Origin of the sequence: Phocaeicola faecalis, assembly GCF_021730445.1 — a bacterium.
GTDB classification, from domain to species: Bacteria; Bacteroidota; Bacteroidia; order Bacteroidales; family Bacteroidaceae; genus Phocaeicola; species Phocaeicola faecalis.
The window spans coordinates 115,344-173,014 of sequence record NZ_JADNRM010000001.1; the positions used below are offsets into that span (position 1 = coordinate 115,344).

A 57,671-nucleotide genomic window follows, 5' to 3' on the forward strand; every position below is an offset into this window, starting at 1 on the left:
ACACATGTTCTTTGATGCAGAAAAGATTGTTGCCATGCGTGAAATGATTCTGGCTCCCGATGAAGCAGGACGCAGAAAAGCATTGGCAAAACTGCTCCCCTACCAGAAGGCTGACTTTAAGGGTATTTTCAAGGCTATGGACGGATGTCCGGTGAATGTTCGTTTACTCGATCCTCCTTTGCACGAATTTGTTCCCCACGATTTGAAGGGACAGGAAGAAATGGCTCAGGCTATGGGTGTAACCGTACAGGAAATCCAGAAGCGTGTAGAAAGCTTATGCGAGCATAATCCGATGTTGGGTCATCGTGGTTGCCGTTTGGGTAACACATATCCATGTATCACAGAGATGCAGACTCAGGCTATCTTAGGTGCTGCCATTGAACTGAAGAAAGAAGGTTATGACCCACATCCCGAAATCATGGTTCCTCTGACCGGTATCTTGTATGAATTTGAAGCTCAGGAAAAAGTGATTCGTGATGCTGCTGCCGAGTTGTTTGAAAGAGAAGGAATGGAAATTCCGTTCAAGGTAGGTACCATGATTGAGATTCCACGTGCTGCGCTGACTGCAAACCGCATTGCCAGCCGTGCAGAATACTTCTCATTCGGTACAAATGACCTTACTCAGATGACTTTCGGTTACTCTCGTGATGACATCGCTTCATTCTTGCCGGTATATCTTGAAAAGAAGATTCTGAAAGTAGACCCATTCCAGGTACTTGACCAAAACGGTGTAGGCCAACTGATTGAAATGGCTGTGGATAAAGGCCGTTCTGTTCGTCCCGACTTGAAATGCGGTATCTGTGGTGAACATGGAGGTGAACCTTCATCTGTTAAATTCTGCCACAAAGTTGGTTTGAATTATGTATCATGTTCTCCGTTCCGCGTACCTATTGCCAGATTAGCAGCGGCGCAGGCAGCAGTGGAAGAAGCGTAAGATTATTTAGCTTATGATTGAATTAGGCTGTAGTGGACTGTTTGTCAAGACACTACAGCCTAATCTATTTCACCAAATCAGTCTCTCGCAACTTTATTGTAGAAATACAGCCCGCCCTTTCCATTACAATAGGGTTATAACATACGGCAAGACAGTCAAAAGCATTACAAGATACGGCATAAGGCAGGGCAATGACACTTTTACAAATAGCACAGCCTGTTCCGGTCAACATAATCGGGTAGAATTTCTTTCTGTCACTCTTTCTTTTTTCTTTTATAGGCAAAGGACTGCCATTTTTCTTCCGCCCAGTTCTGCTGTTGCATCTCATAACGGGCCATGACAAAAAACAAATCAGACAAACGGTTCATATATTGGAGCAGGATGGACGGTAACGGATCTTGTTTATGCAATGTCCATAATCGCCGCTCGGCACGGCGCGCTACAGTCCTTGCAAACTGCAACTGTGCTGATACGGCCGTTCCTCCGGGAAGAATAAAATAACCATTATCCTCCATCTGTTCCATCAACCGGTCCATTACCTCCTCACAATAAGAGCATAAATTGTCAGGCAAGATATTGGAGTTTTCACTACGGATGGCGGATGGCGTAGCCACATGACTCATCACCGCCATCATATTTTTCTGGATGGTAAAAAGCAAGGATTGCCACTCGTGCTCCTGCGGTAAAAGTGAACGTATTATTCCTATAACGGCATTCAATTCATCAATGCATCCATTGGTTTCAATACGGATATCGTCCTTGGGTATCCGCTCCCCACCATGAATCCCTGTCATGCCCTTATCTCCGGTACGTGTATAAATGCGTCTCATATGTCTCATTATTTTAATATTTGATAAAGCGAAGTGCTCGCTTCCATATCCTTATATTCCATACAGTGATAACTCAGATGAAGCCGGACCCCACCTCCGGACAAATAAACGGATGCAAAGATAATGTAAATTGCAAATTATCAAAATTCGAATCACTGATTAATGCATAATCTCATTTATCAAGTGAATAATATCTTTGAAATGCAATTGAAGTTTTGCCGCCATTTTGTGACGAATCTTAAAGCATATATAAAATAATTGTCTACCTTTGCTCCCGATTTGGTGATACAGGTATTTTTTCTCTATCTGTATAAAAGGGAATTCGGTTGTAGAATCCGAAGCAGTGCCCGCTACTGTGAAACCCCATCTGATGAAAAGCAACTCTCGCTATGCCACTGTTTCGAAAATGAAGAAATGGGAAGGCGCTTTTCAGGGTGAAGCCAGGAAACCTGCCAAATCCGAACATAGATAATCATGCTCTCCCGGGGCCAGGAAAGCTAATTATTAATTCTTAAATTCTTTCTTCGATGAAAGTAAAAGTATTATTGACAGCCGTCACTTTAAGCTGTCTGGCTATTGATGTACTGGCACAAGCCGGTATCAGTGGGAAAATTGTGAGTGCCGATACCGGCGAACCTGTAGTGGGAGCCAATATCCGTATCGACCAAAGCCTTTCAGGATGCACCACAAACGGTAAAGGCGAGTTTAATATCAACAATCTTCCTGATGGAAAACATGTGTTAAGAATCACGCATGTCAGTTACACACCCCAATCGGTCACCACAAAAGGGGGTGAAAAAAATCTTCTTATCAAGCTACAAGACAGTTTTACCAATATAGGCCAGGTAGTGGTAACCGGTACAGGAACACACCACCGCATGACGGACAGTCCCGTGCCTGTTTCGGTCATCACAGCAAAGGACTTAAGCAATGCCGGTGTAACATCGCTGGACGAGGCCCTACAAAAGCTCACCCCGTCTTTCTCAAGTATGACCAACGGCATGGGTACGACATTGAGTCTGAATGGATTGCCTGATGATTATTTCATTTTCCTGGAGAATGGCAAACGCCTGTATGGAGATGATACTTACGCCCGAATCAATGTGGCCAAAATCAAACGTATTGAAATATTGAACGGTGCCTCTTCCGCTCTTTACGGAACAAATGCTATCGGAGGAGTAATCAACATTATTACTGATGATGCAAAAAATGCGATTCATGTTTCCAGCGATACCCGTTATGCCAGTAAAGGACGTTTTACCCAGTCCGTAAACGCAGATGTCAATACCGGCAAGTTCGGCTCCTATACCTCTTACCGTCGTCAGCAGGCCGAGGGATGGCAACTGAATCCATACGAGGAGAGCTCAAAGACTCATGAACTGGAAGAAACCGGAAAAGTGGCTTCTACAGGCTTCTATGCAAATACTGTCAATCAAAAATTCACTTTCGATGCTACCGACAAACTCTCCTTTTATGCCCGCGGCGGATATTATGACAACAAGACACGCCGCCCTTATGAAGCATACGACTACAACATATTGCATGAAACCTTTAATTATGGCATTGGTACCCAATACATGATAAGTAAAGGGAATTATATTACCGCAGACTATTATGCCGACCATTTTTCTTCCTCTTATTGTTTTTTTAAAGACAATAAAACCTATGATGGGAAAGCAGGTGAAGAGCAAGTGCGCAAACGGACCCGCAACCACAATCTTAACATAAAAGGTATCTTCAAGTTAGGTGGCCGGCACAAACTTTCAGTCGGCACAGAATATATCGTGGATGTCTTGAAAAGTCAAACGGACAATATAGCCAAAGAAGATGCCTATACACTGGCCTTGTTCGCACAGGATGAAATAAAGTTACTGAGAAACCTGCAGGCCTTGATTGGCGTACGTTACATTTATCACGAAAACTTCAAAAATCATGCCACTCCCAATGTAGCACTGATGTATAAACCCGGTAAATTCAATTTCCGTGCATCCTACGCATCAGGTTTCCGAACCCCTACCCTGTCTGAACTCTATGCCACCGATATAGCTAAAAAGAATGACAGGTTGACAATAGGGAATCTGGATTTGAAGCCGGAAAAGAATGATTATTTCTCATTGAGTGCAGAGTATGTACATGAGCGTTTTTCTGTATCAGTCAATGCCTTTTACAATAAGATTCGTGACATGATAGATTATAATACGATTGCCACGGGAGACGAAGCTATGGAGCAATACGGTCATAAGGAAGTTCGTCAACGTGACAATATAGCGGAGGCTAAAGTCCGCGGAATCAATGTATCCGCCAACGCATACCTAGGTGCCGGGTTCAATATAAGCGGAGGATACACTCATCTCAATACCCAAGACGTGGAGTTGGAACAGCCCATCGACAAAAGCATTAAAAACGCATACAATATCAATGCCCAATGGGCGCATTCATGGAAGATATACCGGTTGAATATAAATTTGAACGGTCGCATCAACAGCAAGCGTTTCTCTAAAAGTTATGGCTATGCTCCCGACTATCAATTGTGGGATTTAAACACACGCCATTCTTTCAACTTAAAATCGGTAATCATAGAACCCGGATGTGGTATAGAAAACCTGTTCGATTATACGGACGACCGTCCTTATAACAGCAATTATGCAACTCTCAGCCCCGGACGTTCATTCTATATCAGTTTGTCTTTAAAATTTAAAAGCTAAAAAAATCAAAGACTTATCGAAGATAATATAAAATAAACCTATATCTTTGCAACAGAATTAGTAATCGGGCTATCACATAGCCCGGTGCAAGGGAACCCAGTGTAAATCCGGGGCTGTACCTGCAGCTGTAAATCCTCATTATGTTGGTTGGATAGTCCAAAGCCACTGTTTCATTTGAAGAAATGGGAAGGTTTCCAATCAGAGGAAAGCCAGAATACCTGCTAAGTCTGTTGAACAATAAACACCAAGCTTCCAGGATTAGAAGTATGTGTCCATTCGAACAAGCGTTTTCCGACGTCTATTCCTTTGTGGCATTCCTCTTTATCAGAGGGAAACTTGATGTTTTATTTTATAAATTAAATAAAACATAATATGAGGTATTTATTTCCTGCCATTCTACTATTAGGTACACAAATTGCAAGTGCCCAAAGCATTCTCAAAGATAAAGACGATAAAGAATTGTCCATTTTATTGGATGAAGTGGTTGTCACGGGTACAGGCACTGAACATTATCTGAAAGATGCCCCCGTACAGACCGAAGTCATAACCGGCAAAGCTTTGGAGCAATATCAGGCACGCAGTATAGACGATCTGCTCAGTGGCCTTAGTCCTTCACTGACCTTTCGTGACGGTGATATGGGAAGCCATATCCAGCTGAACGGATTGAACAATGACTATATCCTGATCATGATAAATGGAAAAAGAATGAATGGTGATGTAGGAGGACAAAACGACTTGAATCAATTAAATCCGGCCAATATAGAACGCATAGAGATTGTAAAAGGGGCCGCTTCTTCACTTTATGGCAGTGACGCGATAGCCGGCGTCATCAATATCATAACCAAACGTAACCGCGAAAAGATGGAGCTCACCAATACATCCCGCATAGGTGAATATGGTGATATACGTCAAAGTACCAGTTTCGGCTTTAATTATGGAAAGATAAAATCTATAACCGGCATCAATTTCCGGCATACCGACGGTTGGCGGAATACAGACCTGCAGTGGGATCAGAATCAACTGAAACCCGGCTCTACCATGTTGACCGTAAACCGTTCTTCAAACTATACCCTGTCCGAGAACATTGAATGGCAAGTCAATCGCAAGCTGGGCCTCACGGCTGAAGGCACTTATTATGAACGTTGGGTAATGCGTACACACGGTCCTTGGAAATACCAGACCAACGATTTTTATTATCGCAACTATACATTTGCAGTAGGAAGTAAATATAAATTAGGAAAACGGAATTATCTGACTGCAGACCTCTCGTATGGCAGATACGGCTACTTCTATGACTATAAGCTAAACGAGCATACCGATTATTTTCTGGACAATGACCGCCATGAACGTATCACCTACTTTGCCGGTCAACGCATCAAACAGAGCATCCAGAAACAAATATTGGGCCAGATAAAAAGTGTGTTTTATCTTGGAGAGAATCATATTTTAAATGCAGGAGTCGAATATCAGTACAACCATTTGGAATCACCTCATCACATTGACGGTGACCGCGCTTCCGTTTATACATTGGCAGCTTATATACAGGAGGAATGGACAGCCAGAGAAAATCTGGTTCTGACTGCCGGGGTACGAGGAACACAACACAAGGAAACAGGATTGAATTTCAGTCCGAAAATATCAGGACTTTATAAACCCGGAGAACATATTAATTTACGTGCTTCTTATGCCTTAGGCTACAAAGCACCCACCATTAAAGAACTTTATTATAATTATACCGGTGTTATCGGAGGCGGTGCCCTGACTGCATATCACGGCAACACCGGTCTAAAAGCACAAACCTCACAATACGTTTCAATCGGCATTGAGTATGTAGGGCAAAAACTCCAGGCCAGTGTAACCGGATACATGAATTATCTCCACAACATGATTGAGTTGGTTGAAATTCCCGTCACTTCCGATGAAAAATTTCTTGAAGTGGAAAAGAGCAAGCAATATAAGAATCTGACAAAGGCACGTATTTATGGTATGGACTTCACCTTCAACTATCGTCCTGCAAAATCTCTCAGTATCGGTGGAGGGTATAGTTATGCCGACCCGAAAGCACAATATCCCAATGCAGGTATAGACTATATGAAATATCTTCCTATTGATGCTACTTCCAGCCATAATGCAAATTTAAATGTCTTATGGCAACATTCATGGAAACTGTATCGTTTGGGTATCGGCATCTATGGCAGATATCAGTCTACACGCCGTTATATAAATGATAATAATGCCGACGGATTCCAAACCTGGCGTATCAACACGGCCCACTCATTATTAAAAATGAAACGGTGGTCATTAACGATGAATGCCGGGGTAGATAATGTATTTGACTATGTAGACCGTACTCCCTTCGGACGGAATCGTGCCACATCAACTCCCGGAAGAACTTTTTATGTCTCCGCCCTCATTAAATTCAAAAACAATTAATAACCAACAATTTATAAATTAATTTTTATTCGTATGAAACAATTCAAGTATTATCTGATGGCGGCTTTTGTTGCTGCCGCAGCTTGCGCAGGATTCAGCTCCTGTAGCGACAATGATGATGAAGAAAGTACTGTAAATCCTGCCGTTGATGTAGTAAACAGAACCAAGCAACACGACACAGCCATTTTGCTCTGTACTTTTGGCAGTACCTACAATGAGTCCCTGTCTGTTTATGATGATGTGATTGAGGATTTCCAGGCTAAATTCCCCAATACGGATATTTACATGTCATTTACTTCACGCACATGTATCGGACGCGTAGAAGCATCTACCGGCATAGCACGTTATGAATTGGACCAATGGCTGAAAGCAATAGGCGGCGCAGGATACAAACGTGTAGCCGTACAGTCATTGCACGTAATTCCGGGCGAAGAATATCTTTCATTGATGAATACCGATATAAAAAAATACTTTATGATTCAATGGTATCCGCATATTGATGTACTGAAAGGTGCCAACCTTCTTTCCAGTGCAGAAGATACGAAAGAGGTAGCAAAGATACTTTACAAGCATTATGAATCTAAATTGGCAGACAAGAACAGCATCGTGCTTCTAATGGGACACGGTAATCCGGATGAGAATTACAATGCTAACACAAAGTATTCTGAAATGGAAAAAGCTTTGCAGGGACTGGCAGCCAATAACAATATCTTTGTAGGTACTGTAGATTATGGTGACATGCTTTTCTTCCCGAAAGAAATAGAGGAAGAACCGGTGAATAGAATTCCTGTAGAAGGATTTGACAAAACCAAATATCCCGACTGTATGTATTCTAAGGTGATGAACTATTGCGAAAAGAACGGTCTGAACCCATCAGAAGTGAAAGTTTATCTTGCACCTTTCATGTCAATTGCCGGTGACCATGCCCACAACGACCTTTGGGGATTGGAAGCGATGGCCGAAGGCGATGATGTAAGCAGTGTGGAGATTAATACAAATGAATACAGCTGGCGCGAACGCTTGGAGAAATTAGGATTCAAAGTAGACAGAACATTCGAAAGCCACCCGATAGATCAAGCCGGAGCTGATCACGGTATTAAAGACGGATGTAATATGAAACCTCTTGGCAGTTATCCTGAGATTCGCCAAATCTGGGTAAACCATTTATATGAAAACTGGAATGACGACAGTGCATGGGAGAATGGTGAAGGCTATCAGCCGGAAGCATAACCTACTTCATATATTCATTTGAAAAGGAGATGTGTCGAAACTCCCCTTTTATCGAAGTCACCCTCGCCACAACTATCTGTGGCGAGGGTGACTTTTAGGTTATGAGCGTTTCGACACACCCTCTTTTTCAAATACGCCAAAACCGGTAGGTAATATCTTTCATCTCATCCCCCACTCTTCTGTATAAATGCTGATTGGTATCAGGAGATTTCAAGCCACCCAACCTTTCAATATACGGTCCCAACTTTATATATTCAAAGTTCTGAACGGAAAGACCTTCCGGCAATTCATTCTTCCCCGAATACCAGCCCACCTTTACCAAAGCGATAGACTGCCGATGAAGAAAGCCTGCCAAACTTTCCACTTCGAAAGGTTCGGCATCGCCTCCCATAAAACAGACGCAAGTCACCGCCTTTCCATACTTCTGTAAAAGGCGGCCAAGACTTTCTTCTGTCAAAGGTTCTCCTACATCTTCCAACAAATGAGGGCTATGACAGCCCTTGCATCTGTTGGGACAGTTAGAGAGATTGATCGCTAGAGTGACTTCATCCGGAATTTCTTGAAATACGATGTCATAATCAACGTAACGGAGCATAATATCTTTGCGCAGCCTCCTTCTGCCTTGCCTGAGAAAAATTACTGATCCGCTTCATATACCCGATAACACGTGTCAGATAATCCACATTCCGACTATGACATTCGGGACATTCATGCAAGTATCTCTTATCAATATGCTTACATTCATTGCAAATAGTATTCGGTATATTAAATGTAAAGTAATTACAGCCTTCTGTAGCGGCAACTCTAAGTAACTGTCTGTATTGCTCTTTGCTAAGGTGTTCTTCCAGATTCATGTGCAAAGCCGAGCCTCCCGTCAAATGCTCTATATAGCGGCGTCCATGCAGACGGAATTTATCGACAATATTCAACGACTTGTCTTCTACAATATAGAAGTAACTGTTATAGCATTCGCGGAATGTCTGGAATCCCGCTTCTTTATCCCATTTGGCATGCTTCACTCCCACATTCTCAGCAGGAATCATTTCGCAATTGAACAAAACATCCTTTGTACGGTACTTCTTATTATATCGTTCAATCATTCCTAAAATTTCCTGCACAAACGCCTCATACTTAGGATTATCACTGATTTCAATACCCATGAATTGCGCTGCTTCTACCAAACCATTCACGCCGATAGTCAGATATTGGCGGCTCATATTGATGTAACCGGCATCAAACAAAGGCAACATACCTTTCGACTGCAACTGTTTCAGGTTCTCATTATAAGCCAACTGTACTTTATGCACCAAATCGACCACTTCTTCCAAAAAGAACGGATAAAGGATGCCGGATTTTACTGCATGCTGGATACAACGGTTCAGATTGATAGTCAGCACACTCTTTGAGCCTGTAGAAACCCCACCCGCTCCCAAAGTATAGCTGAAACCATTGTCTTGTATCTCATTGCGAAGGCGACAGCAACTGCTTAAAGAATCCGCATTATCACTCATATAAGTAAAGAAAGAATGACCTTCGGCATACATCTCGGCCGTAAAGTCACCATATTCCTTATCTAATACATCACCGTCTTTAGTCAAAAGCGCCATTGTTTCTACAGGAAAAGTCAAAACAGTACGCGTGCGTTCCTTATTAAACCATTTCATGAAACGTTTCTGCAACCAACTTAGCGAATTCCAGTCCGGTTGGCTTCCATCGGGAAAAAAGAAGTTGCCGAAAAGACTTTCAAAGTAATACTTGTCATAATAAGCTACATTCCAAAAGACCGCCTGAAAATTACGCGCCCCTGTAGGCTGGTTGATAGAATAGACTATTTGCTCGAAACAGTCGGTAATAATCTTGTCTATTGTTCTTCGCTTGGTAGACAAATCGACTATTTTATCCGAATGCATATAATAATCCTGTCCATATTCCAGACCTATGAAATAATTCATATACATCAAGAACTCCGGAGTGGCACAGGCGCCGCTCAACATGCTGGATACAATAAAAACCATATTGATGAACCCACCACAGAAAGATTTCAGGTTAGTGGGAGCCGTAGAGTTACCTCCCACTGCCATTGTCCCATTATTCAACCAAGGATACATAGTAATGCTGGCACAATAATTGGCCAGATTGGTTTCATCATTTTTATAAATAAAGTGATGATTCAGAAGTTCCAGATAACGGTCGGACAGTTCCTTTCCATACATGTCTTTCAAACGGTCGGTCAACAGACGACGGTTGAGACGAATGAAATTTGATTTGGGTAACTCCCCTATCAGTGTAGCAATATTCTTATTCTCCACATTGGCATTCGCATCATATTTACTGCCGGTTGCCGGATTGGAAGCATCACAATAGTCAAGCAAAAACTTCAGTTTATCCCTCACCTCACGATCCTCCAAATGTTTCTGGCGATACAACATATACGCCTTGGCAACACTGTAATAATGTTCGGCCATCAAAGCCACCTCCACCTGATTCTGGATTTCTTCCACACTCGTCCCATCGCTGACACTCACGCGACTCAATACAGTAGTAATCACCTCCTGAGTAGCAAAACTTCCTACTGACAAAAATGCTTTGGCTATCGCATTTTTAATTTTATCAAGAGAGAAAGCTTCTTTTTTACCATCTCTCTTAATAATAAAGACCTCTGAATTAATCATACTTATAAATTAAGGTTATACAAAACACACATTATTCAATATAAGTCTTTCACACACGACAATTCATGGAAACCAGTAATAAAATGGATCAGTATGATTCGTTCTATCGCCTTTCACCCGAAAGCCTTGAATGATATAAACAATAACGGCAGGTCTTCTGACTCGTTTCCGTTGTAACGCCTTCCCGGTTCTCACAACAACCAGTGGCTAAGAATGTCACAACACTTCCTCACATGATGGAGGATAAAACTTACAGCTACGGGGATAGTTCCTGACTTGCACAGGATTCCCTTTTAATTCCGTTTCACGCTGACGGCTAATCCGGAAACCGATATCACTGGCAAAGTTAGGAATTAAATCAATAAAGCAACCGGAAAAAGAAAAAAAACTTCGGGCATCACTTTTTTCATCTTTTCCGCTTCGTTTAATTATAAAATCCATTATCTTTGTCCCGAATTGGTTTCGAATAGACTTCTCTGCTATTCGGATTAAAAGGGAATCGGGTGTAAATCCCGGACAGTCCCGCTGCTGTGAAGCTCTGCTGGAATCTTGAAAAAAAACCTTTGCCACTGATGTGACAATCCTCATGTCGGGAAGGCTTCAAGATAAGGAGTCAGTCAGAAGACCTGCCATTCATTAAAGGCTGTTTTTACTCGTGGGATTAGGAAAGCAGTACGAAAGGAAATAAGGAAATAAAAAAATTATGGGAGGAATGCCTATGAAAAAGGTATGTCCACGTTGTGGTGCAACATTTGATTGTATGCACAATGATATTTTATTGTGCCATTGCGCAACGGTCCGACTGGATGCTCTGCAACGCACCTATTTAATGGAGAATTATTCCGATTGCCTGTGCCATGACTGCCTGAAGACCGTCAAGGCCAGTTTCTATGCCTGCGAAATTAACCCCCATTATAATAAGAAGAAAGATGATAAAGAAAGTATTGATTGCCAACAGAGGTGAAATAGCCTTACGTGTAATGCGTTCCTGCCGAGAAATGGGCATACGGACTGTTGCTGTCTTTTCAGAAGCCGACCGCACTTCTCACCATGTGATGTATGCTGACGAGGCCTACCCTATAGGTCCGGCTATAGCCAGGGAAAGCTATTTGAATATCAATAAAAAGCAACAAGAACCAAAGCAGTCCACCCAAAAAGCACGGCAATATGCCGGTGTAATTGTTCAATGTGTGTATCCCCGCAGAAGTGATTTCTCCGGGGATACTTTTACCGGCCTGCATGACAGGTGGAGTTTTAAATATACAATAAAGACTTGATTAAAAAAATAAATATAATCTTTTGATGCTATGGAACTTCTTGAAAACCTTTTTGAAGGATATCCCAACCTTTGGGGTGGCGGTGTGGCCCACTCCGTACTTATTCTGTCACTGGTTATCGCCTTTGGCATTATGCTGGGTAAAATAAAGATATCCGGCATTTCACTTGGTGTCACATGGATTCTTTTTGTCGGTATCGTATTCGGTCATTTCAATCTGAATCTGGATGAGCATCTGCTGCATTTTCTAAAAGAATTCGGTCTTATCCTGTTCGTCTATTCCATTGGTTTGCAGGTGGGGCCCGGTTTCTTCTCAGCCTTTAAGAAAGGAGGATTTACGCTGAACATGTTGGCCATGGGTGCTATTTTTACCAGTGTAATCATTACTATTATCTTGCATTTCACTACCGGAACCCCCATCACCACCATGGTGGGCATCCTCTCCGGTGCCGTAACCAATACTCCCGGCCTTGGTGCAGCCCAACAGGCCAACAGTGATTTAAACGGGATAGATGCACCGGAAATTGCAATGGGATATGCTGTTGCCTATCCCTTGGGTGTGGTTGGTGCCATCCTTTCTTTACTGGCACTGAAATACATTCTCAACATCAAAACGCCCCAAGAAGAAGCCGATGCCGAAAAAGGATTGGGACATTTACAGGAACTGACCGTACGCCCCGTTACATTAGAGATAAAAAATGAAGCAATACACGGGAAGGCCATTAAGGAAATACGTCCTTTGGTAAACCGCAACTTCGTCATTTCGCGCATACGCCATCATGACGGACAGCAGGAAGTGGAACTGGTAAATTCAGAAACGGTATTACATATTGATGACAAGATTCTGGTTATCTCGAACCCGATTGACATTGAGGCGATTACTGTGTTTTTCGGCAAACAGGTAGAGATGGAATGGGAACAACTAAATACGAAACTCATCTCACGCCGCATCTTGATTACAAAGCCTGAGCTAAATGGAAAGATGCTTTCACAACTTAAGATACGAAATAACTTCGGTGCGAGCATCACCCGTATCAACCGTTCGGGAGTAGACCTTGTAGCCTCCCCACATTTACAGTTACAAATGGGCGACCGTGTTACAGTGGTAGGTAGCGAACTGGCTGTCAGTCATGCCGAAAAGGTTTTGGGAAATTCCATGAAGAGACTGAATCATCCCAATCTTATCCCCATCTTTATCGGCATCGCATTAGGGTGCATCTTGGGAAGCATTCCATTTATGTTCCCCGGCATTCCACAACCGGTCAAACTAGGTTTGGCAGGCGGTCCGCTCATTGTATCCATTCTTATCAGCCGTTTCGGGCCACAATACAAAATGATTACATATACCACCATGAGCGCCAATCTGATGATCAGGGAAATCGGAATCTCTTTGTTCCTTGCCTGTGTGGGCCTTGGAGCCGGAAAAGATTTTATAGAAACGATTGTCAATGAAGGCGGTTATATCTGGATTGCCTATGGAGCCCTTATTACAGTAGTACCTCTCTTGCTGATGGGAGTCATCGGACGATATATATGCAAGCTGAACTATTATACCCTCATCGGTGTATTATCAGGGGCGAACACCAATCCGCCTGCCCTCGCCTACTCCAATGACCTGACCTCATGTGACGCTCCGGCCGTGGGATATGCCACTGTATATCCGCTTGCCATGTTCCTGCGCGTGCTTACGGCTCAATTGTTGATTCTTTCATTAGGTTAAACTTTAAAATCTGAAAATATGTACCAACAAGAAACGATTACCAAAGAACTGCATTTACAGTTAAGTGATGAAGATTTGGCACAGTTCGAACTTGATGCCAAAGAAACGGAACGCCTCGGGCACATCGGTACCCACATGGATTGCTATATGGAAGCTCCCCGCCATAAAGAATATGTAACAGATACCCTAGTAGTAGATTGCCGGAACGGACTACCTGATGATGAATATTTCAAAAGCTTAGACATAGAAGGAAAAGCATTGGTTTTATATACCGGTAATATGGCAACCCACGGTTATGCAACTAAAAATTTTTTCATGTTTGACATGAAGCTTGATTGGGACTCTCTGGCTGCATTGCTTCATAACCATCCAAAGTTCATCCTTATCGACTCACATGGGTTAGGCATGTTCTCACAACACCGGTTATTCGATATGGAATGCGAAAAAAACGGTTGTTTTCTTATTATGTGCCTGATGCTGGAGGGAGAGGAAATATTGAATGTAAAAAAATTAAAGATTGAAATTGACAAGGAAATACCTTCCACCGGGAAGCCATGCCGTGTCTATGTATTCTAAAAAAAGAAAAACATAACTTCATCTAAAAACATCCCCACCCTGCCGTTCAATCCGATAGAAAAGATTAAAACGGCAGGACGGAGGCAAGGTAAAAAACGGAGAATGCCGAATTACAAGATGGTCAGGCTGACGCGTTTGCCCAGCCCTTGAAAAATCTTGTACAGAGTGGACAGTTGCACATCTACCTTTCCGTTCTCGATACGCGAAATATAGGATTTCTTTGTACCTATCTTCGCTGCAAGTTGTTCCTGCGTAAGCCCGGCTTTCAGGCGTTCTTCCTTCAAACGCTCGGCAAGGATGAACGCTTCCGCGTTGCATTCAAACTCGTTGCGTTCGGGAGTGCCTGGGTCGCCAAAATCTTCGGCTATCAAATCCTCGATGGGAGTACAACCTATTGTTTTCATTTCTTCTTCTGTCATACCTTGTTTCTCCTTTCTTTCTTTGCTATATATTCTTTCATGATTCTAGAAGCCCGTTCTATTTCTTCTGCCGGTGTTTTTTGTGTCTTCTTTTGGAAACCATTGAACAGTATTACCAAGTTTCCTTCATCTAAACAACAAAATATTCGATAAATGTTTCCACCTTCTTCAATCCTAATCTCATATAATCCTTTTACTGATGTAATCGCCTTCAAATATCTTTCAGGAATCCGTTCCAATGTCATCACATATATAAATATCTGATATACTTTTTCCAATGTCTTTCTTGACAAAGTCTTTTTGAACTCTTTAAAATAATCAGCATATACTATTATTTGGCGGATATATTTGTTTTTTTCTATCATATTACCTGTATTCAGTGCCACAAAGTTAACTAATTAATCAACCTGCGCAACGTATTTATGAAATTATTTTCTATCATCCCTGTTTTGTATTAAATGCTCAATTACATGGTGCTCCATTTTATCATGTCATTTCTTTTAGAATCCCCTATAACCCGCCAGGCAAAAGGAGATAAGGAAGCGACTACCCTATTCTTGTTTTTTTAGGGAGAGATATTCTCTTTTCACCGAAAAAAGAACTACTTTTGTACGAAAGAGTTTCACTCCCCATACTAATGAGGAGCGTTGCTCATAGTTATGGGGAGCGCTCTCCATTGCCGTGGGCTGCGCTCCCCATAGCTGTGAGCAGTCAAGCCCTTCCATAGGAAACAGGAAACACAACCTATTTAAACAAGAAACATGGCGGTTAAATTTGAGTTTTATGAAACGCCTACTCCCGACGATAAAAAAGGAGAAAAGAAATACCACGCACGCGTAGTGAGTTATAGCACCGTTGATACAGAACAGATTATACGCAATATTCACACCTCGTGCACCCTGACAAGAGGGGATATAAAAGCTTGTCTGGCCGAACTGAGCCGCGTACTGGCAGAAAAGCTGCTAGGCGGAGAACGTGTGCATCTGGAAGGCTTGGGATATTTCCAAGTTACATTACAATGTGACAGCGGGGCAACAAATCCTAAAACGCGTTCCCACCATGTAAGTTACAAGACGGTGAAGTTCCGTCCCGACAAGGAACTGAACCAAGAAATGACACACTTGAAAGTGGAACGTTCAAGCATCAGAAAACACTCCGAGCGGATGGACAACGAAACCATAGAAGCCCGACTGCTGGAATATCTGGAAACACACGACAGCATTACCCGCAAGGAACTGGAGTCACTGTGCGGACTGACACGCACCACGGCAGGACGGCATATCACCCGACTGCTAAGAGAGCACAAGATAAAAAATACAAATTACCACTTCCAACCTATCTATGTGAAAGCCTGAAAGCGGATGAGAGCTGGATGAAGGGATGCCTTTCAGGATAATCTTCTCCAGCTTGGCAAATATCATGGCTGAAAGCAATGAAAGTGAACTTTTAAACTTAACTTCAAGGAGAACTAATTTAGTTATAGAAGGATGAAAAAGCCCCGATTAATCGTAGCCGGCATTGGTCCCGGCTCCCCCGAAGATATTACCCCTGCCGTGATACAGGCGGTAAAGAATAGCGATGTAGTAATCGGCTATAAATATTATTTTCAGTTTATCGAGCCCTATCTGGAGCCGGGAACGGAATGTATAGACACCGGAATGAAACGCGAGAAGGCACGTGCCGAACAAGCTTTCGAACTGGCGGAACAAGGAAAAACGGTATGTGTCATCAGCTCGGGAGATGCCGGAATTTACGGCATGGCCCCACTGGTTTACGAAATGAAACGCGAGCGTGGCAGCGAAGTTGAGATAGAGGTATTGCCGGGCATCAGCGCTTTTCAGAAAGCGGCTTCCCTGTTGGGGGCACCCATCGGCCATGATTTCTGTGTGATTTCCCTCTCCGACCTCATGACTCCGTGGGAACGGATTGAAAAACGCATCCGGGCGGCTGCAATGGCAGATTTTGTCACGGCAGTCTATAATCCTAAAAGCGAAGGACGGTATTGGCAGCTCTACCGGCTGAAAGAAATCTTTCTGGAAGAACGCGCGCCCGAAACCCCGGTAGGGTTTGTGCGACAGGCGGGACGTGAGGAAGAAACAGTGACCCTCACCACCTTGCAAGAGTTCAATCCCGAACAGGTGGATATGTTCACTGTGGTATTGATCGGCAACTCCCAATCCTATCGTTGGAAAGGAAAGTTTATCACTCCGCGCGGTTATTATCGGGAAACGGCCACCGGTGCGGCAGGAATCGGTCAGGAAATTATGATCAACAGTTTCCGTACCATCGAGAAAGAATTGAAAAATAAAAATATCCCCTCAGGCCATAAATGGGCATTACTGCATGCCATTCACACTACGGCCGATTTCGAGATGGAGAATCTATTGCGTGTGGACTCCCTTGCCGTAGAGCACCTGCATAAAATATTGAGTGAAGGCAACGTCCGCACGATTATCACTGATGTGACGATGGCAGCATCGGGCATCCGCAAAGGTGCGTTGGAACGGATGGGCATCGAGGTGAAATGCTATCTCGGCGATGAGCGCGCGGTAACATTGGCAAAAGAAAAGGGAATTACCCGTACGCAGGCCGGTATACGCATGGCAGTGGAGGAACATCCGGACGCTTTGTATGTATTCGGCAACGCTCCCACGGCATTGATGGAACTGTGTGACCTGATACGAAAAGAAAAAGCACATCCATGTGGCATCATCGCAGCTCCGGTGGGCTTTGTACACGTTTGCGAAAGCAAACATCAGGTGAAACCTTTCAGCCATATTCCCAAACTGATTGTAGAAGGACGCAAAGGAGGCAGCAATCTGGCGGCAACGCTGGTGAATGCCATCCTCACATTCGATGATGCGGAGCAACTGAGACCGGGAAGAGATGTATAAGCCTATGCAAACATTCTACATAATAGGTATAAGTGATGACAGGAATCAATTCCTTTCCCCTGAGATACGGGAGCTGATTTCTCAGGGAAAAATCTTCTCGGGCGGGAAACGTCATCATGAACTGGTACATGCTTATTTGCCGGAAAATGCCGTATGGATAGATATCACTGTCCCTCTGGATACAGTGTTTTCCCACTACGAAGGGCATTCCGAAGTAATTGTTTTTGCTTCGGGAGACCCATTGTTCTTCGGCTTTGCCAATACCGTCCTAAGGAAACTCCCGTCGGCAAAGGTGGTCTTATTCCCTACCTTCAACTCCCTGCAGATGCTGGCACACCGCATGCTGCTCCCCTATCAGGATATGCGCACCCTGTCACTGACCGGACGTCCTTGGGATGCTTTCGACTCCGCTTTAATCAGAGGAGAGAAACTGATGGGCGTATTGACCGACCGGGAGAAAACGCCGGGCACAATAGCGGCCCGCATGTTGGAGTACGGATATGACAACTACCGCATGACCGTAGGCGAGGCATTAGGAAACCGTGAGGAAGAGTCTGTGCGCACACTCTCCTTGGAGGAAGCTTCCCAATCCGTCTTCCGTTTTCCCAATTGTCTGATACTGGAGAGAAGCAAGGTGCGTCCCCGTCCGTTCGGACTTCCCGAGGGTGAGTTTCATCTGCTGAACGGACGCAGTAAAATGATTACCAAAATGCCTGTCCGCCTGCTCACTCTCAGTATGCTGGCGTTGAGGGAAAAGAAGTCATTTTGGGACATCGGCTTTTGCACCGGCTCTGTATCGATAGAGGCCAAGCTCCAATTTCCGGAACTGAAAGTGACAGCATTCGAACAACGCCCGGAAGGTAAAGAATTGATGGAAAGCAACAGTCGTAAGTTCGGTACGCCGGGCATTACGGCCCTTATCGGTGATTTTCTGGAAACGGATATCAGCGGACTTCCTGCTCCCGATGCCGTATTTATAGGAGGACACGGAGGAAAGATGGCAGAGATTCTACAAAAAATCAATGAAGTGCTGCTGCCTGACGGAGTCATTGTTTTCAATTCTGTTTCGGAAGAGAGCAAGGCGCTGTTCATGAAAGGGATAACGCAAATCAACAGAAAAGTGACACAGTGTATCCGTGTTGCTGTGGATTCCTTTAATCCGATAGAGATAATGAAAGCGGAATAAATGATATAAAACAGATAACAATGAAAGCAATCATACTGATATCAGAAGCCAGCCTGCCGTTGGCAAAAACACTGCAAGGGGAACTGAAAGATGCCCTTATCTACACCAAGAATGAATGGGAAGGTTGCATTTCCATCGCATCCTACCACCGGTTTATGGAAGAGCATTTCAATGATTTCGAGAGTATCATCTTTATCGGTGCCTTGGGAATCTGCGTACGCAGCATGGCAGGTTGCCTAACAAACAAGTATAAAGACCCGGCAGTGGTCTGCGTGGACAGCACGGGGCGTTTCGTCATTTCGGTACTCTCCGGACATGTGGGAGGAGCCAATGAACTGACCCGTCATATTGCCGGCATCACAGGGGGCGAAGCGGTGATTACCACCCAAAGTGACAACGCCGGATTGTGGGCTTTGGACATACTGGCTACAGAATATGGTTGGAAAACAGCCGTCGCTCATGCGGAGATGAACAGATTGATTACACTTTTTGTCAACCGGAAACCGACCGCATTGCTGCTCGATATAAAAGATAAAGGTACGGATTATCTGGAACGTACGCTTCCGGAACACGTAAAAGTATTCTATCATTTCGAAGATATTCCCCAATCGGAATTCGGATTGATGATAGCCGTTACACCTTATATATATAGTGCGGAGATTCCGATGCTCTGTTTCCGCCCTGCCGTATTTCATTTGGGAGTGGGTTGCCGGAAGCAATGCAATCCGGCAGGAATAGCCGGATATATAGAGGAAGTGATGCGTGAGCACCGCCTCTGTCCGCTTTCTCTGGCCTCGGTCAATACCATTGAGTTAAAGAAAGACGAACCGTTGTTGGAAACTCTTCGGCAACAATGGCCGGAAAGTGAGACACATATCTACACTTCGGATGAGCTGAAAGGAATCGAGGTTCCTAATCCGTCTGAAAAGGCCTTTGAAGTGACCGGCATTTATGGAGTGGCCGAAAGCACGGCCTTGAAAAGCAGTGGTGAAGGAACACTCGTGTTGGAAAAGCAAAAGGGAGTACTGACAGAAGGAAATCATTTCACTTTCGCCATCGCCCTCAGTGCCATTGCCTTACGTGGCGGACATATAGAAATAGTAGGTGCAGGTCCCGGTGATCCCGAACTGATTTCCGTACGCGGAAAACGGATGTTGGAAAAGGCAGACCTCATTCTGTATGCCGGAAGTCTTGTGCCCCGCGAGCTGACTTATTATGCCAAGGAAGGAGCAACAGTACGCAGTTCCGCCGGTATGGATTTGGAAGAACAGTTTGCATTGATGAAAGCGTTTTATGATAAAGGATTGTTTGTGGTGCGTCTGCACACCGGTGATCCTTGCATTTATGGAGCCATTCAGGAACAAATGGCTTTCTTCGATGCATATAAGATGAGTTATCATATCACGCCGGGCATTTCCTCGTTCCAAGCGGCTGCAGCGGCATTGAGGTCACAATTCACCATTCCCGAAAAAGTGCAAAGCATTATCCTCACCCGGGGAGAGGGCCGCACCCCGATGCCCGAAAAAGAACAATTGCATAAACTGGCGCAATCACAAAGTACCATGTGCATTTATTTAAGTGCGGGCATTGTGGAACAGGTACAGGAAGAGTTGATGAAGGCATATCCTCCCGAAACTCCGGTGGCAGCTTGTTATAAGCTGACTTGGAAGGAGGAGAAGATTTACCGGGGACAATTGAAGGATTTGGCAAAGATAGTACGTGACAATAACCTGACGCTGACTACCTTACTGGTGGTAGGCGAAGCGATAGACAACCGGAAAGGTTTGTCACGGCTTTATGCGCACGAATTCAAGCACTTGTTCAGAAAATAATCATTCATCATCATTTATGATACTGATTTTAGGAGGAACCACCGAAGGACGCACCGCTGTCAGAGTTGCCGATGAAGCCGGAAAGTCTTACTTCTACTCTACCAAGGAAGAGTGGCAGGAGATAATATGCAAGCACGGCATCCGTGTCACCGGAGGAATGAACACAGAGGAAATGAAAAGCTTCTGCCGTAAAAATGACATCCGCCTGTTAGTGGATGCCGCCCATCCGTTTGCCTCACAGCTCCACCAGACAGTGGCCGAGACATGCCGGGCGCTCAACCTCCCCGTCATACGTTTTGAAAGAAAATACCCTCCCCGCACGCAGGCCATCATTTGGTGTGAAGACTACACGGATGCCATCTGCCGACTGGAGAAAGCTGGAGTCAATCATCTGCTGGCACTGACCGGAGTACAGACCATCGGGAAACTGCGTCCTTATTGGGAAAAACACACTTGTTGGTTCCGCGTACTGGAACGGGATGCCTCCATCACTTTAGCCCAAAAACAAGGTTTCTCTAAAGAACATTTGGTATTCTATCATGCCGGAGAATCCGAATCGCTTTTAATAGATAAACTGCATCCGCAAGCCATTCTCACCAAAGAGAGCGGAGAATCCGGGGGATTTCCCGAGAAAGTGAAAGCTGCGCAAGCTGCAAAGATTCTGGTCTTTGCCATAAAACGTCCTCCCCTTCCCCAACATTTCATTACCGTTACGGGAGAACATGGATTGAGGAAACAGATAGAACGAAACATCCCTGATTTTTATCCTTTAAGAAGCGGTTATACCACAGGCGCTTGTGCCACTGCGGCTTCAAAGGCGGCACTGATGGCTTTGATTTTAGGAGAAGAACAGAAAACGGTATCTTTTCAGCTTCCCAATGGTGAGGAGATGACCTTACCGGTAGCTCACACCGGAATAGAAAAGAACCATGCTACGTGCACCGTCATCAAAGATGCGGGAGATGATCCCGATGTCACCCATGGCGCATCCATTGTGGCAACAGTGAGTTTCAGCCACCATCCGGGCATTCGTTTTCTGCAAGGTGAAGGAGTTGGCCGGGTGACACTTCCGGGGCTGGGATTAGAGATTGGAGAACCTGCCATCAATCTTACTCCCCGGCAGATGATGACGAAGGAATTATCGGCCCTTTATGACAAAGGACTGGATATCACCATCTCCGTACCCGGAGGAAAAGAGCTGGCACAACGCACTTTCAATCCCAAACTGGGAATTGTGGATGGCATTTCCATTATCGGAACATCGGGAATTGTCCGCCCTTTCTCCTCCGAAGCTTTTGTCGAAGCCATTCGCAGGGAAGTTGAGGTTTGTGTGGCTGTCGGTTCACCCAGGCTCGTCATCAATTCGGGAGCCAAAAGCGAACGTTTTGTGAAGAAGGAATATCCGGAATTGCCTGCCCAAGCTTTTGTGCATTACGGCAATTTTATCGGTGAAACCCTTAAAATAGCTGCCGATTTAAAAATCTCATCCGTTACCATGGGAATCATGATAGGGAAAGCGGTGAAGCTGGCTGAAGGAAACCTGGACACACACAGCAAGAAGGTGGTGATGAATAAAGAGTTCCTGAAACAGGTGGCTCTGGAAGCCGGATGTTCTTTTTCCGCCGGAAGCATGATAGAAAGGATTACATTGGCTCGCGAATTATGGTCTTCACTGTCCGAAGAAGACCGGAGACGGTTCTTTCCGTGTCTGTTAAAACATTGTTCGAAGCATTGCGCTCCCCTGCTGCCTGAAGGAGAACTGACGATTCTATTGATGGATGAAGAAGGGAATATTCCGTTCAGAATATAAAGGTAGGGAGATTTTTTTCCAGTAACCAATGATTTCTCATATAGGCAGATAATCATCAGGCTAAAGCCTACATCCCCTGGTTCGGGCAGACCCAATGCATACGTGAACCGTAGGGGCGGACCCGTGTGTCCGCCCGAATGCATACGTGAAGTGTTTTCGGGCAGACACATGGGTCTGCCCCTACGAGTGGATGATATTTCTTATCTGACGGAAGCCAACAACGCCCTCATTTGCTTCAACAAATCCTCTATCGTATCCACCTTGACTACCTCTCCTTCCTTCGGATGAATCACATACCCCCTTGTATTCATATCTCCGGTCTCGATATAAAAATCAGAATCAACATGTCGGTTCGCCAGAATACCATTCCGCTGCAAAGCTTTCCGCACCATGGCATACTTATTCCCATGCCCCAGCAGACGAACTTCTTTCTCAAACTCATTGTCAATGCGGAACAGGCCTGTTTCCATATCGAAAACGATTCCCTTACGGGAAAAGAAATTGCTCAGACATCCGTCTATGGACAAGTCCTCGGGAGTCCCGACAGTCACCCCATTCACCTTGTCCATCAGCCAAATCTTATCGGCTATCTGCAACGCCAGTTCCAAATCATGGGTGGAAAGAAAAATCGTCTTGTTGGTAGAACGTGACAGATGATGAAGCAGCTGCATAATCTCCACCTTGCTGGGAAAGTCAAGAAAGGCAGTGGGCTCATCCAGGAAAATCACCGGAGTTTCCTGTGCCAATGCTTTCGCAATCATTACTTTCTGACGCTCACCGTCACTCAAGGTATGCACCACCCGGTATTTCAAGTCCTCAATCCTCACCATCGCAATGGCATTCTCTACTATTTGCTTGTCCTCTTTACCCAAATTCCCCCAAAAACCGGTGTAAGGACTGCGGCCCATACCCACCAGTTCTTCTACAGTCATATTCCGCAGACTGCATTTCTCGGTCAGCACCACCCCGATGACTGTCGCCAACTGCTTATCGGTATACTCCGTCAGTTTCTTTCCCATAATCTCTATCTCTCCTCCTAGAGGCGGCTGAAAGGCGGACAAAGTACGCAATAAAGTAGATTTTCCCACTCCATTCGCTCCCAAAAGGCAAGTCAGCTCCCCACTGCTGATTGTTGCATCAATATCCTTTGCTACAATCTTGGTGCTTCCCTTTCCGGGATAACCAGTAGTCAGTTTCCGAATATATATAGTATCCTGTTTCATCATTACTCATTCATTTCATTACGACGCTTACTGAACAAGACCGACATCACCACCGGAGCACCTACCAAAGCCGTCACCGAGTTCACCGGCAACGCCCCCTCGAAACCGGGCATACGGGCAATTAGGTTACACACCAATGCCAGTGACGCACCCACCAATAAAGAAGCAGGCATGAGAATACGATGGTCTGACGTGCGGAACATTCCCCGGCAAAGATGCGGAACGGCCAATCCTAGAAATATGACAGGACCACAATAAGCAGTGACAATAGCCACCAATACCCCCGAGCAAGTAATGACCAGCAGGCGGGCGCGTTTAATATTCAATCCGAGATTCCGTGCGTATGCATCTCCCAGCAACAACAGATTCAATGTCTTGATTAACAGAAAGGAAAGCGGCAGCAATACCAGCATGATACAGATGAACAATGTCATCTGGTCTCCCGATACACGGGCAAAGCTCCCCAGTCCCCAAATGACATATGCACGGATATCCTCTTCCACACTGAAAAATTTCAGCACACCGATGACCGCATTGGCAATGTAACCAATCATCACACCGATAATCAGCAAAGTGACATTACCTCTTACTTTCTGAGAAACGAAAACAATGAGCGCCATGATGGACAGCGAACCTGCAATGGCAGCTATCGTAAGGGCTATTTCTCCCATAAAGCCCAGTTTGCTCAAAGCGACACCGCCCAGACTACCCGAAAGAAGCACCACAAAGGCAACTCCCATACTGGCTCCCGAACTGATGCCCAATACCGACGGTCCGGCCAAAGGATTGCGGAAAACCGTCTGCATCTGCAGACCGCTGACAGAGAGTCCGGCTCCTGCCACCAATGCAGTAAGAGCCTGCGGTACCCGGGATTTCCAAATGATGTTTTGCCAAATGACCGATTCATCTCCCGTTCCCCATAGAATGTTCCACACCGAACGGAGCGGTATGGAAACCGATCCCAATACCAGATTCAAAAAGAAAAACAGAAGAATGGAAGCTGTTATCAATAACATATAAAATGCAACAGGTCGTTTCATGTCGTATCTTCATTAACTCCCGGCAGGATTAATCGGAACTTTATAGCATAGGCTCCCCCCTTTGAAAAGAGAGAAATCAATTCCTGCCACGGAGTGGTCATTATCATTTCAGTAATTCATAATACCCCGGCTGGTGTTCGGGCAAAAGCTGCGGATGAAACACTTTGATTAAATCCGCCAAAACCACTTCCGGTTCGGTAGGCATACTCTCATAAAAAGGCTTCTCACGCATATTGCAATAAACGACTCCCTTCTCTTCGTACGCCTTGAAATCAGCATATCGAGCGTCTTCCTCTTTTAAGGCATCATAGGAGAATTGTCCTTGGTAACTATTCACGATACGCCAATAATCGGCACCGGCTGCCTGACTGTAGACTGTCTCAAAATCAAGAGTCACTCCTCCCGAACGTTCATCATCCTTCAGAAAATAGTCGGCTCCCGCATCTTCAAACAGTTGGGCAAGGAAACTCCTGCCTCCCACGGCATACCAATTTCCGCCCCGCAATTCCCCGCTGAAAACCACCGGACGTTTGACTACCTGACCGGTCAGCTCCTTCAGTTCGTTGTATCTTTTCTTGATGGCAGCGAACTGCCCGTTGGCCTTGTCTTCTTTCCCTAGTAACAAACCTACGAACTTTATCCATTCGGCCTGCCCCAAAGGAGTCATCTCCTTGTATCCCAAATGCGGTATCAAAGGAATCCCCACCTCTTTCAACGCATCATAGCCCCCACGCTTGAAAGGAGAAATCAATATTAAATCAGGATTAACGCTCATAATCACCTCATTGTCAAAGTTTCCCTCAATACCTATCTTATGAGTCTTCCCTTCCTTCAAGCGGCTGTTCATCTCCTTGTTAAACAGATGGCGTGTGCTGGTAATGCCCACTACCGCATCCAGTTCTCCCAGTTTGATAAAATTGGAAAGTTGCAGGGAAGTCATACAGATAACACTCCGTATAGGAGTTTCAATCACGGTATAATCCGCAGGAATATTTTCCGCCTTCATCCCTCGCGGCACCAAAGCATAATGAAAAGACTGGCTTTCTTCATTTTGCGGGTCTTGAATATCAAGCAGACAAGCCTGATTGGTGTAGGTTACTTTGAATCCTTTAGCATACTCCGGGATTATTTTCACGACGGAAGAGTCTGTCAACGTTGCGCTTTTACTGCCAACGGAAATTTGTTTATTCGTATTTTTACAGGCAATGGCAGTCAACAACAAGCCCAATATCCATATTTTCTTCTTCATGTTCTTTTCCTGTTTTTCACATTACAAATGTATATAGAAAAATCGAGTTATTCTATACCAATGGAATAAAAAGGTCAAGTTACATTCTGATTATCCAGCTTTAACGCCTTATTCATGAAGTTCTTGTGTGAAAAGGTACAGAGAATGTGCCCTTCACACAAAAACCCCATCAACAGGAGATTGCGATGCCTGTTATGTGTGAAAGCAACTTTCATCAACTTTCCAAACAGTGTCTGCCCATCTCATAAGCTTCCCGCATCGCCGGTTTATCATTTATTTCTCCGGTGTGCCAAACCCCGGCTCCATACACCACTCCTTTGATAACCGGATTCTCCAGACAGTCCAAGAATCCTTGGAAAGTATCAATGGTACGTTCCATCAGCTTCCGGTCTTCTTCTGCAGCAGTGGCAATAAAATAAAATTCCTTGTTGCCCATCTCTGTATAACGTCCGCAGCAACGGTCTATCAACGTCTTCATTTGAGCACTCATCGTGTAGAAATAAACCGGAGTTGCCATTACTATCACATCTGCCGCTATCATTTTTTCCAATATTTCAGCAGCATCATCTTTCTGCGGACAGGGCTTATTGTAACGACTGCATGTGCTGCACCCGGTACAGTAATTTATTGTTTTGTCACGTAGAAATATCTTTTCCACTTCATTGCCTGCTTCCATTGCTCCACGCATAAACTCGTCGCACAACGTATCCGAGTTTCCGCCACGACGCGGACTGGAAGATAATACCAATACTTTCTTTGCCATAATTACGTAGTTTAAAAGTTATGTTATTTTTGTTCCTTTTCCAACTGCAAAGATAAACTATCCGGCACATAATTCCTGTAGATAATTTACAGATTAAATAACCCCGATTACTTATTCCTGCTATCCAACATTCGCGAATCCCTCTTGTAAATAGGGAAATTCCCTATACGAATAGTAATATTCTCTTTATAGTATCATTTTCCCCTTCTATTTTTGCAGTATAAGAAAAACAGAAACAGTAACTAAAATCAAATGGATTATGAAAACAAAGATAATGAAATACTTCGGCCTATTGACATTTGTCGTAACCATGCTTAGTTTGACTTCATGCGAAGTAGAAATAGACAGTTGGTATGATAACGATGATTATAGTGAGGTATATTATAGAAAGACACATGAACTGTGCAGCCGTACATGGCAGGAAAGTTGGGAACAAGATGGAAAGTATTACACCCAGCGATTGGACTTTTATGAAAACCGTACCGGAAAAGACTATATACGGGTGGAATATCGAAATGGCTATGTAACTGAAGACATATATTACTTTGACTGGAGTTGGGATAACAATACACAAACATGTATCCGTATGAACTACGGACCGGGTGACGTCTCTTACTTTGAGCGTATCCGAATGAGCGACAATACACTAAGTGGTTTGCTTGACGGTACGGAAGTCTATTTTAAAGGAAGGTATTAGGGTAAAAAGGACGAGGCGGCTGTTAAAAAAGACAGTCGCCCCATTTCCGTATATCCAGAAAGAAAATAAATATTATTCGTTTCTAATACTGAGGATAGGATTTGCATTGGCAATTCTCCATACTTTAGTAAAGACACAACCAAAAATAAAAGCCAATACCATAATTGCAGCTCCAATATAAAGTAAAGGATTAACAGGCATTATATCTCTAGACATACTCAGCCATAATTCTCCTGCATACGCTGCCAAAATAATACCAATCACGACAGAGGGCAAAGCAATATAACTCACATCACGAGACAGTAGCCACATAATCGAAATGGCTTTTGCCCCATTAATCTTCCTGATGGCTATTTCCTTACTCCGACGGCGCACTTCGTCATTGGTATAACCAATCAATCCCATTAGCGTAACAGCTAAAATCGCAATACTCGCCAACAGTGTAGAATCACGGAAAATGCGAGTGGAATGGAAGATTTTCTTTAGTTCGGAATCATGGGACTTGAATATAACCTCATCTTGAGGATACAGTTTCTTCATGTCTTCATTCAATCGTCGAAAATTATCATCAAATGGTTCTTTCAGTCGAACATGAAAACAATCTCCTCTCCTTTCATTCAAGCATTGAATTTCAAAAGGCGGCATTTCTGCCCTGTTTGCAAAGAAATAGCCATCAAGAACTCCTGTCACAGTGCCATGCTCAGGAACGACCTCACCTACGCCACTGCCTGTCCACCCCATTTCTTTCACAAATTCCGGATTGACAAGTATCTCACCCGGCCCGGAAGGAAATTTTCCTGCTTTTAACTTGATACCGATAAATGAATAGAAGTCTTTATCAAACCAGTTCATACGAGGGGTAAAAAGAATATTACCACTATTGTCTTTCACATGAAAAGGCGAACGGGTTTCTGTCATATCCAAATCGGCTGTAGCCACTTTTTCCACATAAGGTAGATGACGCAGGTTACTTAACGTATTTTCAGGTTGAGGAAAGCTATGATACACATACGCCAGACGTTCTGTGTTATAGCCCAAATCCTTAGACATAACATAATGATATTGTGCGAATACAATACACATTACACCTAATAGAAATGCGGTACCTCCGAACTGAAAAAACAGTAACGGATATTTCCATTGTTTTTTTCCTTCACTGTAACGGTGAAATATCCGGGTGACAGATATAGAAGAAAACAGTTTGCCCGGTAAGATACTTCCGACAACAAACAGAAATAATACAACTAATATAGGGGCCCATAAATTATGTATATCGAAGAGTCCTTTCAATGAAACCCCTGTCAGTTCTTGTATTTTATCCTGAAAGTTTAAAATCAAGAAGCAAACCAATAGGACAGCGATTCCTACGATGATAGCAGTTTCCCACAGAAACATTCCAAATATACTTGTCAATCCGGCCCCATTGCATTTATGTATCCCAACGCCTTTAGCCCTATAGGACAAAGATGAAATAGAGATGAGTACATAGTTCAATGTAGCTGTCAAAAGTAATGCAAATCCCAATAATAGCATAATGTAAATCATCGTCATTACCTTTTCATTTTCGAGATGGAGTTCTGCCAAAGGGGAAATCTCTACCTTAATACCCGTTGTGCCATGGCTTTTAAAATGCTCCATGGGCAAATAATTGGCTATAATGGGATTAATTCTGTCGTTTATGTATGCAGCATCCCCTTTATGCTTCAGCCTGACAACACCTTTGTAATTTCCGCCACTGGTCCAGTCTAAGCGTGGATTTGTATAAAATCCTAAACTGGACATGGATACTACAGCTTGAGAGCGATTCTGTGATGTGTTTTCTGGTATATCAGCATAAATTCCCTTTACCATCAAAGAATGTTCTTTCCCCCACATTGGGTATTCGAGGCTTTTGCCTATCGGGTTCTCACTTCCGAATATTTCACTCGCAAAAGAGCGTGAAAGAAAAACAACCCCGGGCATAGCCAAATCCAAAGGGTTTCCTTCATATAGTTGAATACCCATCGTCGGGAAGTAAAGAGAATCGGCCATGATAATATTGCCCTTATGCTTTGTGTTACCGTGTACCAACACATTAGAGCAGAAATCAGCAAGTGTGGTCGCCGACTCTACTTGTTCCGGAAAACTATTGAGTATAGTTCCTGCCGTTGGGTAAATAATATATGATCCAAAGTCACCCAAACCGTCTTTTTCATCATTCCAGGCTGTCTTGATAATATACACCCGATCCACATCCTGATAAAAAGTATCATAATTTAATTCAAAAGCTACCCGTGCAAACAGAATGATGGAAATAAATAGCCCTAAAGTAAGAGACACGATTTTAACGAAAGTCGAGTTCTTTCCTCTGATAATATTTTGCTTTGCATAAAATAGTTGTTTCATACTATTCGTTTTTTATTAATTACTCACTATTCAAAAGCTATTTGTGAAAATAGCAGAATGCCGATTATCAATCCGAGTGAAAGGGAGATGACTTTCGTCACATTGCTTCCACGCCCGTGAAGAATCGTCTGGATTGCATAATATAGTTGTTTCATTTTGGTTGTATTTGGCTGTTACTCTTTGACGTTTGCTACAATACTACCGTCAAACAAGTGGATAATGCGATGAGCAAAGCTTGCATCGTGTTGTGAGTGGGTTACCATAACGATGCTGGTACCCTCTTTATTCAGTTCTGTCAATAAGTCCATCACTTCGCCCCCGTTCTTAGAATCCAAGTTACCGGTAGGTTCGTCCGCCAGAATCAGTTTCGGATTAGTTATCACGGCACGTGCGATGGCAACACGTTGTTGCTGGCCACCCGACAGTTGTTGGGGGAAGTGCTTGGCACGGTGACTGAGGTTCATACGCTTCAAAATTTCGAGAACACGTTCCTTGCGTTCACTCGCCTTAATGCCCAAGTAGGTCAAAGGCAGTTCTACATTTTCAAAAACATTCAGCTCATCTATCAGGTTGAAGCTCTGAAAAACAAAACCAATCACTCCTTTGCGGAGTTGTGTACGCTCCTTCTCTTTGAGTCCTGCCACTTCCTTGTCTATCAGTTTGTAACTTCCTTCGGTTGGATTATCCAGCAATCCCAAAATATTCAGCAAAGTAGATTTACCGCAACCGGAAGGGCCCATGATAGCGACAAATTCTCCTTCTTTAACTTCCATACTTACGTGGTTCAATGCAATAGTCTCCACTTCTGAAGTGCGAAACACCTTACTCAAATTTTCAATCTGTATCATGTCTTTTTTTATTATTTGATTATTCACTTTTAATACTGTTCACTGGGTTATCATTTGCTATTCTCCATGTCTTTATCACCACACAACCGATGATAAAAAATAAAGAGATGAAAGCTATCAGGATATAATAGTATATCGGGAAATCAGCCGTTTCTGAAAACTGGTCGGTCCACAGGGCTCCCAAATACCAGGCTCCCAATGTTCCGATACACACGGCAGGCATCGAGGTCCAAAATACATCTTTCGAAAGCAGGAGCAAAATGGAGGATGCCTCTGCCCCATTCACCTTACGGATGGCTATCTCTTTGCTGCGGCGTTGCATCTCGTCATTGATATAGCCTATCAATCCCATCAAGGTAACAAAAAGGATGGTAATGGAGGCCATGAGAGCAACGCTACGGAAGTCGGACACAGTACTGAGTTGTAGTTCTATCGCTCGTGACTCGGGTACAAAGTTTAAGTCTCCCTCGGGCCAAATGGTCTTCATATCTTCATTGAGTTTCTTCAAATTCTCATCAAACGGCTCTTTCAATTTCACTTGCAGACAAGCACTAAAATCAGAACGGTATTGGAAGACAACCGGTTCCTCCGGTACAAATACAGGATTGGATGAGCGGAAGTCTTCCGTCACTCCCACAATAGTCCCCAATATTTCATCATTGTTACGCACTTGGCGTCCGATAGGGTTTTCTTCCCAACGCATAAATTCCAAGAATTTTTGATTGACTACGATTTCACCTTTCTGTTGCAGGTTACGGCCTTCTTTCAGTTTTATTCCCACAAACGAAAGATAGTCCTTATCAATCGAATTGCCCCGCATACTATATTGCTTTCCGCTTTCTGTAGATACCAAACAGCCACTCATTCCTTCATACAAAGGCAGACTGCTACTCGCAACAGATTCCACGTAAGGTAAATTTTGGAAGGTGGAACGTGCATTCTCCGGATTGCTGAAGTAATAATATGTAAAAGCCATACGCTCTGTACTGAATCCCCGGTCTATATTCGTCATGTGATTTGACTGCACCAATACAAGTGCCAACAATGCAAAGATAAATGCCGTGCCGGTAAATTGAATGAACAGCAACGGACGTTTCCAGCCTTTTTTGCCTTCGGTATATCTGCGGAAAACCTGTGTAACCGGAATCCTTGAGAACTGCAGTCCGGGCAGCACACCACCCACTATGAAGATAAACAGTACGGCACAGGCGGGAGCCCACAGATTCTCGTATGTAAACATGGCGCTTAGACTGGCGTCTGCCATCCTTTCAAGCGGTTCTTTAAAATTGAGCATCAGGAAAGCCATCAACAGAACAGAGATGAAAATAAGAATCCCTGTTTCCCACAAGAACATTTTCATGATTCCCCATCCTGACGCTCCATTGCACTTATGCACGCCAATGGTTTTGGCACGGCGGCTCAATGAGGAAATAGAAATCAGTACATAGTTCAATGTTACGGTAAACAGCAAGATAGCGGCCAAGATAAGTAATATCCAGATAATGCCCATACCGTCATAATTTCTGGCCAGTCTCAAATCAGAAAAAGGAATCAGGCGGAGCGACCAAGTATAATTGTTGTCTTTATCTTCTTGCGGAATATATTTTTCCAACATTTGGTCGATGCGGTTATTTATCGTTTCCATGTCAGAAGGATGGCGTAAGCGGATATAAGCATAATAGTTGGAACCGCCATTCCAGCCCCAATAGCTCCATCCATATTTCAGGGCGGTAGCTAAAGGCACGATAACTCTCGAGTTATAGAACGTTGAGTTCTCCGGATAATCTTCATAGACACCCTTTATAGTCATTGGCATACCCTTATTATATGATACCGTCTCACCTATAGGATTAGCTCCTGCAAACATTTCCTGTGCCAAGCTCCGACTGATAAACAATATATCAGGATTCTTCATTTCCGAAGGTTGCCCTTGCAAAATCTTTGTCCTTATGGTTGTAAAGAAACAACTGTCGGCCACCAATACTCCCGGACTGAAACGGACTCCATCTTTATAAAGAGAACTTCCTCCCCACCAGAAATGCGTCGCTGTAGCACTCTCTACTTCTTTTGGAAAATTTTCGGCTATGGTAGCGGCTGTAGGGCCTAATGTTCTAAAATCGATACTTTTCTCTCCACTGATATCCCACTCAATCTGCACGGCAGCCAGGCATTCGGAATCCTCATAACACGTATCGTAATTAAACTCGAAGGCTTCGCGTGCGAATATTAGAATACTGACCGTCAAACCTAGAGTCAGCGAGACAATCTTTATAAGATTGGCCCCGCGTCCGTGAATCAATGTCTGAATTACATAATAAAGTTCTTTCATATCTTATTTTTGTTTTATTGTTCCTCTTAAAAGGAGGGCCTCGTTTCGCAACGGAGCACCCCATTAAAGTGTATAAGAAACTTATGTTTCTATTCGTTCTCTGAAAGAATAATGCAGAAAACGTGCCAAAGTCATACTTTTCTATAAATAAGCATTTTAGTTATTTCACGACAGGCCAAAAGTGTCTAATAATTAGACAGCAGTGTATGATAATTGGACATCAATGCCTTATCGCTGCTTCAAAAAGGTTGTGTCTAATAATTAGACACTGCCTAGGAGGTTAGGTGCCAAATACTTATCTTTGTTTCCTCAATAAACAAAAAGATTATAGATATGCAAGGAACCATTATTGTGGTAGACGATAATAAAGGGGTGCTTTCTGCCGTCAAGTTATTGTTGAAGAACAACTTTGAACGTATCATTGCCCTCACTTCACCTATCACGCTGCCTGCCGTGCTGCGTGAAGAGAATGTACAGGTGGTATTGCTCGATATGAACTTCAGTAGCGGACTCAATACCGGCAATGAAGGGCTTTACTGGTTGCACGAAATAAAAAAAATGCAACCCTCATTGCCTGTCGTGCTCTTTACTGCCTATGCCGACATTGACTTGGCTGTACGTGGTATAAAAGAAGGTGCGACGGATTTCATCGTAAAACCTTGGGATAACACCCGATTGGTGGATACACTGTCAGCCGCTTGCCGAAACAGTTCTAAGGGAAAGAAAAAAGCGGAACTCCACCGGGTGGTGTCATCTATGTATTGGGGCGAAAGCAATGCCATGAAACAGTTGAGGACACTGATAGAAAAGGTAGCCCAAACGGATGCAAACATCCTGATTACCGGAGAAAATGGTACTGGAAAGGAAATGCTGGCACGCGAAATTCATGCCCTTTCCGAACGATGCCGACGCAATATGGTGACAGTAGATATGGGGGCTGTTACCGAATCTTTGTTTGAAAGCGAATTGTTCGGGCATGTAAAAGGTTCGTTCACCGATGCACATTCCGACCGGCAAGGAAAATTTGAGGCGGCTCACGAAGGTACTCTCTTTCTGGATGAAATAGGTAATTTGCCTTATCACCTGCAATCCAAGCTCCTCACTGCCATTCAGCAGCGTAGTGTGGTGCGTGTGGGCAGCAATGAACCCATTCCTGTAGATATCCGTTTGATTTGCGCCACTAATTGCAATCTGGAGGAGATGGTACTCAAAGGCAGGTTTAGGGAGGATTTATTATACAGAATCAATACCATTCATATTGAAATACCGCCTTTGCGCGACCGAAAGGAGGATATTATCCCCCTTGCCGAACGGTTTATCGACCGTTTCTGCAAACAGTATGACAAAGGAAATATCATTCTTTCCTCCTCTGCGAAAGACAAGTTGCGCGAGCATCCCTGGTATGGAAATATCCGGGAATTGGAACACGCTATTGAGAAGGCGGTCATCATTAACGAAGATGGGATACTGAGTGACGAACATTTCCATTTTCCCCGCAAAGCCAGTACACCTCCTGCCGAAGCGACCGTCTCTACATTGGAGGAAATGGAGTTGCAGATGATTCAAAGAGCCATGGAAAAATGCAACGGAAATCTTTCGGCCGTAGCTGCACAATTGGGAATTACGCGTCAGACTCTATATAACAAGATGAAGAAATTTGGTTTATGATAAAGAAGATAACCGCTAGTTTTATTTTCCGTCTGCTTGTTGTCATTGCATTGACAGTAATGGGTGTATGGCTGTATATGCAGCATAACTGGCTATGGCTATGTATCGTTGTTCCCCTGTTTTTCATTTCAATATATTGGTTTCATCGCCTGTATACCTATAATACAAGAAAAGTGGCTTTTCTGCTCGATGCCATTGAGAATGACGACCCGGCTGTGCGATTCTACGAACATACCCCCGACAAAGACAATTCATTGGTCAACATGATGCTGAACCGCATTGCACGTATCTTGTATAACGTAAAACAGGAAACGGCGCAACGTGAAAAGTACTATGAGCTTATTCTTGACTTTGTAGAGACAGGTATTGTTGTACTGAACAGTAAAGGTTCTGTTTATCAAAAGAATAAGAAAGCAATGCAACTGTTGGGCATGGATGTCTTTACACATATCAAACAATTGTCCCGCATTTCTGACGAACTGAAAAGAGTGATGGAAGAAGCTCTTCCGGGAGATAAGTTGCAGGCACAGTTCAATACAGAACGCGGTACCATCCATTTGGCATTGCGTGTGTCGGGCATCCATATCAAGAATGAGGAGTTGCGCATTATTGCTCTCAGCGATATCAACCGTGAGTTGGACGAGCGAGAGATTGATTCATGGATTCGGCTTACCCGTGTCCTTACTCATGAGATTATGAACTCTCTTACTCCTGTCACTTCATTGAGCGAAACCTTATTGCAATTGCCGGGAGCAGAGAATGAGGAGATGCGCCAAGGGTTGGAAACGATTCACACGACAGGCAAAGGGCTGATTAATTTTGTGATGTCTTATCGCAAACTGACACGTCTTCCTTCACCGGAACCTTCACTGTTCTATGTACGTCCCTTCCTCGAGAGAATGATAAAGCTGGCGCGTCACCAGCATCCTTGCCCTCATATCAGCATTTTCCTGCATGAAGCAGAAGACGATTTGATTGTCTTTGCCGACGAGAACCTCATTGCTCAAGTGGTGACCAACCTGCTTAAAAATGCCATTCAAGCAATTGGTAACGCAGCGGACGGACGGATTACCCTGAAAGCATATTGTGACGAGCAGGAAAGCGTACATATCGAAATTGCCAATAATGGTCCGGTTATCGACCCGGAAGCGGCCGAACAGATTTTCATTCCTTTCTTTACCACCAAAGAAGACGGAAGCGGAATCGGTCTGAGTTTAAGCAAACAGATTATGAGGCTTAGTGGGGGTACATTGACATTGTTGCCTTATAAGGAAGAGGGACAGGCTACCACATTCGCGTTGGTATTTAATTGAAACCTTCCGGACATGGTTCGGATAAGGATATAAAAAAGGCTGTGTCGAAAGATATAAATATCCGGGACACAGCCTTTTCTTTATTCTGCCGGGACAAACCGGCAAACTATCTCTTAAGCTACTCTATCCAATTTCTTCATAATGCAGAACATAAACAATGCCGAAATCAGACACAGAATGATAAATACGCTCCATACTTGCCACAAGGGAAGTGTGGTACCCCACAACCATGAGCCTACGGCTGTCAGCATATTACCAATGGCAGTAGCTACAAACCAACCACCCATCATCATACCTTTATATTTGGGAGGAGCCACTTTCGATACAAATGAGATACCCATCGGAGAAAGTAACAATTCACCAAAGGTAAGTACCAGATAAGTAGAAATTAACCAGTTGGGAGATACTAAAGTAGCAGTACCGTCGGCCATTGCCGCAGCCTGTTCACCTGAACTGGGCAGACCGAAAGAACCTATAGCCATAATCAAGAAACCTACGGCAGCTACCAACATACCTAATGCAATCTTACGCGGTGCAGAAGGTTCTTTTCCTTTTCTAGCCAAATAACCGAACAAAGCAATAGATACCGGGGTAAGAGCTACTACAAAGCAGGGATTGAATTGTTGGAAAATAGGTGCGGCAACCGCTGTTGATTCGGGTAAAGTGCTGTATTTATAAATCAATCCGCCGACAGCTGCCATAATAACCAATGCAGAAATAGCCTTTCCTTTGCCTGTCTTGCTTTGTACCAGGCTGAAAAGAGCATAAACGATAAAGATACACAGTAACAGGTTAGTTACATCGAATGCCATACTTTCCAAACCGGTAGAACTTTTAGCTGTAAACTCGTCAGCAAACATAGTCAGTGTCAAACCATTCTGATGGAATGCCATCCAAAAGAAAATTACTACCGCAAATACCAGACAAAGTGCAATGATGCGTTCCTTTGTCTCAGCTGCTGATATTTCTTCACTTCCTGCCTTCTGGCTGCTCTTGCCTGCATCCTTACTACCACCCTCTACATGACGGAAAGTACTGCGGAATGCATAATAAATAGCGATGGAAAGAATCAGGGAAACACATGCAACAGCAAAAGCAAAGTGATAAGAAGCTCCTTCACTGACTCCCAATGAATTTTGAGCATATTTCATAATTTCAACAGCAGCAGTCGGGGCAAAAAGAGCACCGATATTGATAGCCATATAGAAAATAGAAAAAGCAGAGTCGCGTTTAGCTGCATATTCCGGAGCATCATACAGGTTTCCGACCATTACCTGCAAGTTTCCTTTAAACAAACCGGTACCGCAACTGACAAGCAGCAAAGCGCCACCCATACCGGCAACAGCCAGGGTTCCGCTACCTAACGGCAAAGAGAGGAACAAATATCCCAGAAACATGATGATAATACCGATAGTCACCATTTTGCCATAACCGAAACGGTCGGCCATGATACCGCCCAAAAAAGGAAGGAAATAAACTAATCCCAAAAAAGTACCATAAATAGCTCCTGATACCTCCGGAGAAAATCCAAAATTCGCTTTCAGGAATAATACAAAAACTGCAAGCATTGTGTAATAACCAAAGCGTTCGCCGGTATTGGCGAGAGCTAATGCGTATAAGCCTTTAGGCTGTCCTTCAAACATAAGTAATAAGATTTATAATTAATAGTTAATATTGATTTTTTGCAAAGATATAACTTTTAGTCAATCTGAAAAAAAAAGAACCACGAAAGTGGCTCTTTTTGTATGATTATTCGATGAAAAGGGATGTTATTTCCGCTTTGGCTTCTTTAATAAGGTCATCGGGAGCTATTTTTATTTGTAATCCCCGTATGCCGGCACTGATATAAATAAACGGATATTCAGTGCACGTTTCATGTATATAGGTGGGAAAGTGTTTCTTCATGCCGATAGGAGAACAGCCGCCACGGATATATCCCGTCAAAGGCAATAGTTCTTTCATCGGAATCAAGTCACATTTTTTATTGCCCGATACCTTGGCAGCCAATTTTAAGTCTACTTCATGTTCTCCGGGGATAACACAGACAAAATAGCCTGTTTTGTCTCCGTGAAGTACCAAAGTCTTAAATACTTGCTCTATATTTTCTCCCAAACTGGCAGCCACATGAACGGCGCTCAAATCGTTTTCGTCCACCTCATAAGGAATAAGTTCATAAGAAATCTTAGCCTTATCAAGCAAACGGGCTGCATTTGTCTTTGCTATTTTCTCTTTCATACCGGATAATCTTAATGCTTTAATTCTTCTTTAATAAATTGAGGTGTATAGCCTTTCTTGCTCTTGGCTACCTCTTCGGGGGTTCCTGTAGATAGAAGTTGTCCTCCGCCACGTCCTCCTTCCGGCCCCATATCTATGATATAATCCGCCAGTTTAATGACATCCAGGTTATGCTCGATAACGATAACCGTATTTCCTTTGTCCACTAATCTGTCGAGCACGGTCATCAGTACACGGATATCTTCAAAGTGCAGACCTGTGGTGGGTTCATCCAATATATATAAAGTTTTTCCCGTATCGCGTTTGGAAAGCTCTGTTGCCAGTTTCACACGCTGGCTTTCTCCGCCTGATAAGGTGGTGGAAGGTTGTCCCAACTTGATATACCCCAGCCCTACTTCCTGCAAGACTTTTATCTTATTCAGAATCTGCGGTACGTTCTCGAAGAACTCCACAGCCCGGTTAATAGTCATATCCAGCACATCAGCAATGGATTTTCCCTTAAAGCGAACTTCCAACGTTTCACGGTTATAACGTTTGCCGTGACATACTTCACATGGGACCAAGACATCCGGCAGAAAATTCATTTCAATGGTCTTGTAGCCGTTACCACCACAAGCCTCGCAACGCCCTCCGGCCACATTGAACGAAAAACGTCCCGGTTTATAGCCGCGTATCTTCGCTTCGGGCAGATTGACAAAAAGATTTCTGATATCCGAAAAGACTCCGGTATACGTTGCCGGATTGGAACGGGGTGTTCGTCCCAAAGGAGATTGGTCTACGTTCACCACCTTATCTATATTTTCCAGTCCTTCTATGCTGTCGTAGGCCAACGGGTCTTGCAAGGAACGATAAAAATGCTGAGACAGGATAGGTTGCAGGGTGTCATTGATTAAGGTGGACTTTCCACTACCCGACACCCCTGTCACACAGATAAGTTTTCCCAATGGAAACTCTACATCCACATTCTTCAGGTTGTTTCCTCTCGCACCTTTCAGCCATAAGGATTTTCCGTTTCCTGCCCTTCGTTCAGACGGAATCTCCAGTTTCATCTTGCCATTCAGATACTGAGAAGTCAGTGTGTCTGTCTGAAGCATCTCCTGCGGGGTTCCGGCAAATACAACCTCTCCTCCCAAACGGCCGGCTTTCGGCCCCATGTCTACCACATAGTCTGCAGCCAACATCATATCCTTATCATGTTCCACCACAATGACAGAGTTGCCTGTGTCCCGAAGTTTCTTCAATGAATTGATAAGCCGCAAGTTATCGCGTTGATGCAGTCCGATACTCGGTTCGTCCAAAATATAAAGAACATTCACCAATTGGGAACCGATTTGGGTTGCCAGACGAATGCGCTGACTCTCTCCTCCCGAAAGTGATACCGATGTCCGGTTCAGCGACAGATAGTCCAGCCCCACATCAAGCAAGAAACGCAAACGTGTACGAATTTCCTTTAATATCTCACTCGCAATTCTGCGCTGTTTATCTTCCAGAAACTCATCTACCGTCATCAGCCAGTCATACAACTCATTGATGTCCATACTGGCCAATTCATAGATATTCTTATCGTGTATGCGGAAGTGCAATGCTTCCTTATTCAATCTGGCTCCCTTACATTCGGGACACACATCAGTCTTGGCAAACTGCTCCGCCCATTTCTGTGCTGTGGCAGAAGCATCTTTCTCCTGCATCATCTGTATGTACTTCACTATTCCTTCATACGTCACAAAATAGTCGGAGGAAGTATGGATGAGGCTGCTTTTTATCTTAATCCGTTCATCGGAACCATAAAGAATTTCATCAATGGCTTCGTCTGTCAAGTCCTTGACTGGGGTCTTTATGCTGAAATCATATTTCTCAAGCAATGCTTCTATCTGCCAGAATATCATTGCATTTTTATACTTGCCCAAAGGAGCTATGGCACCTTCATAAATAGATAATTCGCGGTCAGGAATCACTTTGTCCACATCGATAAGGTTGACATACCCCAATCCTTTGCATCGCGGACAAGCCCCTTGCGGGGAGTTGAACGAAAAATTGTGTGGAGCAGGTTCTTTGTAGGACAATCCTGTAACCGGACACATCAGGCGCTTGCTGTAATGGCGCAGCGTTTCTGTTTCCGCATCCAATATCATAATCAGTCCATCCCCCTGCTGCATGGCGGTAGCGACACTTTGTTTCAAGCGTTTCTCGTCCTTTTCATTTACAATCAGCTTATCAATGACAACCTCTATGTCATGATTCTTATAACGGTCGAGTTTCATGCCGTGAACAATCTCACGCACTTCGCCGTCCACACGCACATACAAATAGCCTTTCTTCCGCACTTGTTCGAAGAGTTCTTTATAATGACCTTTACGTGTACGCACCAGCGGAGCCAGCATAAAAATCTTCTTGCCTTGATAATCCTTATGAATCAGTTCAAGAATTTGTTCTTCGGTGTACTTCACCATTCTTTCTCCCGACAGATAAGAATACGCAATACCTGCACGGGCAAACAGCAAGCGGAGATAGTCATACACTTCGGTGGTTGTTCCTACGGTAGAACGCGGATTTTTATTCGTTGTTTTCTGCTCAATAGAAATCACCGGGCTCAATCCCGTAATCTTGTCTACATCAGGACGTTCCATTCCACCCAGAAAATTACGGGCGTATGCAGAGAATGTTTCTATGTATCTGCGTTGTCCCTCAGCAAAGATAGTATCAAATGCCAATGATGATTTGCCGCTACCGCTAAGTCCGGTTATCACAGTCAGGCTGTTACGTGGAATTTCTACATCTATATCTTTTAAATTATGCACACGGGCACCGTATACATTAATCAATTCTTTGTCTTCAATCATATATTTATGCTTTCAGCTACTTTTGATAGGCAAAATTAATGCTTCTGAACGAAATAATTAATTAAAAAGCCTAATATTATTTGCTATTCTTTCTATATAATGTGAATAAAACAGTTTTTTTTGTACTTTTGCCCCTCAGTATAATCAACACACTACAAATGAAATTTATTCAAGCATTATATCTGGTCGCAGCTTTGTCTGTCGCTCCTGTCGGAATGATGGCTCAGACGCATTCCTCCAACAGCTATTTTCTGCACACCATCACTAAAGGGCAGAGTTTATATTCGATAGCCAGTATGTATAACGTTACTACTGCCGACATCATTAAACTGAATCCGGGAAGTTCCGAACAAATAAAAGCCGGTGAAACGTTGAAGATTCCGCAGAAGAACACAGGAAGCGAACAACAAACGTTCCATACCATTCAGGCGGGAGAAACTCTTTATAAACTTACGCAGCGATATGGTGTCACAGCACAACGTATATGTAAGGCCAATCCGGGACTGAGTGCGGAAAACTTCCGTATCGGACAGGTTATTGTTATCCCTGCACAAACAGAAAGCAGCGAAGAGACAATTATCAATGAAGTTAAATCAGCCGAAACTGTTCCCCCCGCTTCCACCCCTTTAAAGCCCAAATGCAGGGATATGCATCGGGTGGAAAGAAAAGAAACGATATATAGCATCAGCCGGCTATATGGTATAACGGAAGCCGAACTGATTGCGGCCAATCCCGAACTCCGCACAGAGAAGCTTAAAAAAGGAAAGTTCTTGTGCATCCCCTATGCGTCTGCCGGAAGCACTCCAAAGGGACAAGGACAACCGGTGTCGCCGACCGTTATCCCGACCGATGACGAACTCTTTGACAAGAGCAAGAAGGAAAATCCTAAGATTTCTACTATAAAAGCAGCCGTTATGCTTCCGTTTATGGCCGACGGCAGCGGTAATCGTGATGAACAAATCCGTATGGTAGAGTACTATGAGGGTTTCTTGATGGCAGTAGACAGTTTGAAAGAAAAAGGTGTTTCCATTGATTTATACACTTATGATACATACAATAACACCTCGTCGATAAAATCCATTCTTGCCAAAGACGAGATGAAGAACATGAATATCATCTTTGGCCCTGCCTACCCGGAACAGGTTAAACCAGTAGCCGATTTTGCCAAGAAAAATAATGTCCGTCTGGTGATTCCATTTACTTCAAAGGGTAATGAGGTATTCAATAATCCGTCCATTTATCAGATTAACACACCTCAATCCTATCTCTATTCGGAAGTATATGAGCATTTTACCCGCAAATTCACTAATGCCAATGTGATTTTCCTGGATGCAGAGGATGGCGATAAAGACAAAGCGGATTTTATCAAGGGGCTGAAAGAAGAATTGAAAAGCAAACGCATCCCTTTTACTGAACTAAAAGGTGCGGCCATTACCCCCGAATCATTGAAGGAAGCCATGAACGCTATTTTGGACAATGTATTTATTCCGACTTCCGGCACAAACATTGCGCTGATTAAATTATTGCCGCAGTTAATTGTTACCCTGCGTGACAATCCTGATTATCGGATGCAATTATTCGGCTACCCCGAATGGCAAACTTACACCAACGACCATTTGGCCAGCTTTTATGAGTTGGACACTTACTTCTATTCTTCTTTCTATACTAACAATTTGTTCCCCGAAGCTATCCAGTTCTCTTCTGCCTATCGCAAATGGTATAGCAAGGATATGTCGAACACATTCCCCAAATATGGCATGTTAGGATTTGACACAGGGTATTTCTTCCTGAAAGGATTATCACAATATGGAAGCAACTTGGAGGATAAACTGAATAAAGTGATTGTCACCCCTATCCAGACTGGCTTTAAATTTGAACGCGTAAATAACTGGGGAGGCTTTATCAACCGGAAAGTGTTCTTTGTCCATTTTACGAAAAACTATGAATTGATTAAACTCGATTTTGAATAATGAAGAACTATAAATATATAGGCATATTGGTGCTGGCATGGCTATTCACTTTGCCGGCAGTTGCACAGTTGGGTGAAGAACGACATAACTTTGCAGTCGGAATAAATGGAGGACTGAACATGAACTCAGTCAGTTTTGACCCCAAAATTAAACAGAACACCTTGAACGGCATGGAAATGGGGGTCACTCTGCGCTATATGTCTGAAAAATACTTCAAGATGATGTGTGGGGTGCAGATGGAAATCAATTACTCACAACGCGGTTGGAGTGAAAAGATTGAGGATGGTTCTGAAAACACATACAGCCGCACCATGAACTATGTTGAGATTCCCCTTTTTGCTCACCTCGCTTTCGGAAAAGATGCATTGAACCGCGGGGTGAAGTTCTTCATAAACATGGGACCTCAAATCAGTTTCTTTTTAAGCGATAAAGAGAAAATGAGCGATAACTGGGACACTTCCAGTCGTCCCAATGGCGTGACAGAACAATACGGTAAGGCTGTAGAAAACAAATTCGATTATGGTATTGCAGCCGGTGCGGGACTGGAATTGAGCACAGGTATCGGGCACTTTCTGTTGGAAGGACGCTATTACATGGGGTTGGGCGACTTCTATAAAAGTACAAAGAAAGATTACTTCGGCCGGTCTGCCCACTCCTATATAGGTGTGAGGGCGGCCTATCTATTCGACATAACCAAATAAAGCAGGCCCTTATCCGGAGAGGTTTCTTCAACGGACAAAAGCCTGCCTCCTAACACGTATATATGTGTGGCCTTACACGTATATACGTGTTGCCTTATACATACGTACGCGTGGGCTCATACGTATATACGTGTAGCCCGATGCGTACGTACGTGTTTCAAGCGGTCTCTTTTTAACTTTTATTGCCATTACATTTGAAACAAAAAGTTAATATTCCTCGTCTAATTCAATAAACAGTATGATTGGTTTCTGACTAAGAAGACACGAAAAACTACATTATGAAGAAAATTAGTATTTTAATGGCCGGATGCTTGTTGTCAAGTATATGCTATGCACAACAGATACGCATATCCGGCAAAGTATTGGAAGCAAACACAAAACAGGCGGCTATAGCAGCCAATGTGGTTCTGCAGACAAACGACTCAACCTTCGTCAATGGTGCTGCAACCGACAGCAAAGGACTCTTCCGAATCGATAAAGTAACGGAAGGCAACTACAAATTAATCATTTCCGCCATCGGTTTTGAGAAAAACATCATTGACTTGCAAGGCCTCTCCCAATCTGTCGATGTGGGGACAGTGGAATTGGAAGAAGCCTCTCAACAACTGGGAGAAGTAACGGTTTCCGCCACCAATGTGGTCAGCAAATTTGATAGAAAACTAGTGTTCCCCAACAAACAACAGGTTAACGCTTCAAATAACGGTGTCGATTTATTACGCAATCTGATGCTCCCACGGCTGAATGTCAATCCATTGGATGGCGGTGTTTCTTTAAACGACGGAAGTTCTGTACAACTGTGTATCAACGGACGTAAAGTAGGGAAAGAGGAAATCCAGGCACTTATCCCATCCGACATTCTCCGAATCGAGTACCTGGAAGACCCCGGATTGCGTTACGGCAATGCAGGTGCTGTAGTAAACTACATCGTCCGCCGTTATGAACTTGGAGGCTCCGTCAGTATCTCGGCCCAACAATCTCCATACGTCATGTGGGGTAATTATAATGTTTCGGGAAAAATGAATTATAAGAAGTCTGAATTCGGAGTATGGTATGGTGCCTATCCGCACAAATTTGAAAATGCCTGGCGCACCAATGAAGAAACGTTTGTAAAAGAAGACGGCACCTCCCTGCACCGGATGGAAGAAGGTATTCCCGATGCCACTTCGGAATACGGACAATGGGGCGGTATCAGCTACAACTTGCAGGAAGCGGATAATTATATGCTGAACGCATCCGTCGGATTTTGGAATGAAAACAAACCGCGGGTCGGCTTCCACAGCCAATTGTACACCCGGGAATATCCTGAGTTGGCAACAGAAAGACTTGATTTTGCCCACAACCGCAACAGTCGTCCCTGGTTCGATATATATTTTCAGAAAGAATTGAAGAACAAACAGTTTCTGGCATTGAATGTTGTGGGAACATATATTGGCAGTCATAACCGTCAAAGCTATCAGGAAATCCTTGATGATGAGTTTGTTGCCGACTACTTCTCAGGCGTGCAGGGCGATAAATACTCCATCATTGCAGAAGGAATCTATGAAAAGACGTTCAAGAAAAGCCGTTTCAGTTCGGGAATCAAGCACACGCAAGCCTACTCGGACAATGAGTATAGCGGAACCCTGAACTATAACACCCAGATGAAACAGGCCGACACATACGCCTATGCGCAATACAGCGGAAAATGGAAGAAGATGAATTATATGCTGGGAGCAGGTGTCACCCGTTCTTGGTACCAACAAATAGGCCTGGAAGACTATGAGACTTACCAATTCAATCCACGCTTCAGCCTGAGTTATACATTTAATGAAGAATTCTATGCCCGCATGAATGGCAGTCTGAACAGTAACGAGCCTTCATTGTCCCAGTTGAGCGCTGTCGACCAGTTGATAGATTCATTGCAAATCAGACGTGGAAATCCTGATTTGAAACCATATAACAACTATCGGCTCAAACTGACATTGGGATATAATAAGAAGAAGGTACAAATAAATTGGTATACCAGCTATCGCAATGCACCTGATGTCATCATGGAACAGACTTATCGTGAAAACGGGAAATTCATACGCAGTTATGCCAACCACCATCGCTTCCAGTCTTTGGAAAACGAACTCTCTGTTCGTGTGGGAATGCTTTGGGATGTACTTCAATTAAGGGGAAGCACAGGGCTAAGCCGCTATTGGAGCAACGGAACGGATTATAACCATACCTATACGAATTGGTATTATGAATTAGAAGCTACCGCTATGTACAAAAGGTTTATGGGATACTTTATGATACAGAGCAACCGCAACAGTTTCTTTGGCGAAAGTCTGAGCAGTGGGGAAAACCTGCATATTCTGATGTTGCAATATCGCCTGGGCAGAGTTAATCTGGGAGCGGGAATCATCAATCCTTTCTCTGATAATTATAAGCGTGAACAGGAAAATAGAAACCGATATGCCGGTTCCAGGGGAGCATGGCATGTGAAAGAATCGGCTCACCTGGCTTTTGCAACTTTCTCTTATAACTTCAGTTTCGGACGCAAATATCAAAGTAAGGATAAAAAAATCAGCAATAGTGACACTGATGCCGGTGTATTATAAAAAATATGCTCTATTATTATAAGGGGTCAAAACTAAACTGGCCCATCCAATCTCAGCTGTAGGGGCAGGGTTTGCCTGCACGAAGACACAAAGCAAACTGTTTTCGGGCGAGCGAACCTCGCCCCTACGAACGAAACGACAGCATTATCCACGTTTTTTTAACACGACCCCTTATAATATTCTTCAGTCAAATGAAGGAATCATTATCTCAAACGGTCATAAGCCTTCACCAGAACCTCATCCTTACCGATAGCACGAATAGCCAGCCAATTTAAAATAATAGCGATAAAAGGCAGACACAGAGTCCACGAAGCAGAGAAGGTCATGCTGTCATTCTTCAACATAAAGATGAAAGTGACCAGTGTAGCATAATAACCTACCAACAAGATAGTGCTGAAAATAGTCATACGAATCTGCAACATACGTTTCTTAAACATAAATATCGTAGTGAAAGAAAGTAATGCGGCTACCACCAGAATGGCAAACATGGCCCAAGGAGCGTAGTCCTTTGCACCGTCAGCAGAGATAATGCACAGATTAGTAAACTTTGAGACACTGTAATCTTCAGCAATATAAGCTCCTACCGGAGTGCACATACAAACGATGAGCAGAATGGTAACTACCAATAAATAAACAGATTGAATGCGTTGTATCATAATAAAAATCTTTTAATAACGGTTATACAAAAAAGAAGGCCGCTTCAGTGAAACGGCCTTTAGGGAAAGAACCTTTTATTGTAATTTCTCTTTTTCTTTGGCTGGGTTACGATAGTAAACCTTACCTTCTTCGTATTCCTGAGCGGCAATCAAAGTCGGCTTCGGCAACTTTTCGTAATAACGGGAGATTTCGATTTGTTCCCTGTTTTCAAAGACTTCTTCCAGGTTATCATTGTATGAAGCGAATTCTTGCAATTTCTTTGAAAGGTCATTCTTCATCTCAACACCAATCTGGTTGGCACGTTTGCCAATGATAGCAACGGTTTCATATACATTGCCCGTGTCTTCACACAGTTCCACCATGTTGCGGGTAATGGTATTCGTCGGAGCGTTTGTCTTCTTGTAATCCATAATTTCTTATTTAGTTTTTTATTCGTTAAGTTCCTTCACATATTTTCTGGCATCCTTATAGATGTTTTCCACCTCTTTCATATATTTACTTTCGGGGAATTCATTCTTAAAGGCATAATATTCATCAATGGCATCACGCATACGCTCTTCTTTCTTTTCTTCCACACTCTCCTTGGCCATATCATATTTGGCACGCAAAAGCAGGATAGAAATATCTTCGCGCATCTTGGTATAAGGATAGTCCTTTAAAGCATTCTGAGCAGTAACGATACATGCCAGATAGTTATTTCCGGTAGTGCTATATGAGCTGTTTCCCGTATAAGAACCCAAATCATAATACAATCGGGCTGCCATATAATCTTTCATCACCAACTTATCCTGCAAGTCGAATATCATTTGCTGTGCTTCCTGATGACGGCTGCTGGCAGGGAAATATTCCATAAACATCTGCAACTCCTGAATGGCCTTATAAGTGCTGGTTTGATCCAAACGAGGTTCCGGTGTATCCAGAAACAATGCTTTCCCCGAATAAAAACGAGCCTGCTCGGTATAAGTTCCACGAGGATATGTATTATAATAGGTGGAGAAATAATGCGATGCCGTTATAAAGTCACCCTGATTATAATATGTCATTCCTAACATATAAAGGGATTCTTCAGCCTTATCGGTTCCTTTCAGAATCGTTATCAACTCTTCCAGAATTGCCGCAGCTTTTGTATTCTGCCCCTTGCCAAAGTAACTTTTGGCTGCTTCGTACTTATATTCGTAGTCCGTGCTTTTTAGAACTTTGTTGTATTCTCCGCATGATGTTAATACACTGCCGGAGACAAGAGCTATAATGATATATTTTTTCATCTTATTCAAATAATTGCGCAAATTTACGCCTTTCCACCGAAAAATACAACTGTTATATGTTTTTTAATACTAAAAAGTCGACCAATCCTGTTTTTTTCAGGATGTATACGTGTTATAAGAGAAAATAACTGTAATTTTACAGCTTAGTCTTTATAAACATGGAATTATGAATTTTGAACTGATTTCTGATTATCAACCGACCGGTGACCAACCTGATGCCATCGCCCAACTGACAGAAGGCATATTGGAAGGGGTGCCTGCCCAGACACTTTTGGGTGTGACAGGTTCCGGCAAGACGTTTACCATTGCCAATGTCATTAAAAACATCAATAAACCGACACTGATATTAAGCCATAACAAAACGCTTGCGGCACAGTTGTATGGAGAGTTTAAGAGCTTTTTTCCTAATAATGCGGTGGAGTATTACGTGTCTTATTATGATTACTATCAGCCTGAGGCCTACCTCCCGTCCAGCGATACCTACATCGAGAAGGACTTGCAAATCAACGAAGAGATTGACAAGCTCAGGCTGGCAGCCACTTCCGCCCTGCTCTCCGGCCGTAAGGACGTGGTGGTGGTCTCTTCTGTATCGTGCATTTACGGTATGGGGAATCCTTCTGATTTCTATAATAATGTCATCGAAATCAAAAAGGGTAAACTACTGGACCGCAATGTGTTTCTACGCCGTTTGGTAGACAGCCTTTATGTTCGTAATGATTTGGAACTGAAGCGCGGCAACTTCCGTGTGAAAGGAGATACTGTGGACATTTACCTGGCATACAGTGACAACCTGCTCCGTGTGATGTTTTGGGATGATGAGATTGACAGTATTGAAGAAGTGGATCCTATTTCCGGCATACGCCTCGCTTCTTTTGATGAATACAAGATTTATCCTGCCAATCTTTTTATGACCACCAAAGAAAGCCAATTGCAGGCAATCTATCAAATAGAGGATGATTTGGCGAAAGAGGTGGCTAAGTTTGAAGAAGAAGGCAAGTCTTATGAAGCGAAACGCCTTTATGAACGTGTCACTTATGATATGGAAATGATACGTGAATTGGGGCATTGCTCAGGCATAGAGAATTATTCGCGCTATTTTGACGGTCGTGTAGCCGGTACGCGCCCTTACTGTCTGCTGGATTTCTTTCCCGACGATTTTCTGATTGTCATTGATGAAAGCCATGTCAGTGTGCCTCAGATTCGCGCCATGTATGGTGGCGACCGTGCACGCAAGACCAATCTGGTGGAATATGGTTTCCGGATGGAATCTGCATTTGACAACCGCCCGCTAAAGTTCGAGGAGTTTCAAGAATTGGCAAAACAAGTCGTTTATGTCAGTGCCACTCCCGCCGATTACGAGTTGATGCAAAGCGAGGGAGTTGTGGTGGAGCAGGTAATCCGCCCGACAGGATTGCTTGACCCCATCATCGAAGTACGTCCCAGTATGAACCAAATCGATGACCTGATGGAAGAGATTCAGCAGCGTATCGAAAAAGAAGAGCGCGTATTGGTCACTACACTGACCAAACGTATGGCGGAAGAGCTGACCGATTACTTGTTGCGCCATGACATCAAGTGCAATTATATCCACAGTGATGTGGATACGTTGGAGCGGGTGAAAATTATGGATGAATTGCGTCAGGGAGTATATGACGTATTAATTGGTGTCAACCTGCTTCGTGAAGGTCTTGATTTGCCGGAAGTGTCTTTGGTGGCTATATTGGACGCTGATAAAGAAGGTTTCCTTCGGTCTCACCGCTCATTGACACAGACAGCCGGACGTGCTGCCCGTAACATCAACGGAAAAGTCATCATGTATGCTGACCGCATCACCGAAAGCATGCAAAAGACCATTGATGAGACCAACCGCCGCCGCGAAAAACAATTGGCTTACAATGAGGAGCACGGTATTACTCCGAAGCAGATTAAACGTGCACGTAATGCGGCTCTTCTGGGCGCAGGAAATACCAATGCCGATGATGAAGTAAAAATACCGAAAGCATACGTTGAGCCATCCAACGGCAGTATTGCCGCCGATCCGGTTGTTCAGTATATGTCTAAGCCTCAAATGGAGAAGGCTATCGAACGTACACGGAAACTGATGCAGGAAGCTGCCAGGAAACTGGATTTTATCGAAGCTGCCCAATATAGAGATGAGCTGCTGAAAATGGAAGAAATGATGAAGGAACGTTGGTGAGATTAGAATCTCACCATTAGTTCCATTACGAATTTATCTTGTTCCGATTCTTTAGCCAGGGACAGGTCGTCATAGAAGTACTTTTCATAATTGATACGCAAATCTGCCTGAAAAGCCTTGCCGAAGCTCAGGGTCACACCGCCGGTCAGACGTTGACGGGAATAGTCTGTGATATAAAGTTGTCCTTCTTCATTGGCAACGCCGTTACTATGATCGCCCATACTGTCATATCGGCCCAAGAAAGAGATTTTCTTAAACAACCCCTTTTTGATAGGCAGGTCATAATTTACAAAGCCATTAAAGGCGTGCACATCTTTAAAAGCATTGTGGGCATACGTTTTATATAAGTATTCCACCTCAAAATGCCAATTGGAGAATTTATAGTAAGTACCGATGTCATACATATAGATACTGTTCTTATCCGGGTGTATTTTCTGAGTACTTAAGGTAAGGTTGTAGCCTTTCCATGGCATTAATTGAAGTTTGGCTGAATAGTTCAGCGTGTTATGCCATTCTTTTTGTTGAGTCAGTCCCGAGCCGTTGAACAGTCCAGCTTCCAGCTTCATCGGCAGGCTGCCGTCTAAAGAGAGGGCTCCTGTGGCACCCACATCGCGCACATTCCCCACTTGTTTGGCTATGAAGGAACGATTGGCAAAATATTGCTGATGCGGAGAGCGATGGGCATCAATAGTAAACGGAACACGCATCTGCCCCATTGTCAGGTTCCATGTATCATTAGGGACGAAGCGGGCATACGCATCCAGCATTTTAATGCTGCCTTCATCCGATAAATCGATTTCTGCTTTATATGCAATAACCGGCAACACTTTTCCATCCAGGCTGACACGAGCGTTTCTTACCTGAAAACGCTGCATGCCTGTAGTGGTCTGAAGCTCGTATTTACTACGGATAGTCCCATGAATCTTAGGAAGATATTCCTTGGGAATCGTTAGTTGCGCACCTGCGGTTGCTATACTTAAGGCTGTAAAGACAGCGGCTGCGAGTGTTCTTCTCATCTTTGTTATTAATGTGACTTTTTGTTTTCGAGTGCAAAGATAGAGAACCGGTATATCTGCAATGTGTCATTCATGTTACAAATATGTTTCAATCAAAACCTCTCGGACACGCCATTGCCCCACCAATACTGCCGGAAGGATTATTCGATGATTCGGGCCGTTTCAACTTTCTCCAAACGGGCACGCAGCTTCCCCATCATAGACCGACGGATACGGAGCTTCATCAGGCAATCCATATCGTATGACTGTTCCAATATTTCCGGTTCCTCTTCTTTTACGATACGCATGATGTCATTCATAAAAGGATATTCAAAAGCAACGGAAATATCATCATCCACCGTTTTTTCTATTATGGTGGCATTGGCTATCGCCTCTGCTGCCGCAGCTTTATAGGCAACGATTAATCCGCTTGTCCCCAGTTTGATGCCACCAAAGTATCTCACTACAATAATAAGAATGTCAGTCAGTTCATTCGAATTTATTTGTCCCAAAATGGGTTTTCCCGCTGTGCCTGACGGTTCTCCGTTATCATTGGCACGAAAGTCTTTTCTTTCATGTCCAAGCATGTAGGCATAACACACATGACGTGCATCATAGTATTTTTTTTGATAGGTATCAAGATGCTGTTTTATCTCTTCAACGGTATGCACAGGAATGGCAATAGCTATAAATTTACTTCTCTTCTCAGTATAAATACCTTCGGCTACACCGGTTATCGTTTTATATGTATCTTCTTGTATCATCAAAGGAAATCATTATCATTGGAAAAATATAAAAACTACAACACATATCGGGCTATCCATGCACAGGCTTCCGCATCTGCCAATGCGTGATGGTGATTCTTCAAATCAAACCCGAAGAACTCAGCCACCGTGTGCAACTGATGATTCCGCAATCCTTTCAATTTGCGTGATGCCTGATAAGTGCAATGAAACTCATAATCAGGATAATCCATGCAATAGGTTCTAAATACCGCTTTCAGACAACCTTCATCGAACGCTTTGTTATGTGCCACCAACGGAAGTCCTGCTATTTTGGGCTCCACCTGTTTCCATACTTCGGAAAAGACAGGAGCATCGGCCGTGTCTTCCCGGGTCAGCCCATGTACACGTGTGTTCCAATACAAATAATAGTCCGGTTCGGGATGAATAAGGCTATAGAACTTATCTACGGTCTCACCATCCTTTACGATTACAATGCCCACACTGCACACACTGGTGCGCTCATTGTTTGCCGTTTCAAAGTCTATTGCCGCAAAATTATCCATTATATTCTTCTGTTTTCATCTGTTATCACAAATGTATAGAATATAATTGAGGTGTACAATGACTACTCATTTTTTATTTTGGTTCTTTATTAACCTCCTCCCTACATTAAGGAATAATTGCCAAGTTTTACGGAGAAATCGCCATTTCTTTTTTTCTGCAGAAAACGGACCTTTGCATATCATAAAATAAACAAAAGCAAGGATATGGAAAATTCTAAAATCACAAACAAAATAGTAGCGATGCAACCGGAACTTATGAGCTTCGCTTTTAAACTGACCGCAAATCAGGATTCGGCAAACGACTTGGTACAAGACTCTATATTGAAGGCTTTGGATAATGCACAGAAATTTGTCTATCAGGAGAACTTTAAAGGATGGATGTATACCATCATGCGCAATTTATTCATCAACAACTACCGCCGTTCTGTTCGTGAACTTAATTTCCTCGATTCTAATTTCACGGACTATGCACAGACTCAGGTGGCCAAAGATGACGACAGATTTGAAGAAACCTACGATTTAAAACTGCTGTACAGGACAATCAATAAATTGCCCGACGATACTAAACAGCCTTTTATAATGTTTGTCTCGGGACTGAAATACAAAGAGATAGCAGAAAAAATGGGCTTACCCATCGGAACCATCAAAAGCCGTTTACACTTTGCCCGGAAGAAACTTCAAAAAGAGTTGAGAGATTTCTCATAAGGGATAGTCAGACAGAGAAGAATCACTTAATCTCATAATAGATTTAATATACAATTTTTCTTTCACAATTTCGATTCGAAGAAAGGCTGCCGCCATAAAGAAAAAAAATGGGGCAGCCTTTTAGTTTTATATTATTCCACTCCTATCTCATCCACAAACAGGAAAGCGTTCTTTCCGGGCATGGAATGCCAGGCGGGAAGTGTCGGAGTCGTCTCTGCAATTATCCGTACATATCTGGTTTTGACCTTATCAAACGAAATCTCTTCTTTACGAATTTGCATCTTTGTTCCCTTTTCCAATACAGAAATTTTCTTGGAGGCTATTTCACGAAAAGCTTTTCCGTCATCGGATATTTCTATTTTCAGACCGGTCGCTCCGAATATGGCATCTCCCGGATTCAATAATGTATTGACAAAAGCCGATGAGACTTCTTTCGGTTCCTGCATATCAATGGTGATATCCAGATTATTACCATAAAAGCCGACCCAGCGACCGGAGCGATAGTTCAAGTCTCCATAAAGTCCGTCTATTAATGTACTTCCCCCTTGGAAAGTATACGACTTGTGAGGTTGTACATTCAGCGTTGCAGGCTTCATGGTAACGGCATTGAAATGAATTTCTTCCTTGCTGATGCTGCTATTTCCTTGCGGACGAATGGCTATTGCCTGAATCACCGCATCCTTGTCCAAGTGTAGTGTATCCGTATAAAGAGGAGACTGGGCATTGGGCTCGCTGCCATCTAATGTATAGTGCACTTCGGCATCATCGAAAGTAAGGAAAGAGACTTTAGCCTTTCCTTCTTGTTCTTCGGGGACAACCTGGATGGCGACGTCATAAATATCCTGACGGAAGTCATAACCACGGTCTTTATAGATAGCCAGCACAGCCGGAAGACGATGCAGGAAACTGTCAAAGTCCTTATGAGCGGGTTCCGTCCACTGAATCTCTGAAAGGGCTGCCATACGGGGAAGAATCTGCCATTCCATCTTAAGGCTGTCGCGAGTCCATTCCGTCCAGATACATCCCTGAGCACCGATGATATATTGTTTCTCGTCCTCAGTCAGTTCGTCTGATACCGGTTCGAAAGTATAAACACGTTCCAGGCTCTTTGTCCCCTTGATGCGGTTGTAAGTAGGGTTACTGAAATAGAGGTATTGAATGGGAGTCATGATGGCATTATGATGCAGACGCGCTGTTTCTATACCACCTCGGGGACTTGTCCATGACATAACGGTCACACCCGGAGCCAAACCTCCCTCAAGCATTTCATCCCATCCCAACATCTTACGTCCTCTGTCGCTGATTACTTTTCCGACTTCAGACATAAAATAAGTCTGTAACTGGTTTTCTTTACTGTGCTTCGGAGTATCCTTCAATCCCAGTTCGCGAATCTTCGCCTGACACTTAGGGCATTCTTTCCAACGTACCTTCGGACATTCGTCTCCACCGATATGAATGTAAGGAGAAGGGAAAATATCCATTATTTCATTTAATACATCTTTGGCAAACTCTAATGCCTTCGCGTTTCCGCCACACAGCACATCCGGAAAAACGCCCCATTCGCATGGCATCTCATAGGGGCCTCCGGTGCAACCCAATTCGGGATATGAAACCAATGCAGCCATCATGTGTCCCGGAAGGTCTACTTCAGGAATAACCGTAATAAAGCGGTCTGCCGCATATTTCACAATCTCCTTGGCTTCTTCCTGAGTATAGAAGCCACTGTGTGTAGTCTCGTCGTATTCTCTCGTGCTCCAGTCCATCAAGGTGCGCGGGCGCGTTGAACCTATTTCTGTCAGTCGGGGATATTTCTTAATCTCAATTCGCCATCCCTGATCTTCCGTCAGATGCCAATGGAAATGGTTAATGTTATGCAACGCCAGCATATCAATGATTTGCTTCAGATAAGAAACCGGGAAATAATGACGGCCTACATCGACCATAAATCCGCGATAATCAAAACGGGGATAGTCATTTACGATACCTGCAGGAATGGCAGACGCCGACTCTGTGCCCTTTGTTATCGGCATAGACTTATGTAAAGTCTGAATGCCATAGAACACTCCGGCCTCACTTCCACCTGCCAAACGAATGCTATTGGATGTTACTTCCAGTTGATACCCTTCTTTTTGCTCTATAGCAGTATCAACAGAGAGAACGATGGCATCACTCTCTTTCTTTTCCGCAGTACACTGAACTGTAATTCCTGTGGCCTCTTTTATATAAGAAGCCAAAAATTCAGCTGTCCGTTCCAGCTTTTCATTACCTGCCGGATAAACAATACTTGTGCCTGAATGGATAACGAAAGGATTTTCCTGAAAATTTTGAACGACCTCCTGCGGTTGAGGAATGACATTCAGATTGCCTACTTCTGTTTTTGTAGGGGTGCATGCAGATAGGGTTAGCGCTATCCACATTCCAAATCCTGCCCATTGCATAAATTGCTTTTTCATAGTTTGAAATATAATTTGTTGCAAGGGCAAAGATACAATAATCCGCTTTATCTGCTGTGCTTTACTCTAATCTTTCTTTTCTTCAGCAATGATTTTCCTCCAATGATTAAAGTTACTGCGGTGATTACCATCAAGATACCCAGAATAATGCGTAGAGTCAGTTGCTCACCGAATACCAGTACTCCGAAGAATAAAGCGGTAACCGGCTCCAATGCCCCCAAAATAGCAGTTGGGGTAGAACCTATATAATGAATGGCCTTCGTCATTGTCACCAATGAAATGACAGTGGGAAAGACTGCCAGCGAAACAGCGTTTACCCATAGCATCGGCGTAGGAATGAGCTGCAGCTCTGTACAGAACTTCAAACGCACTACATATACTGATAATCCGAACAGCAAAACGTAAAAAGTAAGTTTGGCTATCGGCATATCTTTGAGTGACGAACGATTGACTCCCACTATATAAATGGCGTAAGACAGTGAAGAGAGGAAGACAAATGTGATTCCTACCAAACTGAGTGTCTGCCCTCCCGGACTCTTACACAGCATGGATATGCCCACAAAGGCAAGAGCAATGGAAAACATCGTAATGGGAGAAACCTTTTCTTTAAAGACTACTGCCATAATGATAGCCACCAATACCGGATAAACAAACAAAATGGTAGAGGCAATACCTGCATCCATGTAGTTATAGCTCATAAAGAGAAACAAGGAAGAGAAGGCGAACAACAATCCCATTATGCAGAGCGGAAGTACATCCACCTTCTTGATGGCAAAAGATTGTTTCTGGAATTTCATCAGAATGCCAAGCACGATAACAGCCAGTGAATAACGGTAAAACAATACCGTATCTACGCTCATTCCTGCACTGTAAAGGGGAAGGGTGAAAAGGGGATTCATGCCGTAACTGGCTGCTGCAATCGCTCCAAGGATAAATCCTTTAGTCTTGTTGTTAGTCATTGCGTCTTATATTCTTAAAGTCGCCGCGAAATTAGATATTTGTTTGCAATAAACAAAGGGAAAGGGATTTATTCTTTCGTCCTAACAACAATTTGTCTATATTATACCTAAACAACATGTATAAAAGAGGTTATTGCCCTGTGAAAGCCGATGAAAAAGATGATTCACACCCTCATGGGGCTATAGATTTATAGCCGTCAGATTAAAAAAAACATCGTATGCAGCCAACAAAAGCAAACCTGTTTTCTTAACCTGACGGCTATGGGATTCCTTCCACGCTTACAACGAGTGTAAACGTGATTTATATCAAACTAGTTTATGAATAATCAATCCGGAACGGAGCTTCGGTTCGAACCAAGTAGTCTTCGGCGGCATAATGTTGCCGGTATCGGCAATATCCATCAGCTGTTTCATAGAAACAGGATATAGTGCCAAAGCAACTTTCATTTCACCGCTGTCTACACGCTTCTTCAGTTCTCCCAAGCCACGGATACCCCCCACAAAGTCGATTCGTTTGTCCGAACGAAGGTCTTTAATGCCAAGTATTTCATCCAAGATTAAATTAGAAGAAATCGTTACGTCCAATACTCCGATAGGATTATTATCATCATAAGTCCCCGGTTTGGCGGTCAGGCTATACCATTTTCCTTCCAGATAAAGGGAGAAATTATGAAGGCTTTGCGGCTTATAGATTTCAGCTCCTTTTTCCTCGATGACAAAGTTCTTTCCGACAGCTGCCAGAAATTCTTCGGGAGTCAAACCGTTCAAGTCTTTCACCACACGATTATA

Annotated in this window: 45 protein-coding genes, 1 pseudogene and 4 riboswitches (2 of these 50 cut by a window edge); of the genes and pseudogenes, 21 read left to right on the forward strand and 25 right to left on the reverse strand. The window is 43.5% G+C overall.

Annotated elements, in window-relative coordinates:
* Positions 1-934: the end of a pyruvate, phosphate dikinase gene (ppdK, locus tag IR173_RS00575; RefSeq protein WP_237037761.1), read on the forward strand. Its footprint begins 1,790 nt before the window's first position; the window shows 934 of its 2,724 coding nt (coding positions 1,791-2,724); its start codon lies off the left edge, out of view; the stop codon is at positions 932-934.
* A gap of 254 nt (positions 935-1,188) precedes the next feature.
* Here the strand turns inward: ppdK and IR173_RS00580 are convergent, their stop codons facing one another.
* On the reverse strand, positions 1,189-1,764 hold the full coding sequence (locus tag IR173_RS00580; protein WP_237037762.1) for a cob(I)yrinic acid a,c-diamide adenosyltransferase: 576 nt from the start codon (positions 1,762-1,764) through the stop codon (positions 1,189-1,191).
* Between the two features lie 263 nt (positions 1,765-2,027).
* Positions 2,028-2,235: riboswitch (cobalamin riboswitch) on the forward strand.
* A 56-nt stretch (positions 2,236-2,291) separates the two neighbouring features.
* Here IR173_RS00580 and IR173_RS00585 point away from each other — a divergent pair.
* The 3 genes from IR173_RS00585 (at position 2,292) to IR173_RS00595 (ending at position 8,132) form a co-directional block, all read left to right on the forward strand.
* The gene (locus IR173_RS00585; protein ID WP_237037763.1) at positions 2,292-4,469 is read left to right on the forward strand and encodes a TonB-dependent receptor; all 2,178 of its coding nucleotides are present in this window, start codon (positions 2,292-2,294) and stop codon (positions 4,467-4,469) included.
* Between the two features lie 41 nt (positions 4,470-4,510).
* Positions 4,511-4,709, forward strand: a riboswitch (cobalamin riboswitch).
* Positions 4,710-4,841: 132 nt separating this feature from the next.
* The gene (locus IR173_RS00590) at positions 4,842-6,902 is read left to right on the forward strand and encodes a TonB-dependent receptor plug domain-containing protein (RefSeq protein WP_237037764.1); all 2,061 of its coding nucleotides are present in this window, start codon (positions 4,842-4,844) and stop codon (positions 6,900-6,902) included.
* A gap of 33 nt (positions 6,903-6,935) precedes the next feature.
* Positions 6,936-8,132: a sirohydrochlorin cobaltochelatase gene (locus tag IR173_RS00595; RefSeq protein ID WP_237037765.1), complete on the forward strand. Its 1,197-nt coding sequence runs from the start codon at positions 6,936-6,938 to the stop codon at positions 8,130-8,132.
* 127 nt (positions 8,133-8,259) lie between these two features.
* On the opposite strand, the gene nrdG is transcribed toward IR173_RS00595, so the two are convergent.
* Complete coding sequence (nrdG, locus tag IR173_RS00600; RefSeq protein WP_237037766.1) at positions 8,260-8,727, reverse strand: anaerobic ribonucleoside-triphosphate reductase activating protein; 468 nt, start codon at positions 8,725-8,727, stop codon at positions 8,260-8,262.
* Positions 8,711-10,804, reverse strand: coding sequence for an anaerobic ribonucleoside-triphosphate reductase (gene nrdD, locus IR173_RS00605; RefSeq protein ID WP_237037767.1), 2,094 nt, complete (start codon positions 10,802-10,804; stop codon positions 8,711-8,713). Before nrdD ends, nrdG begins: the two co-directional genes overlap by 17 nt.
* Positions 10,805-10,934: 130 nt before the next feature.
* A riboswitch (cobalamin riboswitch) is annotated at positions 10,935-11,152 on the reverse strand.
* A 92-nt stretch (positions 11,153-11,244) separates the two neighbouring features.
* Positions 11,245-11,452: riboswitch (cobalamin riboswitch) on the forward strand.
* 64 nt (positions 11,453-11,516) lie between these two features.
* Here nrdD and IR173_RS00610 point away from each other — a divergent pair.
* The 4 genes and pseudogenes from IR173_RS00610 to IR173_RS00625 all read left to right on the forward strand — a co-directional run bounded on the left by IR173_RS00610 (position 11,517) and on the right by IR173_RS00625 (position 14,376).
* Positions 11,517-11,768, forward strand: a complete 252-nt coding sequence (locus IR173_RS00610; RefSeq protein ID WP_237038402.1) for a cysteine-rich CWC family protein — start codon at positions 11,517-11,519, stop codon at positions 11,766-11,768.
* Positions 11,734-11,929, forward strand: a pseudogene (locus IR173_RS00615) (biotin carboxylase N-terminal domain-containing protein); the annotation flags it as partial. The gene IR173_RS00610 and the pseudogene IR173_RS00615, both read left to right, overlap by 35 nt.
* A gap of 182 nt (positions 11,930-12,111) precedes the next feature.
* Complete coding sequence (locus IR173_RS00620; RefSeq protein ID WP_237037768.1) at positions 12,112-13,800, forward strand: putative transporter; 1,689 nt, start codon at positions 12,112-12,114, stop codon at positions 13,798-13,800.
* An 18-nt stretch (positions 13,801-13,818) separates the two neighbouring features.
* A complete protein-coding gene (locus tag IR173_RS00625) occupies positions 13,819-14,376 on the forward strand; it encodes a cyclase family protein (RefSeq protein WP_237037769.1) in 558 nt (185 codons plus the stop codon).
* Between the two features lie 110 nt (positions 14,377-14,486).
* Here IR173_RS00625 and IR173_RS00630 read toward each other — a convergent pair whose 3' ends face one another.
* Together IR173_RS00630 and IR173_RS00635 are read right to left on the reverse strand one after the other, a co-directional pair.
* Positions 14,487-14,795, reverse strand: coding sequence for a helix-turn-helix domain-containing protein (locus tag IR173_RS00630; protein WP_237037770.1), 309 nt, complete (start codon positions 14,793-14,795; stop codon positions 14,487-14,489).
* Positions 14,792-15,160 (reverse strand): type II toxin-antitoxin system RelE/ParE family toxin, encoded by a 369-nt coding sequence (locus tag IR173_RS00635; RefSeq protein WP_237037771.1) that lies wholly within the window; start codon positions 15,158-15,160, stop codon positions 14,792-14,794. The genes IR173_RS00630 and IR173_RS00635 overlap by 4 nt, the downstream gene beginning before the upstream one ends.
* Before the next feature lie 396 nt (positions 15,161-15,556).
* On the opposite strand from IR173_RS00635, the gene IR173_RS00640 reads away from it, so the two are divergent.
* From IR173_RS00640 to cbiD, 5 genes are all read left to right on the forward strand, one after another.
* Positions 15,557-16,150, forward strand: coding sequence for an HU family DNA-binding protein (locus IR173_RS00640; protein ID WP_237037772.1), 594 nt, complete (start codon positions 15,557-15,559; stop codon positions 16,148-16,150).
* Positions 16,151-16,282: 132 nt separating this feature from the next.
* Complete coding sequence (cobJ, locus tag IR173_RS00645; protein WP_237037773.1) at positions 16,283-17,689, forward strand: precorrin-3B C(17)-methyltransferase; 1,407 nt, start codon at positions 16,283-16,285, stop codon at positions 17,687-17,689.
* A 4-nt stretch (positions 17,690-17,693) separates the two neighbouring features.
* Positions 17,694-18,875 (forward strand): precorrin-6y C5,15-methyltransferase (decarboxylating) subunit CbiE, encoded by a 1,182-nt coding sequence (cbiE, locus tag IR173_RS00650; RefSeq protein WP_237037774.1) that lies wholly within the window; start codon positions 17,694-17,696, stop codon positions 18,873-18,875.
* Positions 18,876-18,895: 20 nt separating this feature from the next.
* A complete protein-coding gene (gene cobM, locus IR173_RS00655) occupies positions 18,896-20,707 on the forward strand; it encodes a precorrin-4 C(11)-methyltransferase (RefSeq protein WP_237037775.1) in 1,812 nt (603 codons plus the stop codon).
* Between the two features lie 16 nt (positions 20,708-20,723).
* Positions 20,724-22,517 (forward strand): cobalt-precorrin-5B (C(1))-methyltransferase CbiD, encoded by a 1,794-nt coding sequence (gene cbiD, locus IR173_RS00660; protein ID WP_237037776.1) that lies wholly within the window; start codon positions 20,724-20,726, stop codon positions 22,515-22,517.
* A gap of 200 nt (positions 22,518-22,717) precedes the next feature.
* On the opposite strand, the gene IR173_RS00665 is transcribed toward cbiD, so the two are convergent.
* The 4 genes from IR173_RS00665 to IR173_RS00680 all read right to left on the reverse strand — a co-directional run bounded on the left by IR173_RS00665 (position 22,718) and on the right by IR173_RS00680 (position 26,792).
* The gene (locus IR173_RS00665; RefSeq protein WP_237037777.1) at positions 22,718-23,743 is read right to left on the reverse strand and encodes an ABC transporter ATP-binding protein; all 1,026 of its coding nucleotides are present in this window, start codon (positions 23,741-23,743) and stop codon (positions 22,718-22,720) included.
* Complete coding sequence (locus IR173_RS00670; RefSeq protein ID WP_237037778.1) at positions 23,743-24,780, reverse strand: iron ABC transporter permease; 1,038 nt, start codon at positions 24,778-24,780, stop codon at positions 23,743-23,745. Before IR173_RS00670 ends, IR173_RS00665 begins: the two co-directional genes overlap by 1 nt.
* Before the next feature lie 103 nt (positions 24,781-24,883).
* A complete protein-coding gene (locus IR173_RS00675; RefSeq protein WP_237037779.1) occupies positions 24,884-26,029 on the reverse strand; it encodes an ABC transporter substrate-binding protein in 1,146 nt (381 codons plus the stop codon).
* A 214-nt stretch (positions 26,030-26,243) separates the two neighbouring features.
* Positions 26,244-26,792, reverse strand: a complete 549-nt coding sequence (locus IR173_RS00680; protein ID WP_237037780.1) for a flavodoxin family protein — start codon at positions 26,790-26,792, stop codon at positions 26,244-26,246.
* Between the two features lie 259 nt (positions 26,793-27,051).
* Here IR173_RS00680 and IR173_RS00685 point away from each other — a divergent pair, with 259 nt between their 5' ends.
* Positions 27,052-27,489 (forward strand): hypothetical protein, encoded by a 438-nt coding sequence (locus IR173_RS00685; RefSeq protein WP_237037781.1) that lies wholly within the window; start codon positions 27,052-27,054, stop codon positions 27,487-27,489.
* A 72-nt stretch (positions 27,490-27,561) separates the two neighbouring features.
* Here the strand turns inward: IR173_RS00685 and IR173_RS00690 are convergent, their stop codons facing one another.
* From IR173_RS00690 to IR173_RS00700, 4 genes are read right to left on the reverse strand one after another with little or no spacing between them, the layout of a single operon-like run.
* Positions 27,562-29,874, reverse strand: coding sequence for an FtsX-like permease family protein (locus IR173_RS00690; RefSeq protein ID WP_237037782.1), 2,313 nt, complete (start codon positions 29,872-29,874; stop codon positions 27,562-27,564).
* 26 nt (positions 29,875-29,900) lie between these two features.
* On the reverse strand, positions 29,901-30,029 hold the full coding sequence (locus IR173_RS18045; protein WP_262914258.1) for a hypothetical protein: 129 nt from the start codon (positions 30,027-30,029) through the stop codon (positions 29,901-29,903).
* 18 nt (positions 30,030-30,047) lie between these two features.
* Positions 30,048-30,722: an ABC transporter ATP-binding protein gene (locus tag IR173_RS00695; RefSeq protein ID WP_237037783.1), complete on the reverse strand. Its 675-nt coding sequence runs from the start codon at positions 30,720-30,722 to the stop codon at positions 30,048-30,050.
* A 19-nt stretch (positions 30,723-30,741) separates the two neighbouring features.
* On the reverse strand, positions 30,742-33,051 hold the full coding sequence (locus tag IR173_RS00700; protein WP_237037784.1) for an ABC transporter permease: 2,310 nt from the start codon (positions 33,049-33,051) through the stop codon (positions 30,742-30,744).
* 327 nt (positions 33,052-33,378) lie between these two features.
* Here IR173_RS00700 and IR173_RS00705 point away from each other — a divergent pair, with 327 nt between their 5' ends.
* Both IR173_RS00705 and IR173_RS00710 read left to right on the forward strand, forming a co-directional pair.
* Positions 33,379-34,719, forward strand: coding sequence for a sigma-54-dependent transcriptional regulator (locus tag IR173_RS00705; RefSeq protein WP_237038403.1), 1,341 nt, complete (start codon positions 33,379-33,381; stop codon positions 34,717-34,719).
* Positions 34,716-36,032 carry a sensor histidine kinase gene (locus IR173_RS00710; protein ID WP_394800625.1) on the forward strand — a complete coding sequence of 439 codons (1,317 nt, stop codon included), beginning with the start codon at positions 34,716-34,718 and terminating at the stop codon, positions 36,030-36,032. Before IR173_RS00705 ends, IR173_RS00710 begins: the two co-directional genes overlap by 4 nt.
* Positions 36,033-36,145: 113 nt before the next feature.
* Here IR173_RS00710 and IR173_RS00715 read toward each other — a convergent pair whose 3' ends face one another.
* The 3 genes from IR173_RS00715 to uvrA all read right to left on the reverse strand — a co-directional run bounded on the left by IR173_RS00715 (position 36,146) and on the right by uvrA (position 41,107).
* A complete protein-coding gene (locus tag IR173_RS00715) occupies positions 36,146-37,675 on the reverse strand; it encodes a peptide MFS transporter (protein ID WP_237037785.1) in 1,530 nt (509 codons plus the stop codon).
* Positions 37,676-37,781: 106 nt separating this feature from the next.
* Positions 37,782-38,267: a Cys-tRNA(Pro) deacylase gene (gene ybaK / locus IR173_RS00720; protein WP_237037786.1), complete on the reverse strand. Its 486-nt coding sequence runs from the start codon at positions 38,265-38,267 to the stop codon at positions 37,782-37,784.
* Between the two features lie 11 nt (positions 38,268-38,278).
* On the reverse strand, positions 38,279-41,107 hold the full coding sequence (gene uvrA, locus IR173_RS00725) for an excinuclease ABC subunit UvrA (RefSeq protein WP_237037787.1): 2,829 nt from the start codon (positions 41,105-41,107) through the stop codon (positions 38,279-38,281).
* Positions 41,108-41,265: 158 nt separating this feature from the next.
* On the opposite strand from uvrA, the gene IR173_RS00730 reads away from it, so the two are divergent.
* The 3 genes from IR173_RS00730 to IR173_RS00740 all read left to right on the forward strand — a co-directional run bounded on the left by IR173_RS00730 (position 41,266) and on the right by IR173_RS00740 (position 46,363).
* Positions 41,266-43,077 (forward strand): PBP1 and LysM peptidoglycan-binding domain-containing protein, encoded by a 1,812-nt coding sequence (locus IR173_RS00730; protein ID WP_237037788.1) that lies wholly within the window; start codon positions 41,266-41,268, stop codon positions 43,075-43,077.
* Positions 43,077-43,778, forward strand: coding sequence for a porin family protein (locus tag IR173_RS00735; RefSeq protein WP_237037789.1), 702 nt, complete (start codon positions 43,077-43,079; stop codon positions 43,776-43,778). The genes IR173_RS00730 and IR173_RS00735 overlap by 1 nt, the downstream gene beginning before the upstream one ends.
* A 278-nt stretch (positions 43,779-44,056) precedes the next feature.
* Complete coding sequence (locus IR173_RS00740) at positions 44,057-46,363, forward strand: TonB-dependent receptor (protein ID WP_237037790.1); 2,307 nt, start codon at positions 44,057-44,059, stop codon at positions 46,361-46,363.
* A gap of 203 nt (positions 46,364-46,566) precedes the next feature.
* On the opposite strand, the gene IR173_RS00745 is transcribed toward IR173_RS00740, so the two are convergent.
* The 3 genes from IR173_RS00745 to IR173_RS00755 all read right to left on the reverse strand — a co-directional run bounded on the left by IR173_RS00745 (position 46,567) and on the right by IR173_RS00755 (position 48,285).
* Positions 46,567-47,019, reverse strand: a complete 453-nt coding sequence (locus IR173_RS00745; protein ID WP_237037791.1) for a DUF4293 domain-containing protein — start codon at positions 47,017-47,019, stop codon at positions 46,567-46,569.
* Between the two features lie 75 nt (positions 47,020-47,094).
* On the reverse strand, positions 47,095-47,430 hold the full coding sequence (locus IR173_RS00750; RefSeq protein ID WP_237037792.1) for a DNA-directed RNA polymerase subunit omega: 336 nt from the start codon (positions 47,428-47,430) through the stop codon (positions 47,095-47,097).
* A gap of 18 nt (positions 47,431-47,448) precedes the next feature.
* Entirely contained in the window at positions 47,449-48,285 is an 837-nt protein-coding gene (locus IR173_RS00755) for an outer membrane protein assembly factor BamD (protein ID WP_237037793.1), read from the reverse strand.
* 166 nt (positions 48,286-48,451) lie between these two features.
* On the opposite strand from IR173_RS00755, the gene uvrB reads away from it, so the two are divergent.
* Positions 48,452-50,482, forward strand: a complete 2,031-nt coding sequence (gene uvrB, locus IR173_RS00760) for an excinuclease ABC subunit UvrB (protein WP_237037794.1) — start codon at positions 48,452-48,454, stop codon at positions 50,480-50,482.
* 2 nt (positions 50,483-50,484) lie between these two features.
* Here uvrB and IR173_RS00765 read toward each other — a convergent pair whose 3' ends face one another.
* The 3 genes from IR173_RS00765 to IR173_RS00775 form a co-directional block, all read right to left on the reverse strand.
* A complete protein-coding gene (locus IR173_RS00765; RefSeq protein ID WP_237037795.1) occupies positions 50,485-51,498 on the reverse strand; it encodes a porin in 1,014 nt (337 codons plus the stop codon).
* Positions 51,499-51,638: 140 nt separating this feature from the next.
* On the reverse strand, positions 51,639-52,241 hold the full coding sequence (locus IR173_RS00770; protein ID WP_237037796.1) for an IMPACT family protein: 603 nt from the start codon (positions 52,239-52,241) through the stop codon (positions 51,639-51,641).
* A gap of 35 nt (positions 52,242-52,276) precedes the next feature.
* The gene (locus tag IR173_RS00775) at positions 52,277-52,765 is read right to left on the reverse strand and encodes a 3'-5' exonuclease (RefSeq protein WP_237037797.1); all 489 of its coding nucleotides are present in this window, start codon (positions 52,763-52,765) and stop codon (positions 52,277-52,279) included.
* A gap of 204 nt (positions 52,766-52,969) precedes the next feature.
* Between IR173_RS00775 and IR173_RS00780 the strand changes: the two genes are divergently transcribed.
* A complete protein-coding gene (locus tag IR173_RS00780; RefSeq protein ID WP_237037798.1) occupies positions 52,970-53,470 on the forward strand; it encodes an RNA polymerase sigma factor in 501 nt (166 codons plus the stop codon).
* 131 nt (positions 53,471-53,601) lie between these two features.
* Here the strand turns inward: IR173_RS00780 and IR173_RS00785 are convergent, their stop codons facing one another.
* The 3 genes from IR173_RS00785 to IR173_RS00795 form a co-directional block, all read right to left on the reverse strand.
* Entirely contained in the window at positions 53,602-55,923 is a 2,322-nt protein-coding gene (locus tag IR173_RS00785; protein WP_237037799.1) for a glycoside hydrolase family 20 protein, read from the reverse strand.
* Between the two features lie 47 nt (positions 55,924-55,970).
* Positions 55,971-56,882, reverse strand: a complete 912-nt coding sequence (locus tag IR173_RS00790; protein WP_237037800.1) for a DMT family transporter — start codon at positions 56,880-56,882, stop codon at positions 55,971-55,973.
* Positions 56,883-57,188: 306 nt separating this feature from the next.
* Positions 57,189-57,671: the 3' portion of a DUF1015 domain-containing protein gene (locus IR173_RS00795; RefSeq protein ID WP_237037801.1), read on the reverse strand. The gene runs 765 nt beyond the window's last position; the window shows 483 of its 1,248 coding nt (coding positions 766-1,248); its start codon lies beyond the right edge, outside the window; it ends in the stop codon at positions 57,189-57,191.

Coding starts and splice junctions, on each gene's coding strand:
- IR173_RS00580 (WP_237037762.1), bottom strand. CDS start 1,764: ATGAGACGCATTTATACACGTACCGGAGATAAGGGCATGACAGGGATT.
- IR173_RS00585 (WP_237037763.1), top strand. CDS start 2,292: ATGAAAGTAAAAGTATTATTGACAGCCGTCACTTTAAGCTGTCTGGCT.
- IR173_RS00590 (WP_237037764.1), top strand. CDS start 4,842: ATGAGGTATTTATTTCCTGCCATTCTACTATTAGGTACACAAATTGCA.
- IR173_RS00595 (WP_237037765.1), top strand. CDS start 6,936: ATGAAACAATTCAAGTATTATCTGATGGCGGCTTTTGTTGCTGCCGCA.
- nrdG (WP_237037766.1), bottom strand. CDS start 8,727: ATGCTCCGTTACGTTGATTATGACATCGTATTTCAAGAAATTCCGGAT.
- nrdD (WP_237037767.1), bottom strand. CDS start 10,804: ATGATTAATTCAGAGGTCTTTATTATTAAGAGAGATGGTAAAAAAGAA.
- IR173_RS00610 (WP_237038402.1), top strand. CDS start 11,517: ATGCCTATGAAAAAGGTATGTCCACGTTGTGGTGCAACATTTGATTGT.
- IR173_RS00620 (WP_237037768.1), top strand. CDS start 12,112: ATGGAACTTCTTGAAAACCTTTTTGAAGGATATCCCAACCTTTGGGGT.
- IR173_RS00625 (WP_237037769.1), top strand. CDS start 13,819: ATGTACCAACAAGAAACGATTACCAAAGAACTGCATTTACAGTTAAGT.
- IR173_RS00630 (WP_237037770.1), bottom strand. CDS start 14,795: ATGACAGAAGAAGAAATGAAAACAATAGGTTGTACTCCCATCGAGGAT.
- IR173_RS00635 (WP_237037771.1), bottom strand. CDS start 15,160: ATGATAGAAAAAAACAAATATATCCGCCAAATAATAGTATATGCTGAT.
- IR173_RS00640 (WP_237037772.1), top strand. CDS start 15,557: ATGGCGGTTAAATTTGAGTTTTATGAAACGCCTACTCCCGACGATAAA.
- cobJ (WP_237037773.1), top strand. CDS start 16,283: ATGAAAAAGCCCCGATTAATCGTAGCCGGCATTGGTCCCGGCTCCCCC.
- cbiE (WP_237037774.1), top strand. CDS start 17,694: ATGCAAACATTCTACATAATAGGTATAAGTGATGACAGGAATCAATTC.
- cobM (WP_237037775.1), top strand. CDS start 18,896: ATGAAAGCAATCATACTGATATCAGAAGCCAGCCTGCCGTTGGCAAAA.
- cbiD (WP_237037776.1), top strand. CDS start 20,724: ATGATACTGATTTTAGGAGGAACCACCGAAGGACGCACCGCTGTCAGA.
- IR173_RS00665 (WP_237037777.1), bottom strand. CDS start 23,743: ATGATGAAACAGGATACTATATATATTCGGAAACTGACTACTGGTTAT.
- IR173_RS00670 (WP_237037778.1), bottom strand. CDS start 24,780: ATGAAACGACCTGTTGCATTTTATATGTTATTGATAACAGCTTCCATT.
- IR173_RS00675 (WP_237037779.1), bottom strand. CDS start 26,029: ATGAAGAAGAAAATATGGATATTGGGCTTGTTGTTGACTGCCATTGCC.
- IR173_RS00680 (WP_237037780.1), bottom strand. CDS start 26,792: ATGGCAAAGAAAGTATTGGTATTATCTTCCAGTCCGCGTCGTGGCGGA.
- IR173_RS00685 (WP_237037781.1), top strand. CDS start 27,052: ATGAAAACAAAGATAATGAAATACTTCGGCCTATTGACATTTGTCGTA.
- IR173_RS00690 (WP_237037782.1), bottom strand. CDS start 29,874: ATGAAACAACTATTTTATGCAAAGCAAAATATTATCAGAGGAAAGAAC.
- IR173_RS18045 (WP_262914258.1), bottom strand. CDS start 30,029: ATGAAACAACTATATTATGCAATCCAGACGATTCTTCACGGGCGTGGA.
- IR173_RS00695 (WP_237037783.1), bottom strand. CDS start 30,722: ATGATACAGATTGAAAATTTGAGTAAGGTGTTTCGCACTTCAGAAGTG.
- IR173_RS00700 (WP_237037784.1), bottom strand. CDS start 33,051: ATGAAAGAACTTTATTATGTAATTCAGACATTGATTCACGGACGCGGG.
- IR173_RS00710 (WP_394800625.1), top strand. CDS start 34,716: ATGATAAAGAAGATAACCGCTAGTTTTATTTTCCGTCTGCTTGTTGTC.
- IR173_RS00715 (WP_237037785.1), bottom strand. CDS start 37,675: ATGTTTGAAGGACAGCCTAAAGGCTTATACGCATTAGCTCTCGCCAAT.
- ybaK (WP_237037786.1), bottom strand. CDS start 38,267: ATGAAAGAGAAAATAGCAAAGACAAATGCAGCCCGTTTGCTTGATAAG.
- uvrA (WP_237037787.1), bottom strand. CDS start 41,107: ATGATTGAAGACAAAGAATTGATTAATGTATACGGTGCCCGTGTGCAT.
- IR173_RS00730 (WP_237037788.1), top strand. CDS start 41,266: ATGAAATTTATTCAAGCATTATATCTGGTCGCAGCTTTGTCTGTCGCT.
- IR173_RS00735 (WP_237037789.1), top strand. CDS start 43,077: ATGAAGAACTATAAATATATAGGCATATTGGTGCTGGCATGGCTATTC.
- IR173_RS00740 (WP_237037790.1), top strand. CDS start 44,057: ATGAAGAAAATTAGTATTTTAATGGCCGGATGCTTGTTGTCAAGTATA.
- IR173_RS00745 (WP_237037791.1), bottom strand. CDS start 47,019: ATGATACAACGCATTCAATCTGTTTATTTATTGGTAGTTACCATTCTG.
- IR173_RS00750 (WP_237037792.1), bottom strand. CDS start 47,430: ATGGATTACAAGAAGACAAACGCTCCGACGAATACCATTACCCGCAAC.
- IR173_RS00755 (WP_237037793.1), bottom strand. CDS start 48,285: ATGAAAAAATATATCATTATAGCTCTTGTCTCCGGCAGTGTATTAACA.
- uvrB (WP_237037794.1), top strand. CDS start 48,452: ATGAATTTTGAACTGATTTCTGATTATCAACCGACCGGTGACCAACCT.
- IR173_RS00765 (WP_237037795.1), bottom strand. CDS start 51,498: ATGAGAAGAACACTCGCAGCCGCTGTCTTTACAGCCTTAAGTATAGCA.
- IR173_RS00770 (WP_237037796.1), bottom strand. CDS start 52,241: ATGATACAAGAAGATACATATAAAACGATAACCGGTGTAGCCGAAGGT.
- IR173_RS00775 (WP_237037797.1), bottom strand. CDS start 52,765: ATGGATAATTTTGCGGCAATAGACTTTGAAACGGCAAACAATGAGCGC.
- IR173_RS00780 (WP_237037798.1), top strand. CDS start 52,970: ATGGAAAATTCTAAAATCACAAACAAAATAGTAGCGATGCAACCGGAA.
- IR173_RS00785 (WP_237037799.1), bottom strand. CDS start 55,923: ATGAAAAAGCAATTTATGCAATGGGCAGGATTTGGAATGTGGATAGCG.
- IR173_RS00790 (WP_237037800.1), bottom strand. CDS start 56,882: ATGACTAACAACAAGACTAAAGGATTTATCCTTGGAGCGATTGCAGCA.